The organism is Parapedobacter soli, from assembly GCF_025460835.1.
In the GTDB taxonomy this organism is placed as follows: domain Bacteria; phylum Bacteroidota; class Bacteroidia; order Sphingobacteriales; family Sphingobacteriaceae; genus Parapedobacter; species Parapedobacter soli.
Map to the genome: position 1 here is coordinate 57,672 of NZ_JAMXAY010000013.1, position 43,874 is coordinate 101,545.

67 protein-coding genes and 1 tRNA gene (1 of these 68 only partly in view) are annotated in these 43,874 nt (G+C 48.9%); 33 read left to right on the forward strand and 35 right to left on the reverse strand.

Features of this window, described 5'->3' with window-relative positions; all coding sequences use genetic code 11:
* The 6 genes in view from NGM62_RS07800 to NGM62_RS07825 are tightly spaced (at most 59 nt apart) and all read right to left on the reverse strand, a layout consistent with a single transcriptional unit that may run on beyond the window.
* A protein-coding gene (locus tag NGM62_RS07800) for a hypothetical protein (protein ID WP_262246959.1) crosses the window boundary here: on the reverse strand, nucleotides 1-37 show its start. Its footprint begins 413 nt before the window's first position; the window shows 37 of its 450 coding nt (coding positions 1-37); the start codon lies at nucleotides 35-37; the stop codon falls past the left edge of the window.
* Nucleotides 34-393, reverse strand: a complete 360-nt coding sequence (locus NGM62_RS07805) for a hypothetical protein (RefSeq protein WP_262246960.1) — start codon at nucleotides 391-393, stop codon at nucleotides 34-36. The genes NGM62_RS07800 and NGM62_RS07805 overlap by 4 nt, the downstream gene beginning before the upstream one ends.
* Nucleotides 374-697, reverse strand: coding sequence for a DUF6706 family protein (locus NGM62_RS07810; RefSeq protein ID WP_262246961.1), 324 nt, complete (start codon nucleotides 695-697; stop codon nucleotides 374-376). The genes NGM62_RS07805 and NGM62_RS07810 overlap by 20 nt, the downstream gene beginning before the upstream one ends.
* Nucleotides 698-699: 2 nt before the next feature.
* Nucleotides 700-1,803 (reverse strand): hypothetical protein, encoded by a 1,104-nt coding sequence (locus NGM62_RS07815; RefSeq protein WP_262246962.1) that lies wholly within the window; start codon nucleotides 1,801-1,803, stop codon nucleotides 700-702.
* Between the two features lie 12 nt (nucleotides 1,804-1,815).
* Nucleotides 1,816-2,364, reverse strand: a complete 549-nt coding sequence (locus tag NGM62_RS07820; protein ID WP_262246963.1) for a hypothetical protein — start codon at nucleotides 2,362-2,364, stop codon at nucleotides 1,816-1,818.
* Nucleotides 2,365-2,423: 59 nt separating this feature from the next.
* The gene (locus NGM62_RS07825) at nucleotides 2,424-3,104 is read right to left on the reverse strand and encodes a hypothetical protein (protein ID WP_262246964.1); all 681 of its coding nucleotides are present in this window, start codon (nucleotides 3,102-3,104) and stop codon (nucleotides 2,424-2,426) included.
* Nucleotides 3,105-3,503: 399 nt separating this feature from the next.
* Here NGM62_RS07825 and NGM62_RS07830 point away from each other — a divergent pair, with 399 nt between their 5' ends.
* The 18 genes from NGM62_RS07830 (at nucleotide 3,504) to NGM62_RS07915 (ending at nucleotide 10,108) form a co-directional block, all read left to right on the forward strand.
* The gene (locus NGM62_RS07830) at nucleotides 3,504-3,857 is read left to right on the forward strand and encodes a hypothetical protein (RefSeq protein WP_262246965.1); all 354 of its coding nucleotides are present in this window, start codon (nucleotides 3,504-3,506) and stop codon (nucleotides 3,855-3,857) included.
* 73 nt (nucleotides 3,858-3,930) lie between these two features.
* Nucleotides 3,931-4,329 carry a DUF3268 family zinc-finger domain-containing protein gene (locus NGM62_RS07835; protein ID WP_262246966.1) on the forward strand — a complete coding sequence of 133 codons (399 nt, stop codon included), beginning with the start codon at nucleotides 3,931-3,933 and terminating at the stop codon, nucleotides 4,327-4,329.
* An 11-nt stretch (nucleotides 4,330-4,340) separates the two neighbouring features.
* On the forward strand, nucleotides 4,341-4,466 hold the full coding sequence (locus tag NGM62_RS07840; protein ID WP_262246967.1) for a hypothetical protein: 126 nt from the start codon (nucleotides 4,341-4,343) through the stop codon (nucleotides 4,464-4,466).
* Nucleotides 4,463-4,801 (forward strand): hypothetical protein, encoded by a 339-nt coding sequence (locus tag NGM62_RS07845; protein WP_262246968.1) that lies wholly within the window; start codon nucleotides 4,463-4,465, stop codon nucleotides 4,799-4,801. The genes NGM62_RS07840 and NGM62_RS07845 overlap by 4 nt, the downstream gene beginning before the upstream one ends.
* 187 nt (nucleotides 4,802-4,988) lie before the next feature.
* Nucleotides 4,989-5,339: a hypothetical protein gene (locus NGM62_RS07850; RefSeq protein WP_262246969.1), complete on the forward strand. Its 351-nt coding sequence runs from the start codon at nucleotides 4,989-4,991 to the stop codon at nucleotides 5,337-5,339.
* Nucleotides 5,332-5,784, forward strand: a complete 453-nt coding sequence (locus tag NGM62_RS07855) for a YopX family protein (protein WP_262246970.1) — start codon at nucleotides 5,332-5,334, stop codon at nucleotides 5,782-5,784. The genes NGM62_RS07850 and NGM62_RS07855 overlap by 8 nt, the downstream gene beginning before the upstream one ends.
* A 4-nt stretch (nucleotides 5,785-5,788) precedes the next feature.
* Nucleotides 5,789-5,959: a putative quorum-sensing-regulated virulence factor gene (locus NGM62_RS07860; protein ID WP_262246971.1), complete on the forward strand. Its 171-nt coding sequence runs from the start codon at nucleotides 5,789-5,791 to the stop codon at nucleotides 5,957-5,959.
* On the forward strand, nucleotides 5,956-6,189 hold the full coding sequence (locus NGM62_RS07865; protein ID WP_262246972.1) for a hypothetical protein: 234 nt from the start codon (nucleotides 5,956-5,958) through the stop codon (nucleotides 6,187-6,189). The genes NGM62_RS07860 and NGM62_RS07865 overlap by 4 nt, the downstream gene beginning before the upstream one ends.
* An 8-nt stretch (nucleotides 6,190-6,197) precedes the next feature.
* Nucleotides 6,198-6,500 (forward strand): hypothetical protein, encoded by a 303-nt coding sequence (locus NGM62_RS07870; protein WP_262246973.1) that lies wholly within the window; start codon nucleotides 6,198-6,200, stop codon nucleotides 6,498-6,500.
* A gap of 1 nt (nucleotide 6,501) precedes the next feature.
* A complete protein-coding gene (locus NGM62_RS07875) occupies nucleotides 6,502-7,080 on the forward strand; it encodes a hypothetical protein (protein ID WP_262246974.1) in 579 nt (192 codons plus the stop codon).
* 91 nt (nucleotides 7,081-7,171) lie between these two features.
* Nucleotides 7,172-7,597, forward strand: a complete 426-nt coding sequence (locus NGM62_RS07880) for a hypothetical protein (RefSeq protein WP_262246975.1) — start codon at nucleotides 7,172-7,174, stop codon at nucleotides 7,595-7,597.
* Nucleotides 7,594-7,890 carry a hypothetical protein gene (locus NGM62_RS07885; protein WP_262246976.1) on the forward strand — a complete coding sequence of 99 codons (297 nt, stop codon included), beginning with the start codon at nucleotides 7,594-7,596 and terminating at the stop codon, nucleotides 7,888-7,890. Before NGM62_RS07880 ends, NGM62_RS07885 begins: the two co-directional genes overlap by 4 nt.
* Nucleotides 7,887-8,132: a hypothetical protein gene (locus tag NGM62_RS07890; protein WP_262246977.1), complete on the forward strand. Its 246-nt coding sequence runs from the start codon at nucleotides 7,887-7,889 to the stop codon at nucleotides 8,130-8,132. Before NGM62_RS07885 ends, NGM62_RS07890 begins: the two co-directional genes overlap by 4 nt.
* Entirely contained in the window at nucleotides 8,129-8,419 is a 291-nt protein-coding gene (locus tag NGM62_RS07895) for a hypothetical protein (protein ID WP_262246978.1), read from the forward strand. Before NGM62_RS07890 ends, NGM62_RS07895 begins: the two co-directional genes overlap by 4 nt.
* Nucleotides 8,409-8,840, forward strand: a complete 432-nt coding sequence (locus tag NGM62_RS07900; RefSeq protein WP_262246979.1) for a hypothetical protein — start codon at nucleotides 8,409-8,411, stop codon at nucleotides 8,838-8,840. The genes NGM62_RS07895 and NGM62_RS07900 overlap by 11 nt, the downstream gene beginning before the upstream one ends.
* Nucleotides 8,840-9,328 carry a hypothetical protein gene (locus NGM62_RS07905; RefSeq protein ID WP_262246980.1) on the forward strand — a complete coding sequence of 163 codons (489 nt, stop codon included), beginning with the start codon at nucleotides 8,840-8,842 and terminating at the stop codon, nucleotides 9,326-9,328. The genes NGM62_RS07900 and NGM62_RS07905 overlap by 1 nt, the downstream gene beginning before the upstream one ends.
* The gene (locus NGM62_RS07910; protein WP_262246981.1) at nucleotides 9,325-9,747 is read left to right on the forward strand and encodes an HNH endonuclease; all 423 of its coding nucleotides are present in this window, start codon (nucleotides 9,325-9,327) and stop codon (nucleotides 9,745-9,747) included. The genes NGM62_RS07905 and NGM62_RS07910 overlap by 4 nt, the downstream gene beginning before the upstream one ends.
* Nucleotides 9,734-10,108 (forward strand): hypothetical protein, encoded by a 375-nt coding sequence (locus NGM62_RS07915; protein WP_262246983.1) that lies wholly within the window; start codon nucleotides 9,734-9,736, stop codon nucleotides 10,106-10,108. Before NGM62_RS07910 ends, NGM62_RS07915 begins: the two co-directional genes overlap by 14 nt.
* Nucleotides 10,109-10,144: 36 nt before the next feature.
* On the opposite strand, the gene NGM62_RS07920 is transcribed toward NGM62_RS07915, so the two are convergent.
* Nucleotides 10,145-10,348, reverse strand: coding sequence for a YodC family protein (locus tag NGM62_RS07920; RefSeq protein ID WP_262246984.1), 204 nt, complete (start codon nucleotides 10,346-10,348; stop codon nucleotides 10,145-10,147).
* A 292-nt stretch (nucleotides 10,349-10,640) separates the two neighbouring features.
* Between NGM62_RS07920 and NGM62_RS07925 the strand changes: the two genes are divergently transcribed.
* The gene (locus NGM62_RS07925; RefSeq protein ID WP_262246985.1) at nucleotides 10,641-10,907 is read left to right on the forward strand and encodes a type IV toxin-antitoxin system AbiEi family antitoxin domain-containing protein; all 267 of its coding nucleotides are present in this window, start codon (nucleotides 10,641-10,643) and stop codon (nucleotides 10,905-10,907) included.
* Between the two features lie 42 nt (nucleotides 10,908-10,949).
* On the opposite strand, the gene NGM62_RS07930 is transcribed toward NGM62_RS07925, so the two are convergent.
* Nucleotides 10,950-11,222: a hypothetical protein gene (locus NGM62_RS07930; RefSeq protein ID WP_262246986.1), complete on the reverse strand. Its 273-nt coding sequence runs from the start codon at nucleotides 11,220-11,222 to the stop codon at nucleotides 10,950-10,952.
* A 131-nt stretch (nucleotides 11,223-11,353) separates the two neighbouring features.
* Between NGM62_RS07930 and NGM62_RS07935 the strand changes: the two genes are divergently transcribed.
* A complete protein-coding gene (locus tag NGM62_RS07935) occupies nucleotides 11,354-11,599 on the forward strand; it encodes a hypothetical protein (protein WP_262246987.1) in 246 nt (81 codons plus the stop codon).
* 22 nt (nucleotides 11,600-11,621) lie between these two features.
* Here NGM62_RS07935 and NGM62_RS07940 read toward each other — a convergent pair whose 3' ends face one another.
* Nucleotides 11,622-12,209: a hypothetical protein gene (locus tag NGM62_RS07940; protein ID WP_262246988.1), complete on the reverse strand. Its 588-nt coding sequence runs from the start codon at nucleotides 12,207-12,209 to the stop codon at nucleotides 11,622-11,624.
* 105 nt (nucleotides 12,210-12,314) lie between these two features.
* On the opposite strand from NGM62_RS07940, the gene NGM62_RS07945 reads away from it, so the two are divergent.
* The 4 genes from NGM62_RS07945 to NGM62_RS07960 are packed head-to-tail and all read left to right on the forward strand — an operon-like array spanning nucleotide 12,315 to nucleotide 13,838.
* Nucleotides 12,315-12,527: a hypothetical protein gene (locus tag NGM62_RS07945; RefSeq protein WP_262246989.1), complete on the forward strand. Its 213-nt coding sequence runs from the start codon at nucleotides 12,315-12,317 to the stop codon at nucleotides 12,525-12,527.
* 3 nt (nucleotides 12,528-12,530) lie between these two features.
* Nucleotides 12,531-13,211 (forward strand): hypothetical protein, encoded by a 681-nt coding sequence (locus tag NGM62_RS07950; protein WP_262246990.1) that lies wholly within the window; start codon nucleotides 12,531-12,533, stop codon nucleotides 13,209-13,211.
* Nucleotides 13,212-13,219: 8 nt separating this feature from the next.
* Nucleotides 13,220-13,645: a DUF551 domain-containing protein gene (locus NGM62_RS07955; RefSeq protein ID WP_262246991.1), complete on the forward strand. Its 426-nt coding sequence runs from the start codon at nucleotides 13,220-13,222 to the stop codon at nucleotides 13,643-13,645.
* Nucleotides 13,632-13,838 (forward strand): hypothetical protein, encoded by a 207-nt coding sequence (locus NGM62_RS07960; RefSeq protein WP_262246992.1) that lies wholly within the window; start codon nucleotides 13,632-13,634, stop codon nucleotides 13,836-13,838. The genes NGM62_RS07955 and NGM62_RS07960 overlap by 14 nt, the downstream gene beginning before the upstream one ends.
* Here the strand turns inward: NGM62_RS07960 and NGM62_RS07965 are convergent.
* From NGM62_RS07965 to NGM62_RS08070, 22 genes are all read right to left on the reverse strand, one after another.
* Nucleotides 13,825-15,552 (reverse strand): hypothetical protein, encoded by a 1,728-nt coding sequence (locus NGM62_RS07965; RefSeq protein ID WP_262246993.1) that lies wholly within the window; start codon nucleotides 15,550-15,552, stop codon nucleotides 13,825-13,827. The genes NGM62_RS07960 and NGM62_RS07965 overlap by 14 nt on opposite strands.
* 1 nt (nucleotide 15,553) lies before the next feature.
* Nucleotides 15,554-15,754 carry a hypothetical protein gene (locus tag NGM62_RS07970; RefSeq protein ID WP_262246994.1) on the reverse strand — a complete coding sequence of 67 codons (201 nt, stop codon included), beginning with the start codon at nucleotides 15,752-15,754 and terminating at the stop codon, nucleotides 15,554-15,556.
* A gap of 155 nt (nucleotides 15,755-15,909) precedes the next feature.
* Nucleotides 15,910-17,352, reverse strand: a complete 1,443-nt coding sequence (locus tag NGM62_RS07975) for a phage portal protein (protein ID WP_262246995.1) — start codon at nucleotides 17,350-17,352, stop codon at nucleotides 15,910-15,912.
* Between the two features lie 10 nt (nucleotides 17,353-17,362).
* Nucleotides 17,363-18,955, reverse strand: a complete 1,593-nt coding sequence (locus NGM62_RS07980; protein ID WP_262246996.1) for a hypothetical protein — start codon at nucleotides 18,953-18,955, stop codon at nucleotides 17,363-17,365.
* The gene (locus NGM62_RS07985) at nucleotides 18,912-19,433 is read right to left on the reverse strand and encodes a transposase (RefSeq protein ID WP_262246997.1); all 522 of its coding nucleotides are present in this window, start codon (nucleotides 19,431-19,433) and stop codon (nucleotides 18,912-18,914) included. The genes NGM62_RS07980 and NGM62_RS07985 overlap by 44 nt, the downstream gene beginning before the upstream one ends.
* A 4-nt stretch (nucleotides 19,434-19,437) precedes the next feature.
* Nucleotides 19,438-19,989, reverse strand: a complete 552-nt coding sequence (locus NGM62_RS07990; RefSeq protein WP_262246998.1) for a ParB/RepB/Spo0J family partition protein — start codon at nucleotides 19,987-19,989, stop codon at nucleotides 19,438-19,440.
* Between the two features lie 48 nt (nucleotides 19,990-20,037).
* The gene (locus NGM62_RS07995; RefSeq protein WP_262246999.1) at nucleotides 20,038-20,421 is read right to left on the reverse strand and encodes an endonuclease domain-containing protein; all 384 of its coding nucleotides are present in this window, start codon (nucleotides 20,419-20,421) and stop codon (nucleotides 20,038-20,040) included.
* Nucleotides 20,422-20,524: 103 nt separating this feature from the next.
* Entirely contained in the window at nucleotides 20,525-22,045 is a 1,521-nt protein-coding gene (dnaB, locus tag NGM62_RS08000) for a replicative DNA helicase (RefSeq protein ID WP_262247000.1), read from the reverse strand.
* Complete coding sequence (locus tag NGM62_RS08005; RefSeq protein WP_262247001.1) at nucleotides 22,042-22,986, reverse strand: DUF4373 domain-containing protein; 945 nt, start codon at nucleotides 22,984-22,986, stop codon at nucleotides 22,042-22,044. The genes dnaB and NGM62_RS08005 overlap by 4 nt, the downstream gene beginning before the upstream one ends.
* A 1-nt stretch (nucleotide 22,987) precedes the next feature.
* Nucleotides 22,988-23,185 carry a hypothetical protein gene (locus tag NGM62_RS08010; RefSeq protein ID WP_262247002.1) on the reverse strand — a complete coding sequence of 66 codons (198 nt, stop codon included), beginning with the start codon at nucleotides 23,183-23,185 and terminating at the stop codon, nucleotides 22,988-22,990.
* Nucleotides 23,178-23,486 carry a hypothetical protein gene (locus NGM62_RS08015; RefSeq protein ID WP_262247003.1) on the reverse strand — a complete coding sequence of 103 codons (309 nt, stop codon included), beginning with the start codon at nucleotides 23,484-23,486 and terminating at the stop codon, nucleotides 23,178-23,180. The genes NGM62_RS08010 and NGM62_RS08015 overlap by 8 nt, the downstream gene beginning before the upstream one ends.
* A complete protein-coding gene (locus NGM62_RS08020; protein WP_262247004.1) occupies nucleotides 23,483-26,680 on the reverse strand; it encodes a DNA cytosine methyltransferase in 3,198 nt (1,065 codons plus the stop codon). Before NGM62_RS08020 ends, NGM62_RS08015 begins: the two co-directional genes overlap by 4 nt.
* 89 nt (nucleotides 26,681-26,769) lie before the next feature.
* Entirely contained in the window at nucleotides 26,770-27,513 is a 744-nt protein-coding gene (locus tag NGM62_RS08025) for a hypothetical protein (RefSeq protein ID WP_262247005.1), read from the reverse strand.
* A 30-nt stretch (nucleotides 27,514-27,543) separates the two neighbouring features.
* Nucleotides 27,544-27,966: a hypothetical protein gene (locus NGM62_RS08030; RefSeq protein ID WP_262247006.1), complete on the reverse strand. Its 423-nt coding sequence runs from the start codon at nucleotides 27,964-27,966 to the stop codon at nucleotides 27,544-27,546.
* Nucleotides 27,967-27,977: 11 nt separating this feature from the next.
* Complete coding sequence (locus NGM62_RS08035) at nucleotides 27,978-28,712, reverse strand: MBL fold metallo-hydrolase (protein ID WP_262247007.1); 735 nt, start codon at nucleotides 28,710-28,712, stop codon at nucleotides 27,978-27,980.
* Between the two features lies 1 nt (nucleotide 28,713).
* On the reverse strand, nucleotides 28,714-29,811 hold the full coding sequence (locus NGM62_RS08040; protein ID WP_262247008.1) for a recombinase RecT: 1,098 nt from the start codon (nucleotides 29,809-29,811) through the stop codon (nucleotides 28,714-28,716).
* 170 nt (nucleotides 29,812-29,981) lie between these two features.
* Nucleotides 29,982-31,991, reverse strand: a complete 2,010-nt coding sequence (locus tag NGM62_RS08045; RefSeq protein ID WP_262247009.1) for an AAA family ATPase — start codon at nucleotides 31,989-31,991, stop codon at nucleotides 29,982-29,984.
* A 10-nt stretch (nucleotides 31,992-32,001) separates the two neighbouring features.
* Nucleotides 32,002-32,343: a hypothetical protein gene (locus NGM62_RS08050; RefSeq protein ID WP_262247010.1), complete on the reverse strand. Its 342-nt coding sequence runs from the start codon at nucleotides 32,341-32,343 to the stop codon at nucleotides 32,002-32,004.
* The gene (locus tag NGM62_RS08055) at nucleotides 32,340-32,600 is read right to left on the reverse strand and encodes a hypothetical protein (protein ID WP_262247011.1); all 261 of its coding nucleotides are present in this window, start codon (nucleotides 32,598-32,600) and stop codon (nucleotides 32,340-32,342) included. The genes NGM62_RS08050 and NGM62_RS08055 overlap by 4 nt, the downstream gene beginning before the upstream one ends.
* A gap of 18 nt (nucleotides 32,601-32,618) precedes the next feature.
* On the reverse strand, nucleotides 32,619-32,915 hold the full coding sequence (locus tag NGM62_RS08060) for a helix-turn-helix domain-containing protein (RefSeq protein WP_262247012.1): 297 nt from the start codon (nucleotides 32,913-32,915) through the stop codon (nucleotides 32,619-32,621).
* 35 nt (nucleotides 32,916-32,950) lie between these two features.
* Nucleotides 32,951-33,217, reverse strand: coding sequence for a hypothetical protein (locus NGM62_RS08065; protein ID WP_262247013.1), 267 nt, complete (start codon nucleotides 33,215-33,217; stop codon nucleotides 32,951-32,953).
* Nucleotides 33,218-33,225: 8 nt separating this feature from the next.
* Nucleotides 33,226-33,858, reverse strand: coding sequence for a response regulator transcription factor (locus tag NGM62_RS08070; protein WP_262247014.1), 633 nt, complete (start codon nucleotides 33,856-33,858; stop codon nucleotides 33,226-33,228).
* An 83-nt stretch (nucleotides 33,859-33,941) separates the two neighbouring features.
* Here NGM62_RS08070 and NGM62_RS08075 point away from each other — a divergent pair, with 83 nt between their 5' ends.
* The 5 genes from NGM62_RS08075 (at nucleotide 33,942) to NGM62_RS08095 (ending at nucleotide 36,865) form a co-directional block, all read left to right on the forward strand.
* Nucleotides 33,942-34,469, forward strand: coding sequence for a hypothetical protein (locus tag NGM62_RS08075; RefSeq protein WP_262247015.1), 528 nt, complete (start codon nucleotides 33,942-33,944; stop codon nucleotides 34,467-34,469).
* A 122-nt stretch (nucleotides 34,470-34,591) separates the two neighbouring features.
* Nucleotides 34,592-35,047, forward strand: coding sequence for a hypothetical protein (locus NGM62_RS08080; RefSeq protein ID WP_262247016.1), 456 nt, complete (start codon nucleotides 34,592-34,594; stop codon nucleotides 35,045-35,047).
* Nucleotides 35,048-35,653: 606 nt separating this feature from the next.
* Nucleotides 35,654-36,202 carry a hypothetical protein gene (locus tag NGM62_RS08085; protein ID WP_262247017.1) on the forward strand — a complete coding sequence of 183 codons (549 nt, stop codon included), beginning with the start codon at nucleotides 35,654-35,656 and terminating at the stop codon, nucleotides 36,200-36,202.
* Nucleotides 36,199-36,612, forward strand: a complete 414-nt coding sequence (locus tag NGM62_RS08090) for a hypothetical protein (protein ID WP_262247018.1) — start codon at nucleotides 36,199-36,201, stop codon at nucleotides 36,610-36,612. Before NGM62_RS08085 ends, NGM62_RS08090 begins: the two co-directional genes overlap by 4 nt.
* Complete coding sequence (locus NGM62_RS08095; RefSeq protein ID WP_262247019.1) at nucleotides 36,602-36,865, forward strand: hypothetical protein; 264 nt, start codon at nucleotides 36,602-36,604, stop codon at nucleotides 36,863-36,865. Before NGM62_RS08090 ends, NGM62_RS08095 begins: the two co-directional genes overlap by 11 nt.
* Before the next feature lie 159 nt (nucleotides 36,866-37,024).
* Here NGM62_RS08095 and NGM62_RS08100 read toward each other — a convergent pair.
* Both NGM62_RS08100 and NGM62_RS08105 read right to left on the reverse strand, forming a co-directional pair.
* Nucleotides 37,025-37,097: transfer RNA gene (locus NGM62_RS08100), tRNA-Lys, on the reverse strand.
* A gap of 127 nt (nucleotides 37,098-37,224) precedes the next feature.
* Nucleotides 37,225-37,572 carry a hypothetical protein gene (locus NGM62_RS08105; RefSeq protein WP_262247020.1) on the reverse strand — a complete coding sequence of 116 codons (348 nt, stop codon included), beginning with the start codon at nucleotides 37,570-37,572 and terminating at the stop codon, nucleotides 37,225-37,227.
* Nucleotides 37,573-37,715: 143 nt separating this feature from the next.
* On the opposite strand from NGM62_RS08105, the gene xth reads away from it, so the two are divergent.
* Nucleotides 37,716-38,489: an exodeoxyribonuclease III gene (xth, locus tag NGM62_RS08110; RefSeq protein ID WP_262247021.1), complete on the forward strand. Its 774-nt coding sequence runs from the start codon at nucleotides 37,716-37,718 to the stop codon at nucleotides 38,487-38,489.
* Between the two features lie 7 nt (nucleotides 38,490-38,496).
* On the opposite strand, the gene lspA is transcribed toward xth, so the two are convergent.
* Entirely contained in the window at nucleotides 38,497-39,003 is a 507-nt protein-coding gene (gene lspA / locus NGM62_RS08115; RefSeq protein WP_262247022.1) for a signal peptidase II, read from the reverse strand.
* Nucleotides 39,004-39,230: 227 nt separating this feature from the next.
* On the opposite strand from lspA, the gene NGM62_RS08120 reads away from it, so the two are divergent.
* Genes NGM62_RS08120 through NGM62_RS08130 form a run of 3 tightly spaced genes read left to right on the forward strand, consistent with a single transcriptional unit; the run spans nucleotide 39,231 to nucleotide 42,555 of the window.
* Nucleotides 39,231-41,360, forward strand: a complete 2,130-nt coding sequence (locus NGM62_RS08120; protein WP_262247023.1) for a TonB-dependent receptor — start codon at nucleotides 39,231-39,233, stop codon at nucleotides 41,358-41,360.
* Nucleotides 41,357-41,995, forward strand: a complete 639-nt coding sequence (locus NGM62_RS08125; protein WP_262247024.1) for a hypothetical protein — start codon at nucleotides 41,357-41,359, stop codon at nucleotides 41,993-41,995. The genes NGM62_RS08120 and NGM62_RS08125 overlap by 4 nt, the downstream gene beginning before the upstream one ends.
* A gap of 8 nt (nucleotides 41,996-42,003) precedes the next feature.
* Nucleotides 42,004-42,555 carry a DNA-3-methyladenine glycosylase I gene (locus tag NGM62_RS08130; protein ID WP_262247025.1) on the forward strand — a complete coding sequence of 184 codons (552 nt, stop codon included), beginning with the start codon at nucleotides 42,004-42,006 and terminating at the stop codon, nucleotides 42,553-42,555.
* Nucleotides 42,556-42,560: 5 nt separating this feature from the next.
* Here the strand turns inward: NGM62_RS08130 and NGM62_RS08135 are convergent.
* Nucleotides 42,561-43,874 (reverse strand): M13 family metallopeptidase (locus NGM62_RS08135; RefSeq protein ID WP_262247026.1); only part of this gene is annotated, 1,314 nt, incomplete at its 5' end.

A 43,874-nucleotide genomic window follows, 5' to 3' on the forward strand; every position in this document is an offset into this window, starting at 1 on the left:
TGCGTATATCGTTCCTATTGAAAGTCGGCTGTATCATACCCAGATCCTGCAATGGAATTCATCCCTACTGAACCGCTTTACCGTTCCCTCCAACCTCACCTTGCTACCGTGGTTTATCCTCACCCGGTCACCCCGGCTGAGATCGGGCACGTCAAGCTCGCAATAAACCACCGACCCGAACTCCAGCACCTCTCCATCCACCACCGTCATTTTCACCCCCTTATCATTGGGCTGGTCGCGGCAATCCGTTTCCAGCGACGTGGCGTTGAGCCAGTCGGTGCTTTCGCTCGGATTGACCCAGTTGCCGTCGGCGTCCTGGTAAGGATCACCTGAGGTGATATATTGGAGCTTATGTGGGTATTGCACGGACATGTCACCAGCGGTTTGAAGCATCGTACACTTTCGGTTGCGGCGCCAGCTTATTCTCTTCACCGAGTTCGTCGCAAAGCATCCCGTAATAGGCTATAATCCCGTCCATATTGTGCTTTTTCGAGAAATCCCCTTGGGAGATATCAGGTTCGAGCAGCAACTCGGGAATTACAGACACGATCACGCGCTTTGCAATGATGTAAGAAGACGGTGTAAGCCCGCCGTCAGGGTCGCCACCCAGCTCGTCGAGCCTCACCGTCAGTTCATCGTCCTCGATTTGGAGTTTGAACTTTCGCAGCTTCTTCTTTATGAACTCTGCCAGTGTCACAGCTAAGATTCTTTCTCGTCCACCCTGAGGATTGCGAAATCGTTCTTGCCGTTGAACACAGGCACCGCATTCATTTCGTACTCGACGAAACGGCCCTCTTCCCGGCGATAGCTGGAGATGAGGTTTTCCTCATACACGCTGTAGACCTTATTGGGATGCGGATCCTTGGATTCCAACGCATCCTTCACCATGAGCTTGGCCACGGTGGAGGCGGTGCGGAAAACGACCCGGTTGTCCTTGAAGGCATTCACCGGCGCGGTGTTGGTACCGGGCAACGTGATGAACACATCCACGATCTCGATAGGCGGCAAACCGATCACCTTGAAGTAGCCGTTCAGCATTTCCTGACTGACGATACCGGATGGGGTAACCCGTCCTTTCGGCACGTCGACGGTGAAGCCTGCTTTGATTTTCGCCGACTCCAGCACCAGCTGTGCGGTTACGAAATTCATCTGCAACTTGGTTACCATCTTACCCTTCGCACGCAGTGCCAATACGATGTACTGGAATACGGCAACGGGATCGGAGTTCGCCTTATCGCTGAACAGAACATCCGTCGAGCGCAGCTTGTACGTCGGGATCTTGAGGTCAAGTTCCCACTGGATGCCGTCCGGGTTATTGGCCAGCGTCACCTCATACTTGCCGTCTGACAGACCGTTGTAGAACAGTAGATCAAGACGCTTGTGCGGCGCGATCACGGCCGGCTCATACATGTTGAAGAGGAACTTCAACACCTTCTGCCATTCCGCCGCCTTCCTTTCATTGGTGAAATTCTTGGCGCGGTCGCGGTAGCGTCCCTCCAGCATCATGAGTGTATCCAGGCGCTCGTTATCGAGCTGCCAGCGATCCCCCATGCGACCGATCGTGCCTGTGATCGACCCAAGGTTGGGCATCTCACGGAGCGGTTTGTCGGCATTTTTCGCGATGAACGAACCTGCCTGTGCGGCCGCATATTCACCGACGAATTCATTGTAAGCCCCAGAAGCCGTAGGCTCCGTGTCCATCTCTTTTTTCCACTCGGGCTTATAAGTGGAAATCTTCATCTGCTCTTGGATGAAGGCATCGAAGTTTTTTTCCTTCGAAATTTCCGTCAAAATTGTTTTCATTGCTCCAGTGGTTTACGGGATGAATAAAAAGCGCACGGTCAAGGATTCCTTGATCGCGGCGGTTATCGGATACGGGAGACGGCTTTCGCGCACCTCATCAGCTGCATAGATGCCTGACACGGAAGGCTGGCCTTCCAATTTGACATCCGCATAGTTGAGCACGCTAGCAGTAACCAGCGCTTTGTTGTCGCCAGCTTCGGTGGATTCCGTAAGCACGGTATCTATCGGCTGGGCGCCTAAGGCGGCATCGATGGTGATCTTGTCGGTCGTGTCATCCTCAGACTCGATCGCCGTGATGGTGGAAGCCTTCGTACCGTTGCCGATGTGGTTGCCGACAATGAAAAGGTGACCCTTCTTGACGAGGATCTCGGTTGCGCCGGCACCCAGTGCAGCGGTAAGCTTTACCGTCTTTACCGGTTTCGCGTTACGTGTGCTCCAGTCAATCGACAACGGCGTGCCCTGCTTGACGTATTCTACGCTGCGGGGAAAGTCGTTGGGATTGATGTTGAAGCCACCCGAATGCACGCGGACGGTCTTCTGATTCCACAACTCTGTGCGCATCGGACCGGCCTCTGTTACTTCATATTTCATTTGTTGAAGTTTTTACGTGATAAATGGGGTTAATTCTCCTTTGGGACAGCGGTAGCGGCGGCGGCCTTCAAGTTGGTGATGAAGTCGGATTCGCCGTCAGAATTGCTTACGAACGGGCTTTCCGCCCCCTCTCCCAGCTTCTGGTCGGCAAACTTCTGCTTCAATGCCCCCCATGATTTCTCCACCTTTTCGGCGAATGCGTCCGCATCCTCCTCGCTGTCGAATGTCCTCCCGTCGAGTTGGTCCTTGATGTAGTCCTCATCCACCTTTTTCTCTTTCAATGCATCGGTGATGCGTTGATTGAGGGTTTTGGCGGTTTTCTCGGCTTTGAAGGCTTCGAGTTCCTTGGTAGCATTGTCGAGCTTCTCGACCAGCCCCTTGGCCCACGCTGGCACCTTCTCATCATCATCTCCCCCCTTGTCGTTTGGATCTTCATTTTTGGGTTTGGTATTGCCGTCACCCCCTTCCGGCTTCTTCTCTGCTTTGGCTTTCTTTACGGCGTCCGTGACACGGCTGTCAACTTCACCCTGAATGCTGGTCAATGCTTCAACGACCCCGTCGGAAGAAACAACGGTTTCGATCTCTGACTCCTCTTTAGTGGTTATCGCCAGCATTGCAGCGATCCCCAGAAGTGCTTTTTCACCCAACCCCTTTTCCTTGATTACCGAGGCGTGCTTGGTTTTGAGTGCAGCTAAGATTTTTTCTTTCATTTTTAAATAAATGAGTTTAACTAATCAACCATCAAAGCTATTTCTATAATCTATTAGATTATTTTATTTGTCATAATATCACATTAAAACACTGGTATACAATTATTTATGAAGTTTTAAATGTATTAGTTTATTTTTTACTTTTTTTTATCAAAGTATATTTTGATATTTGCCTACGTCGTCCGGGTATCGCAGCAACAACCCTTAGCCGGGCGACAAGAAGCAAGGCAACTAAAAGTATTGGCAATGAGAAGATTACAAGTGCGGGTTTCCACCGCAAAGATTTCCATGATTTAGGTTTAGGTTGATTATGCAACACGTTCGCAGTGATGCGCGTGGGTTGCGGCCGGGGGTTTCCCAATACTCCCCCGGTTATTTATACCGTACAAAATTCCTTTTATGAATACACAGCAAGACAAATTCGAATTGTGGTGCATTGTTGAACTGTTCGGCCATTCCAAAATCGCCGGGCTGTGCACCGAACAAAACATCGCAGGCACCAATATGCTACGCGTCGATGTACCTGATACGGCCAGCAATCCTCCGTTCAGTCGATTCTTTAATCACGCAGCGATATACGCTATTAACCCAGTCACGGAAGAGGTCGCGCGGTTCGTCGCGGAAAAGCTGAACAACAAGCCGATCGATAGCTGGGATATCCGCCAGTTTACTGAAAAGCAACTACAATTGAAGGTTGCTAATCAACCGACTGAGGTTGATTACGAAGATGATGATGACGATCATCCATATTGATTAGATGCGGATGTTGTGGTTTTGCGTAGGACAACGGGAAAGACTGCAAGCGGGTGGAAGGCCCGATTTTACAATGGAAACACTGACTCTAAAGCCTAACGTTCAACTCGTCAACAAAGGATTGATTTGCCCCTATTGCGGGGGTCGGACTACCCTATCACCCGGCCGGAAGTACACGGCCAAAGATGGATTGGTTTGGGTTTGCGAGCCTTGTTTCGCGTGGACTGGTGTGTTTAAAGGCACGACGGTAGCCAATGGCAGGGTAGCGAATAAAGAGTTGAGGGAAGCGCGCTGGTATGTGAACTACTATTTCTCACCGTTTTGGACGGAAGGCCACATGACCAAATGGCAAGCCTTCAAATGGCTTGCTGGCAAACTACGCATCCCTCAAAAGGATTGCCGCCTCGGTTGGCTGGACCTCAAACAGTGCAATAAGGTCATCGAGGTGAGCAGGAAATTTTTGAACCACTAAAAACCAAAATTATGAAAGTACAAGATAAATACGAGCGTGATCACCAATTGATGCACAAAGTGTTCATCGGTGGTCTGTTATTCGTCGGCCTCGGACTGGCCGGCATTGTTGGATCTATTATCATGCTATGCAAATGACAGTTTTCAGAAAAGTATTAGTCAAGGAGCGGAAGCCGCAAACTGACACACCGGTTATCGGCGGTTGGGACCATGATCAAACCGGAAGTATCGTCGTAGAGATGCATGATAATGGCTATTGGTTTTTATCGAATAAAGAGCTTGGCCCAGCGGACTGCGACGAGCCGGATTGGTGGCTGGAAGAAATCGAAACACCAACCCATCAAGAGGTTATTGTCGAGGCAAACCGGCAGGCGCCAGCTCCTGCAGGCGATGTCTACAGTGCCGGTTACAATGAAGGGTTTCGTCGATGCGGCGAATGGATATTGAATCGCATAAAGTACAAGATACCATGAAAAGAGGCCGCAAAATATTGCTTTGGCTAGCCCTGATCGGGTATTACCCTTTCTACATCGTAGGCGCCCTTCTCATAAGCACCAGCATAATAATCCGCTGCGTGGGCCTCCTACTCACAATGGACACACACTACGCCAAACGCGAATTCGAACCAGTTAAAAGAGCATTCAAAAAGACTTTTGGGATATGAATAAACTAACAATCGAACACCTCGCGCCTTATCTTCCGTATGGGTTGGAAATGACATCACATGGCCGAATGTATCATCTTAACGGATTTATAATTGAATCTGCTATATGCGTTCAGGACAAGCCCATCCTGCGCCCACTCTCCCAACTAACACAAGAAATTGAATGTAACGGGCAAAAGTTTGTTCCATCTAAAGCATTATCAATGTGGAATTTAGAAGAGATCACAGTTCAGGATATTCCTCACATCCCTGTTAACCTGTATGAATTACTTTTAAAGTGGCATTTCGATGTATTCGGTCTTATTGAGGCTGGGCTGGCTATTGAGAAAGGAGTAACAAATGACTAGAGAGATATTATTCCGCGGCAAGCGGACAACAAACGGCCAATTGGTGGAGGGATTCTACATTGAACGGCATAATATCAAGGAGATATTAACCCAGTCAGGCACGGTACCCGTCATTCCAGCGACAGTAGGCCAGTACACCGGCAAGAACTGTACGGTAACAGGCGAAAAGATATTCACCCACGACATCGTGAGAGATTACCGGGGCGACACATACCACGTGGTGTACGACGCTCACTACGCAGCATTTATGCTAAAGTCATCGCTAACCTATTCAGGCTCGAGACGCATGGAAGGGAGCTACGAAAGAGTAGGCAACATCTTCGACGACCCGTTTATCGAGCCTGAACCGCAAGGAAGGGAGCAACCATCTAGGACACCGTCCTCGGAAAGCTTCAGTCGAAGAAACCAAAAGGAAGCAATGAAAGGATTAACCAATAAACAGTAAAGGTATGATGTCAGACGCATCACTCATGCCGTTCGGCATACACAAAGGCAAACGGCTTATCGACGTTCCCGCCAAATACCTGATTTGGCTCTACGAGGAAAACAAATGCCACGGGCCACTGAAAGACTATATCGAGGATAATATGGACGCATTGAAAAAGGAGATAAAAAGATGAATGAAGATTTAGCAAAATCATGGGAAGGTAAAGAGCCCGCTCCTATTGAGTACCTGCACTGCCGATTGCTGAACCACTTCCATGAATATCGGCTTTCCCTAACAAACGATACAACCGTTACTATTAACGGCGTGGAGTTCAATAAGTTAATAGCCAAAGCCAAAACGGAAACATACGAAAAGTATGAAAAATTGGATTTGAGACGAACGATCAATAAATCTGAACTATGACTATGACTATGACTATGAAATTTGAAATCGAGTACACCGGACACATTACCATCGAAGCTAAGGACAAGTACGATGCTGATCGGATTTTCGCGGAACATCACCAAAATCTTGGTGACCCGAAATCGTACACTGAAATAGAAACGTCCGATGAGGTTAACATCGTGGGCCAAAGCTATGAGGTAATCGGTTATTGCGAAATCAGCGGGAAATCAATATTCGAAGGCGACGACTTCGGGTTTGATGATGAGGGTGTGATGTGGTTAAAGAGCGAGGAAGATAAACCCATTACAAATCCTAAAATAGCGAAATAAGATGATACTATCATTCTCACAGAAATGGCCCGCGTCCATGGGTGAATGGGCGGGGGAGCCGAATTACTTCATATACAAGATATGGGAACACCTATTCGACCAAGTTGATTTCAAGGAGTTCGCAGCCTGTGCTAGTGACCATTTGTTGAGGTTTGGAAACCATTGGGATATTCCTGTGGACACGGTGAAGCCTAAACTGCACACCATCCGCCACGACCCGCACGATCGCTGGAAACCCGGCATGAAGATCCATCCGGTCATCAACAACCGAACGAAGAACTACTTCCAGTTCGCGCCCGAGTTCTTGTGCGTTTCCACGCAGCAGGTCGACATAATCGATTCGGCCTACACCAAGGATTATGCTGGCATAAGTATCGAGTACAGCCACCGGCACAAGGATGGTGGCGTCGAGGAGTACGTCAAGCATTGGGAGGTCGTCGTGGATGGCGTGTCGCTAAAAAGCACACAGATCGAGGAACTGGCCGTCAATGATGGGTTTGATTCCGTAGAACAGTTCTTCACCTGGTTCAACGCCCCGATGCGCTATAAGTTGATCCACTGGACATCGATGCGGTACTGATGGCTTACTTCCAACTACCAACAATTCACCTGGTCATAGGCGGCGTAATACTCGCCGTTTGGGCTGTACAATCGATAAGGAGGAAAAATTAATGGCAATACTCAATTATACAACGAAGGTTGATCCGGTTAAGACGATCAATGAAATAACCAATTGCCTCGTCAAGCATGGCGCTAAGAAGATCATGGCGGACTATGACGACAACGGTACGCCGATCGCCATCACCTTTATGATCAATATCACGGATGAAGCGATATTCTATTCGCTGCCGGCCAACTTCCGAGGCGTTTTGAAAGCCATGGAAAAGGATAAAACAGTCCCTCCACGCCTACGCAATGAGTTGCAGGCTAAAAGGGTAGCATGGCGCATAGTCAAGGATTGGATCGAGGCTCAGATGGCCATCGTTGAAGCCAACATAGCCGATATGGCGGAAGTGTTCCTGCCCTATGCAGTGACGAAATCCGGCAATACGTTGTACAATGAGATTAAGTCAAACCCAAAATTACTGCAGCTATGACGAAAGAAACCGCTATTGCCATTAATAAGCATGTCATTGCCTGGGCAATGTTCCATAATGGTATCACTCCGGATGAACCGGAACCGATAATATACAGCCTTCGGCAAATGCTGGAGGCGTCAGACAAGATCCACCAACTGAATGCAGCTGCATCTTTGAAAGGTGGCCACGTTACTCGGTATCTGACGGTCGATGACCGTTTGATCGCCGCTCTTTACGTTGCCGCCAACTATGAACATAATCAACAGAGCATTATCCAGCATGGTCGGAAATACATATTCGTACAGGAATGACAAGGCAACAGCTTATTCGCGGCGTTGAGCTGGAAGACCTCATCGTCGATTTGGAAAACCAATTGGCCACTATTAAAGTCGCAACAGAACTGAAAGACGATTTAAATGTCGTCGATGGTAACCGAATCTTGGGCTTTAAAATTGAAAAGAAACACGTCGACTTCGACGCGCTTAAGGCGTCATCGATGGCGATCATCACCGCAAAGCTGGATTCGGCTAGAAAGGAGTTTGAAGCATTATGACAGACGACGACCGCATTCTGAAAGAGTTCCTGGAGGAACATTTTGATTTCTACACATTGAAGAAAGCAGGCTTTTTCCCAAAAGAAATCAAGAAACGGGACATTCATGCCCAGGCGGAACGCATCTGTAAGTTTTTCGGTTACAAAACAGTATTTGAGTACGGAGCAAAGGCAACATATGCCCATATCTCCTACGCGCCCGGACATCGACCACTACACGTGAATGAAAAGGGTGAATTGAAAGAAGCTCCATTCATGGAGAAATTCGGAGGTATTTATGATGACTAATAAAGAAGCAAAGCAAAAGGCTATACGCGAGGCGTGGGAAGCCGAAGGATTTATTTGGAACGAAGTAAGTCAGTACCTGGATGAATTCGGCGACATGACGTTGCAAAACCCTGAACTAAAGGCTAAGATTACAGGCTATGACAGTGCGGTCTCAAGACGCGCGCTGAAAGGTATCACATTAACCGGCAATGGACTTTGGCTGCGCTTGGAAAGACTGATAGGCGTTTCTAACAACAACGGATGGAACCGCATCGACGGCCCTGACACACTACCTAGTAATATCGGGCAATACACTGTATTAGGCAAGTCAGGTAAAATCGAAAAATGGTCATTTTTCAGCAGCCCTCCACACATCGACTTCTGGCTTGAATACTTCACTCACTGGCGGACTGTTGTTGAGTTGCCAAAACCAATCTATTAATGATGATCAGACAAACCACAGGATACGGGTGCGGCATGTACGCGGTGGCAAACGCGCTCGATTCGCTAGGTTTCGTCACCGATAGGCGACTGGAGGCCTCTAAGACAGGTAACACCATCCCACAGCTAAACAGGTGGCTGGCTGAAGATTGGGAGCCGTATGGCCTCGACGTGCTGTACTATGACCATTTCGGCGAAAAACTTCCCGATGCTCACCTCAGCTATAAGACAGATACCGCCGGTGCCCTGCTACCGATACTTTTGGAAGTGGAATCGAGTAACAAGATATCTCACATGGTTGGTGGCCGTCTGGACCACGAAGGCAAATTGCTATTAATGGATAGTCTCGAAAAGTTTCCGCGCCTAACGACGCTCAAATATGTCAACGACAACGTATACAGCAAAGTGAGGGGCGTGTTCGCGTTCACGTATTTAGATGGAGGTCAATGGATGGTTCTGCAACCTAAGAACGAGGAGGTTTCCGGATGAAACTCACCAAAACCCAACGCGAAGAGATTCGGATGAAGTACGGAGGCCGCTGCGCCTATTGCGGGTGTGAGCTCGGCCAGCGTTGGCATGCTGATCACCTTATCCCCATCCGGCGGTCGGAACGCAATATGCGCGAATATAACGGCAATCTTGTCCGTGACGCGTGGGGCAAGATTAAAACGGAGAAGTATATTATCAACCCCGAAGCCGATTGCATAGACAACATGATGCCGTCATGTGCTTCGTGCAATATCCTGAAGAACAGCCTACCCCTGGAATCGTTCCGTAGCGTGATTTCTGGGTTTATCACAAGTCTGAATCGAGACATCAACCAGTACAAAATCTCCAAACGTTACGGGCTGGTCCAGGAAACAGGAATCGAGGTTAAATTTTATTTTGAGACATATGAAAGCAAGTGAATTGAGGTTAGGAAATCTTTTTCAAGACCGTGAAGGCCGTCTATGCCAGGTTGAGGCGGTATACAGCGATATAAATAGCTGTGAAATTAGGGCGATTAATAGCAGTATCACATCAATGCCGGTTAAGGAAATCCCGCTCAATGACGAGTGGCTTGCTAGGCTTGGTTTCAAGCCACGAGGCGGGCCAGGAGGCTCACTTATATGTGATAAGGTATCCATAAGCCCACAAGGCGAAACCCATTTAGTTTGGCTTCACACTGGCACCTTCGCAATGACGTTAATCGAAATTGAAGTGAAAGCGGTCCACCAGCTGCAAAATTTGTTTTTTGCGCTTATAGGGAAAGAATTGGAGGTGAAATAACGCGCCATTAATGATATATATGGCGCGTCTTTCCAACTACTCGGCTACCGAATGTATTAAATCAATATGGAATTTTTCAGTTTTCATTTCACTGCCTTCAAACCATGTTGCAAATACGGTGACGCGCTTCTCCTGTTCGTCGACGAATGGATCATCATCTCGTAAAAATGCACTAATAGTCATTTTGGGACCGCCGGATTTTAATTGCACGACGTCACCTTTTTTAAATTTCCTTTCCATAGCATTGAGATTTATTAAATGATTGAAAACAAATATAGATAAAACATTAACATGTCACGCTGCCGATTCATATACGATGAACAGACCAGGAAAAAGGTATTAATACCCGGATGCTATGGTTCGCTCCATAGAGACGATTTAAGCTGCTGCACGTGCAACGGATTGCATTCATTCAAGCAGTATGAACGCAAGGAATTCAACGACGAAGTGAGGCAACTAAGACAGGAACGCGACGCGCTGTTGAAAGAAAACAATCAGTTACATAGGATTATCCAAAAATTATCGAAACGCCATGAAGTCAACGCACAAACAACGACTGATCGTTGACTACATCCGGGAGCACGGAACCATCACCGTCGAGCAATGCCAGTCGGTGCCAGGAGTTAACACCTACTATTGCAACGGAGCCAAGCATTGCGGAAACCTGTTACGGACGATGCACAAAAGCGGGCTGTTGGAGCGGCTCAAGAAAGGAACGTATCAGATACCGACTGCCGGCCGGCTACGCCCAACTACCAAAGCGCGACCTTTTGACGCCAAACAACAATCACTGTTCTGATATGTGGAAATCGTCAAAAAATGGATATCGGATAATTCTCGATTACTTTACCTTCCTGTCAATAATATCTTTGATATATGTTCTGACAAATTCAGGAAAACGAGACTGGATATGTTCAAGTCGGAACATGTATGCATGTTGGGCTGGAAGCTGATCTTTTTGTTGTACAAGAAATAGGTTGGCGATAAATTCATTACTCACGTCGGATCGGCCTTTTTCAGGATAATGCTTAATAATCAATTCTCTATTCGATGAAACGAATTCCAAAAAATCCTTGTACTCGGCCTCTGATAGCTTCAAGTGGTCATTACTCATGGTACTTTTTTTAACCAATGCTTCATTGCATTATATCACAAATATCGTGATTAAGACCGGATGTATTTCGCGAGGGTGTAATAGCACAACCATCGTGATCAAAAAAACACCTTTTAAATAGATAAATCAATATGAGCACATTCAATTTAGATTACGAGTACAACCTCTACCTATCCCGTGTGGGACTGGACAAAAAGAAGATGGACAAGTCGCACCGGCGCGAGACGAAACGAGCGTTCATGGCTGGAGCTGGGGCGTTGCTGGCCATGATGAATCAGGTCAAGGACCTTCCGGAATCGGATGCCCTGGCCGTCACCGGTCGCGTGATGCATGACGTCAAAGAATTCTGGATGAGGGAGGCGACTAATAGCAATTAAGTTTGTATAGAGTTGCTAAAGATTACGGCTTCTTTACCACCAACATCGGTTTCATAACGTTAATCAAATTATTGAACAAGTCTGTGCGATGCTGCTTCAATAAAGCAACTAATTGTGCGTCCGTCTGTTGTTTAGCTGTTTCAAGCGAGTGGAGGGTTGGGTGCCCGTTAAAAGGATGAACTTCAATCGATTCGTAATTATATAAAGCATCAATTGCTTTTTTCAATTCATCCGTTAGCTCGAAACAAGTTTCAATGATTCCTATCGTCTCAAATATTTCCTTTTCGATTTTAGTGATTTCTAAGATAAGTGATATCGCTGAGTCATAATTATATCTTGCATCCTCCCTGTCTTGAGGTTCATGGGAAAAATTTATAAACCTATAATCATAATACTCCGCCAGTATTTTTTTTTCGTAATGAGTACGCAAGGTTTGCGTCCAGGGATTCTTTAGAGCCATCAGTTTTGAATAACTTAATCTTTGATTCTCAAATGTTTTTTGCTTTTCGAATAATAAGTAAGAATTGCGATGTGACAATAAGTTTCCCACCCAAATACCAATCAATGTGACTGCTGAGGTAATTAAAACTAGTATAATTTCTTTGGCCATAACGGTTAATTTAAAGGATACAGCAATGATAATACAAACTTACCCAAGATCAAAATATTTTCGAGACAACACTTTGATTTCTCAAAGTTTTTTCTTTACTTTTGTGTGATGGAGATAGAAGGCACAAAGGAAGCGTTTAACAAGCTGCTGGAGGTCCCGGCATTGTACAAGTACCTGGACGTCGATACGTCCACTGTAGCGAACTGGAAGCGGTACATGAGGGAAGGAAAGCTCATCTCCACCGACAAGATGGAAGAGATGTTGTTGAAGTTCGGGGCGAAGGTTAAACAGGAAAAGGTTTGGGAGATTAACCTTTAAAATATGGAAGCAAAAATTAAGAGAATGACGTTTGAACACAAGAGTCTATCGGATTTTCTAAGCGTGCCTGATGGTACTTATTACCATGAAAAGTTAGTGCCAGGATCCCCTTATAAAGTTAAAGAAATGCCTGATAAAGATGGTTTTTTGCCGTTACACCAAGCATTTAAGAAAGAGGATATACCCCAGCATCATCTACTCAAAGAAAACCCTGACGGGTCTTTATCATCCGATAAAGGCGATGTTTTCCGTCCGAATTATAAACTGGCCGAAAGTGATGATGATCGGCTCAGGCTAATCGATGGGCATCTTTCAGAATCGGGCAGCACAGACTTGCGGCTGTTTGCGGAAGATGTTTTATTGATTGAAATAGAGCAGCTATTTAAAAAAATTAGGTCCACTGGGCTACGAAATTTAGGAAAAGAGGTGGAATGTCTCCGGAACTACCAAAGTTGGATTATGAGTGTTGTGGTCGATTACGAACCAGAAGTGAAGGAAATTTTGTTGCGCTTCCCGGACGGGGTCGAGAAATATACCACCAATAAGTATTTCAGGAAAAGTGTTGACGATATAGCCCATGGCAAAAAAGATGAATATCAAACAATTGCCTATTTGTGTGATAAATTTGCAGAAACAGACAAAAACCTCAAATCAATAGAGCGTCGTTTGAAAGATTTTAAGTAACTACGAAGATGAACTGGATTAAAGTAAAGGACAAACGGCCGGATGAAGATGGCAATTATTTGATTTGGCAAAGTGATAGGTATCAATCGAAAGATGGAAGGAGTTACGTTTCCTCAAGCCCCATATTGGGCGGCTTTGCAAACGGTGAATTTTATGAGATCATTCACGATGTCCATGAGGTTGTCGAAGGCGTTACCCACTGGTGTAAAGTAATCCCTCCTATAGAGCAAGAGCGTGCGAAAATAACCGGCGAGCTCACCCAGAAGCTGCACCGTCTTCAAGTAGGTGAGACTTTAAAATTATCGAAGGAAGAGGAGTTCGCGTGGGGACTTCTCACCCAGACTTTACTTAATCACGAACCGTTTAACAAAAACAGTTATCGTATGGATGGGCGTGAGTTATCGATAACCTTGATTCAAGATGAAAACGATTGATATTTTAGAGAAATACCGCAAACAGGACCCGAATTATGCCGACACATTACTAACAGCGTTAATGATTGTTGGAGAAGAGGAGTTTTTGCGGGTGCTGGGGGAAGCAGAAAAGGCGGAGAAGCGACTGGAGCTTACCTACCCTATCCCTTTCGATGTCGGACCTTCCGACCCCAGCGGCGTTAAGATTGTTTAATTCCCAGCAGCTGATCAATTAGCTTGATCATATCTTCGTATAGGTCTGGTGCGAGCTTTTTGAACACCGGATTCCCCTTGAACTTATTCTCGAATGCGTGGGCGATAAATTCAGCCTCTGAAAAGCCTTTTTGCGCAAAGTATGCCTTGCTATGGCCACGGCCGAAATTGCTATTGAGCGACATGATGGTGTCGTCCAATGCTCCCACTTGATTCATTCGGTCAAATTTACCCGCCATGCTAGCCTTGCTTCCCATTTTCCATAAACCGCTATGAAATTCCTTGTATAGCTTATCCCCGTCTTCTGAGTATTTTTTACGATACTTATCCATCAGGTCTTTGACTTCGGTTTTTCCCCTCAAACCCTTCTCCCAATCCAAAGCGTGGCCGTATTCGTGGTAAACAACTGATTCTGCCATCCACTTGCTTTGCTTTCTCCGTTCATCCAATGGAATTCGGACATACTTCTTGAGCGGATTGAAGTACGCCCCCTGATGAGTATCTTCCAGTTTAAACTCAATACCGCTATCCAGGTGATTGAATATCGTTTTGTCTACCGTCACGCCCAGTTCCTTTTCGTAGACATCAAGCCCCTTAGGAACGAATGATGCGGCGGGCACAGGTTGAGTCGTTACGAACCTCAACCCCTTCCCTACTTTGCCACCGACATAGTTATCCTTGATGAAGTAGGGCGTGCTTTTAGCCGTGAGAATGCGATCGTTGTTATCGGCCATCCATTTGACGTATCCGGCGGGCATGGATGTGATCGCCCCCGCCGCTTCATTCGGCAGACCGACTGGCTCATCGTTCAGAATAGCTATGATGTCGTCACCGATATCGTCATCCGATTTGAGGATCGGTATCGCGCTGCACCGGCATTGCGGATGCCAGCCAGTGAACTTGAAGTCCTTCGGATACTTACCGGCCAGCTGGGCACACATCGGGCAATGGTTCGGGTTGTTGGAGAGCCGGATCTCCATGCCGATGATGAAATCCATCTGCCCCCAACGGTGGTAGTCAGATTCCCGGTAGGCCATATTGATTTCCGTGCGCGTGAGCCGCATGGCGTTCTTGTAGCTGGATCGGTACACCCCCTGACCGGGGTGATAGGCTTGCGCATTCTTGCTCAGGTGCAATATGCCGTGCTTATCCCGCACGCGCCGGAAAAGCTTCTCAGGATCCTGCAGGTTGGAACGCAGGTCGCGGCTTAACGCTGCGGCTGACTTCCCCTCTCCCAGCCCGAGATCGATCCCCATTTCGATTTCGGACTTGAATTGCTGCGTTTGCTTCCACACACGGTCGGATAGATTCATCCCTGCGGATTTGCGGTTTTGGAACGCTTTAAGCGCCTCTAAATTCCGGTCGCGGTATTGTTCCAGTTGCTTCCTTCCGATGCGGCTGGAGCCGAATATCGCATCCACAAGCCTATCGTTGTTGGATGCCGCCTGTAGCCATTCATCTTTATCGCCTCGAAGCACCGTAGCCTCAACGGATGAAGCCATCTCCGAGAACAGGCGATTGGCTGTTTTCTGGGTATTCCGGTAAGTGGCAAACGAGAATGGCTTGTTTGGGTCGAAATTAGCTGTTTTGGCAAGCTTTGCGAACTCTTTAACCGCATCCGCATAGATTTGGTCAACCGCGCGCGCATACCGCTCGATACGCAGGAAATGCGCCCGTTCGAGCGCACTATGGTTTATGTTGCGGAACTTAGCCACATTAACTTAGCTTTTCCACCATGTCCGGCTCATGCGACAACTCGAACTCATACGCTGCACAGGATTCACGGCCACTGGTAACGTGGTAGACTACTGCTCCGGGCCTGAATTCAATCTCACAGACGATATATTTCAACTGGTCAGGATCGGTGACCAGGTAGACGATATCGCCGAAGTCGTATTTACTAACGAACGTGGCCACTTATCTCTCCTTCGGTTTCTCTGCTAAACACTTCTTGCACGTCACGTTGGCCCATTGGTACGAATACGATGGATTTGCTACCGGCTTCTGGGTTTTGTTGCACGGGATGCCCGCATAATGCACTGCTTTGCTCTTCGTTGCCATATCGTTAATGATTAAAAGGTTTCCTCGAATACATCCACCGTTTGCCGCGCTTTGGTTTCCTCCTGGATCTTCCTGTAATCATCTTCCGGGTTGTCCGTGAGCGGTGATCTGCGGACTGACTGCTCGTGCGATATCACCGGCTGGTTGCCGTTGGCAGCAAGCAGCGTATCGACCATTTCTTTCAGATCTTCGATCATGTACGGCTCGATCTCATCGTCCAGATCCATCTCGTGCGCCGTGGACTGGATAGGCGTGTGCAATAGGCCGGCATAAGATAGGATGATGCTGTTTCGCCTCTGCAGATACTCGGTGAACGTCTCCTCTTTGTTCTTGACTTTCAGGTGTGCGTCCAGAAAGAGCAGCTTCAACGCAATGCCTGAAATCGCCCCCAATCCTTTTACGCTATCGAATGATATGTTGGGCGTCTGGGTAAGTGAGAAGATCTGCCCGAGCAACGTTTCTATCTCAAGCCTGACGGATTCCGGTGCATGGTCCCATGACAGGTAGCTCGCCTTGCTCCCCTTTTCGCCCTGAAGTATGGCGCCGGCATCCCCTTTCTTGGCAAACCCCTTTAAAATTCCCTCAATGAATATCTTCGGGCTGGCGTGGTAATCGTTCGTGTCCGCGAAGTTGGACAGCAGCTTTTCCAGCCGCTCAATCAGGATTTGTACATCCGCCCACTCGACCTGCGGCTGTTCCGCATAGATAAACGGTATCTTGCCGATGGGAATCGGTCGACGCTCCTTGAACCGCCAATCGTTTGCGCTCAACGAATCACGGGTGAAAACCATCTTTTCCTCATCTGTGTAGGCCTCAAAATAAGTCGTACTGACATTGCCCTCGACGCGGGTATATTCCAGGCTGAACGCGACCATATCCCCGGTCTCATCCTTGCGGGGATAGAGTTTATACCCGGCCAGTGGGGAATATATCTTGTGCCGTAGCTTGTAGGAGGTACTGACACCGTACTTGGTGTACCGTTCGGCGGGCACCGCAAACCAATATTCTGCCACCTCCGTTGCACTGAAAAGAGCACGGGCTACCCGCCGGTTAGTAGAGCGAGTTTTATTGGCTTTCTTGATCTTGGAAACGATATTGAATACAAGTTTCTCTATATCGCTATTAACGTCCCCCGACATCTTTGGATCATTCCCGAACAGGAACGCGATCGCGCGCTCCACAACGAGCTTCTGCAATGCCAGCGCAATCCTGTTAACCTTCTCCTTGGCCGCTTCTTCATACACATCCATTTTGCCATTAGCGCCCTTCTTGTACTTCTCAACGATGATATCCTTATCCCTTCGCAGGTTTTGATCCATCACGTCATGGTCCATCGGATTGAGTTGCTTCTTGAACAACTCCACATCCGGCAGCGGCCGTTCCCGCTTCCTCAGATTCTCGATCAGCGCGTCTATCGTATTTTCGCCCTTGGGCATGAAATCGGTTACCTTCATGTCTTATCGCTTAGAAATATCCGGCAGGGCTCGCCACCGATTCGAGCCTGCTTATGGGGTGAAAAGTATTGGCTAATGCATCAAAGAGGTCGGTGGACCTCCCAAGGCGCTTTTTGATATCTTCTTTCGGTTCGATGATCACGGAACCATTGGACTGGAATTTCCATTTGATCTCGATGGCTTCTTCTTTCAGTCGTTCGCTGGGTGGAAGCATCGCCCCGGTCTTATTCTTCGGATCCAGCCAATCCCGTACGGCCCAGAATAGATAAGCGCGCATGTTGGCAAACTCATACTGGCCGGTTATGTCTGTGAGCGGCTGCTCGCCCTCATCCTTTGCGGATTCAGAATACTTACAGCTGATCACGCGGTCACCATAACCCAGCTCGATAAGACGGGAATACACCCCGGCACCTTCACCGATGGTATCGATGCTACTGATGGCTTCGTGGTCGTTGGCCAGCACGTTGGCAATCCGCCCGGCCGTCTCCATGTGGTCGGCAACGCCGGCGCTGTTCGTCTCATAGAATTTAGCCACGATATTGCCATACCGGTAGCAGTCAACCGAACTATCCCGGCCCATGCCGGCGACGTCATTGCCCATGATCAGCTGATCGGAATAGTATTCGTAGGAACAGCTGGCGTGGAACTCCTCCCAACGCTGTTCCGCTAGTTCTATCCATTGTTCGGGGATCAGGTTATCCTGACCTACCTTCGGAAATTTACCCAGCACCTTGATGCGGAAGATATCAGTAGGACGGTACCATTGGCCTTCGAACTCAAAGTCGTCTTCTTCCTCTTTGACCTCATCAATGCGGATGGGTGTGCACCAGTTGGATATCTTGTCAATCACCCATTCATAGTCCACCTGACCGGGGATGATATGCTTTTTCTCCACCACATTGGGCGCTGTAAGGCTGTTAAGTCGGAATTTTGACCAGCGTTCGCCTTTTTGGCTTTTGGCTGCATATCCGATTGTTGTGTTCGGGTTGAATACAAGCAAAATACGGCTATTACCTTGAAGGTTTCCTTCAATAGCGCCAAAGGTATCATCACTGATACCCGAAGCCTCTGTGATGGCAAACATCGTATTCACCGCGTGGAAGCCCGACCATGCTTCATGGTTATGCTCATCCGCCTTAAAGCCCGTGAGAAACCACTCCACATCATCCATTCGGATGTCGTACGCGTTCAACCGGCCCGGCAGATGCACACCCCTGCGTTTAGCGGCGTTGTACAGCCGGGATATTTCCGGCATCATGATGTTCTTTACTTGGCGGTCAGTTGGTGCGGTCAGGGCTACCTTTGTGTTTGCGACGAGCTCGCGTTTTTGGTTCCACCTAGGCGTGAGGTAAAGAAAAGCGATCGCCACGCATGCCGTGACGAAGTCTTTCCCCCGGGCGGTACCGGATGCAACTGTTGTGCGTGGATTGTGCTGTACGGAATCGACTATCGCCCGCTGGTCACGGTCAAGATTCGCACCCAGCGCCTCATGGATGAACTTATTCCAATCATTTATCCATGACTTGACAACTTGCTCTCCCTTAGCGCGGTATTCTTCCTCACTCTTGAACTTCATCGCCCCCTCCTTCCTGTTCTTCATCATCGTTGGTGGTCGCGGCATTCATGAGAAAATCACTGAAGCCGATGTTGTGATTGAAATCGCCCTTAGCATCGATCGACTGGCGGTTTTTCCACCATTCGGGCTCACGATTCGTTAAGGCAAAAATGACCGCCGTTGTGCTCGGCATGATCTTCTTTTTGATGCGCTTTTGGGACTTGATAACAGGCTTACCCGTCTTGTCGTTCTCATATTCGGTCTGCACCTCCTCATACTCGTGGATATCAAGCAGTTTGGCTAGCCCAGACTTAGCCATATCCTTGAAAACTTCCCGCCGACAGTCCTCGGCGGCGCTTAAAGCCTCCGCAAATTCCGGCTTGGTATTCTTCCAATAGTAGAATTGAGACTCGGATAGTCCGACCTGTTTACAGGTGTCTTTCACGCTCCAGTCGCCGGTAGCAAGGAGCTCGCAAATCTTTTTTACGAGCGTTTTGGAATATTTGGTCTTTCTTCCGGCAGCCATGTCGTTACCCCTTTATCTCCACTCCTTCGATATCCCCGATGATTCCCTCGATGGCAATCCTTGCCTGGGCAAGCGATGTCCCGTTTTCGGCCTCGATTACGAACCTGAAAGTTTCAAGTTTCATCGGTTCATCGTCGGGCTCTTCCTCGGCGAAGTCGGGCATATCCATACCCCAATCAACAAGTTGCTGTTCATCCCACTCATTCACAAGAGCATCCCAATCGTTATCACCATATCCGATATTATCCTTAATGACAATAGCTTTAAGCTTCTCAATTGGAGTATCACTTGGGATGATTTTACAGGGCACTTTCTTCATGCCGGCCTCAATGCAGGCACGGAGCCGCATGTTGCCGGCAATGGCGACGTAGACGTCGGCATAGGGGAAAACAAGGATTTCCCGTAGACCCAACATCTCGGGATCATCCTTGACAGACTGGACCAGCTTCGCGAATTTCTCATCACGGATGGTCCGCGGATTCTTAGGTAGGCCGGGAATCTGGCCGTCATTGGGCCAGATATCAACGGTTGGTATGAGTTTCGATGTCGCTTGCATACGGGCACATGTGGTGTTGCCCAAATTTCAGCGATATAATCCGATGGATTACAATTGATTTGAAAATACAGAGCTTTTTCGCTGTGCCTCAACAGTTTGTATAGCTTTCCTGATAAGATTTAAGGTTTCCGATGTGCAAAGTTCCTGCGGAGTGCGCCGGATGACAATCCAACCGTCTACGGCGGCCAAAGTGAGCTTCTCCATGTCCCGCAGGATGTTGGAGGGTCGGGAATGGGCTCCGCCTCCCTTCATCCATACACCACCGTCTTTTTCCACCGCGATCTTGTATTCGGGAATGGCATAATCAAACCGGAAGCGGCGCACCGGGTGGAATCGGTACTCGGTCACGATATCGACTTTGATATCCGACCTGACCAAGGCGCAAAAGAAGTCTGTTCCCGGTGCTTTCGGCTTCTTTTTCTTTCGAGGCATTTTAAGCCCCTTAGAGCGATTATTTTTCTTTGGTGTATTGGGTATCATCTCGAAGTGTTATCGTGTCGTGCGCTATCGTTTGCGTTCGTTTTTCGGATATGTTTCAAAACGGACCGTCATCGTTGAGATCATTCATCGATGATGACCGTAAAGTTGGAACGTTGCCGAACCCACCATCGAACTGTTGATTTGGGGTGATTCCGTCGCTCGGGGACGAGAATCCATCCCAGCTTTGCCCGGCATCCCAATCCGTGAATCCGGTCGTATTCTTATCAAACCTCACCTGGATGTCGTCACAGGCTCCGTTGCGGTGTTTTGCCACAATGATCTCAGCTAGCCCGTCGGTCGACAAGCCGGATTCATCCTCGTGGATGTCGTAGTACTCCGGGCGATAGAGAAACATCACGATGTCAGCGTCCTGCTCGATGGAGCCTGATTCTCGCAAGTCGGAAAGCATCGGCCGCTTGCTGTTGCCGGGGCGGCTCTCCACGGCGCGGCTGAGCTGCGACAATGCGATGACCGGGATATCCAACTCCTTGGCTAGGCCTTTCAGCGTCCGGGAAACGAAGCCGACTTCCTGCTCGCGGTTTCCGTTCTTGCCGCGGGCACCGGTCGTGATAAGCTGCAGGTAGTCGACGATGACCATCCGGATGCCCTCCTTGCGTTTCAGGCGCTTGGCTTTGGCGCATAGCTCGGTGATGCTGATTCCAGCCGTGTCGTCCCAGTGGATCGGTAGCGCGGATATCGTCGACATGTGGTGTTCCACCTGGGCCCAGTCTTCGGGGCCAAGATGCTTGTTGCGGATCCGGCCGAAAGGTACTCCACTGACGATGGATATTTCCTTTGCGGCCAGCTGCTTGCTGGTCATCTCCAGCGAGAATACCGCAACGGGATTGCCGGCCGACGCAGCGTTGATCGCCATGGTAAGCGCGTTGGAGGTTTTCCCCATGGCTGGCCGTGCAGCCAGGATGATCAGATCGGAAGGCTGCCATCCACCGGTCAGCTCATCGAGCTTGGTGAATCCCGACGGAACGCCGGTCAGGTTCTTCGTTGGGGATTGCTGGTACCGGCGGATATCTTCCAGCGCTTCCCCGACCACCTCGACGTTGGAGGCTTCCTTGCGGCTGGTGATCTGGGTGAGCAGTTCGTCCCGGCTGAAATCCGCGGCGGCCATCGTTTCGAAAACATCCTCAGTGTCGTCGTAGCACGCCTCGATGATCTGTATGGATTGCCTGATCAATTCGCGCTGCACGTACTTCTGGGCGACGATGCGGGCATGGTACTCGATGTTGGCCGATGACACCACGCGGTCGGACAACCCGGTGAGGTAGTACGCACCCCCCACCTTTTCGAGATTACCCGATGTCCGCAACGCGGCCGTCACTGTCAGTAGGTCGATGGGTTCGCCGTCCAGCGAAAGCCGGGCGCATTGCTCGAAAATCAGCTGGTTTGCCTCGACGTAGAACATTTTCGGGGAAAGGATATCAGCGATTTCCATCATCGCATCTTTCTCGAGCAGAATCGCTCCGAGCACGGCTTCCTCGAGGTCAACGGCTTGGGGCGGGATCCTTCCGGTTCCATGCTGGAATTGCGAATGTTCTCGCATTGCCACGGTCTTGGTCATATCCCGCACCTCCTGCGCTCAGTATTCGACATGTTGTCGCGGTTCACCCATCGACCGAGTTTCTCTATCCAGCGCCAATCGCCGGGGAAATGCGGTTTGACGGATTTATTGAAACGCCAGCTATTGTCCGATGGATCCGGTTGGTTTGGAGGGGCCAACGGTCCTGAATCAGCGGTCTTGCCCAGCTCGAGCTGTTTCCGTACCCAATGATGGGCATGCGTTTTTGCATCGCTAATCGAACTGGGCTGTTTGCCGGTACCACGCAGGAACCTCACGAAAGCTGCGATCCATTTCGGCACATCCGCCGGGTCAGACATACCCAACGACGTTCCGAAGTCACCATGCCAAATCGTTGCGGATAGCAATTCACTTTCCACCTCATCCAACGTCGGAGGATTCCACGGTGGTTTGGGGGGAACCGAAGGATCGTTGTCGCCGCCGTCGGGCGCACCCGCGCTATCGACGTAGTCGATATTCTTTACTTTACTTTCTTTTCTTTTCTTTTGTGTACTAATGTCTACATTAACTCCCTTTGAAGCGGGGTTAATGTCTACATTAACCCCGTTTAACAACCAATAATGTTCACATAAAATGTTTTTGCGTCTTTTTACGGCTTCCAGGTACCGTTTCTGTATACCTTTACTCGTGAGTACGTAATGCTCCCGAAATACAGACTCATCGAAGAACCCATACTTAACGAGCTTACCGATCACCTCATCGATAAGGTTTACTGACAACCCGCTCAAACGAGCGAGCTTGTTTTTCAAAAGCTCCGAGTACTCCACGAAATAACCATTCCGGTATATTTCACAAAGTAGCCGCAGCGTGATTATCTCGCCTTTCACAGCGAACTCCCCCGAGATGGCCAACATCTTGTCACTTTCAAATATGTCAACGTCCAAGGGGAAATAATCCAAACCTAATTTTTCAGGTCTTGCCATTTTATCCTTTCAAAAATTTATACTCCAAATATTTCGTTTTCCCCGCCACGTAGCCTATCAGGATGCATCCACCCGGCCCCCGGAAACCATCGTAGCAATCTTTAGCTGCTTCGTAATCTATGAATCGCATGCAAGGGAAACCCGCTGCCACTACCTTGAATGACCCGCGGTTAATGTTGAGCTGTCTTTTCTTATGCATTCTCAATAATTTCATAATCCGGACAATGGAGGCCGTAAACCTGCGGCGTGATATCTTCCAGACTGCAATTGATAACCGTTCCGTTCAGATAATAATCCTGCGTGAAGGGATGTTTGACGGTACCTGTAACCATATCACCATCCACCCTATCTATACGCATCCTAACCCTGTAGGTGTATCGATGGCCGGGTAAGCTATTCGCGGTTATTTCGACGTACTCACCTACCTTTGGCACCCAAGGGCGATGGGTATAATCTTGCGGAATATGCGTAGTCGGAAACTGTATCTGTAATTGTGTCATGCCGCATCCTGTAAATCATCCAACTTCAATCCCATAGCTTCATACCAGTCTTTCACGACTTTCGGCACCACACTGTTTCCGATGAATTTCTTTTGGTCTGACTGATTGCCAACCAATACGTAATCACGCGGAAAGCCCTGTATCGGCAGCAGCTCATCAACTTTAAGCATCCGCATCTTGACATCGGATATGTTATACAAGAACATGAACTCGATGATTTTAACGCGGATAGACGACTCCCCTTCCCCGGTAATTAGGAATTGCCAATCCTCATCATCAAGGAATAATGGCGCATCGAATACCATCATAGGAGTATTATCCACCTGCATTAGGTAAAGAGGAGATTTATCCTGCCGGGCGACAATTACCGGGCACGGCACTTCGGTTGACATGGTATGCCCCCCGTGGGACGGATTGACGATGTAATAATGCCGGCGACTGGCCAATAGTGGCGGCGCAGGCTCGCTGATATCCTTACCTATATTGCCGTAATTCGGATTAAGTATGAACGGTTTAACATGGACCTTTTGATGTTTGTCGTTTGTCATCACGGTACCGGCCGGCCGATCTACTGATTGGTGATTATACGGACCATTGTAGTTTTTATCCAGCCAAACCACCTGGGCTTTGGTAAATCGGTCTTTCGTGGTCAATGTTCCCGCAGGCTCGTCTACTGATTGGATGTTGTCGCCGTTACCGTAATATTTGGCAAGGAATGCGGTGTTAACCAACCCCAGTTTATCGCGAGTGAGCAAAGTGGGACATGCGTTATTGATATCGGCGCATTCACTTGAATGGTTGTAGTTCACCAAAAAGAAAGGTTGCACCAGCGTTTGGCCTCCCACCGTTGTGACGGTGCCGGCTGGGCCGGTTACGGGTATCACTTTTCCTTCGGGTCTGCCGGAATAGTATTTCTGAATGAAGCTACATTGTATTTTAGCATGCGTGTTGGCTGTGAGCACCGATCTGCATGGCCCGTCTAAATCGGTATTCCGCGTATCAGGCTTACCGCCGTTGTAGGTGGAAAGAAAAGCTTCTTTGCCGCCAGCCACGTATTTAATCAATCCCGCATATATGCGCTCTAATGTCCTTGGAGATAAGGGCTTTTTGCGTTTGAAGATACTGATACCTTCATCTTCGAAGTCCAGCACATCTTTCACCGGCATCCACTTCTTTAAACCTGCTCCGAACAAACCTTCTTTCTTAGGATTTTTGGCGTGTGTAGGTGTCGGCCATACGATAGGAAGATCACCTTTTGCAAAGCAGCCAAACAGCCTGTTACGCGAGGTGTATGCACCGAAATCCGCGCTATTAAGCTCCCGCCATTCATCACGGTAGCCCATAGCATTGATGTCCCGGCGCCAGCGCAACCATTCCGAACCATTACGGCGGCTTACCGGTTTACCGTTCTTATCAAGCGGCCCCCAACTCATGAACTCCACAACATTCTCAATTTGGACATAATCGGGATTAAGCGCCGAAATATACCGGGGCAAATTTTTGAGATGTACGGCAACAATGCGGCCGGGGGCCATGGTACGGAGTAGTTCGGGCAAAAGGAAATCCAGTTGCCGTGCGAATTGCCGGTTATCGATGTTATGGCCGTAGTCATTGTAATAGTTCGTGTATTCGTAATGGGTTCCGAACGGGAATGAACTGTTGATCAGATGGATCGAATCATCCGGCACATCCATCCATTCATACGTGCAATCGGTCGACACCAGCCGGTAATTTTGGCCAGCGTATTCTTTCCGGTCGATCTTGAACGTGCGTTTGCGCTCCTGAACCATCGATGTGTGGTCAAGGCCGTGCTTCTGTGTAAGCGAGCGCAGCCATGTCCGCTGCTCGTTATGCAGCTCCCATTTTTCTTTCAGGTTCTTGACAATGGTATATTCTTCAGGCAGGTACAGGATGTAAAAGTCGACGGCTCCGCCTTTGCAGAAAGGTCTGTAAATGCGCTTAAGCATCTGGTATAGCAGGTTGAAATCGTTGTTTATACCCATCAATATCGCCTTGCTACAATGGCGCTGGAAGTTGCACCCTACACCGCTGATCTCGGGTTTGGTCGCAAGGTATTTCAAATCTCCTTTGGTGAAATCTACGACTATCCGCTCTCGGTCAGATTCTTTCATTGAACCGTAAAGCGCCGCGTAGTTATCGCCCTTGAATACTTTGTTCAGAGCAGCTTTTTCGTCGTTCAGATGGTGCCAGATAATGAAATGGTCATCCGGATTGTTGCCGATTATCTCCATGGATTTGGCTAGCCTAACATCGATGCTTGCTTTCTTCAGCTTGGCGTTCATCGGTAGGTCATTACCGCCGGTGTCTGCCACAAGACGCGCCTGTCCGTTCTTTTCGATTCCAGCCTCGATGGGTTTATCCATTTTGACTTCGATCCAGTGCACACGCAATTCGGGCAACTCATACCCCTCATCGGAAAAGCCGAGGTCTGACGGAAATTCAATGGCCACCATCCATGAATGCACCCATAACCAGAAATCCGCTTCGTGCTGGGGATGCAGGGTAAGCTCACCGGCTTTGGTTGAATTGCGTTGGAAGAATTGCGTAAGGATTTGGCCGCGGTCAGCAATTCCCAACACATGGGCATAGTTCACCAATTCTAATACCTCATTGGGTGACGGGGTGGCCGTAGCAATGTATTTGTACTTTACGTTTTTCAGCTGTTTTGCGAGGGCATTAGTCGTATCGCTGGCCATGTTCTTGACGTAGTTGCCCTCATCGAGCCATACAACAGTAAATGCACTGAAATCAAACCTACCGTCCCTGACGCGCTCATAATTGGTCACTACGATGTCGCATGGGCTGGCCATGGCCTCATCGGTACTGGTTACGTACGCCAAGGGGATTCCGAGCCGGGCACCCTCTCCTACTGCTGGATCGGGATTAACAAACGTTTCGCTCGCGCCCAGCTCTGTGACGATAAGCGCCTTTCCACCAAAGTCCTCTTTGAGGATTCTGCATGTTTCGATTCCCATGTGTGTTTTACCGGTCCCGCAGTCCGGTGCGATCAAAGCGGCTCCGATCTCCAGTCCCCAACATATAATTTTGCTTTGATGGGGCTTAGTGGACGGATGGAGTCTCGATGGATCTATTCTGATTCCGTGTTTCTCTGCAACCCTGACTTTGGATAGCAGGAAATCTGTATACTGTTCTTTCTTCTGTTCGATTGTCATTTCAACGTTGTTGCTGCGTTAAAAGTGGGCGGGGTCAACCCTGGGGTCAACCCTGGGGTCAACCCTGGGGTTACCCCGCCCGATGATTGTTACTTTTCGATTATCACGATGTCGGGTGCTATTTGCCGGATATTGTCGAGCACCTGGTCTATGGCGCTATCCCTGATTTCTTCCAGTGTATCGTTCGCTTCCGGGGAAACCAGCGTGCAGGTCAGGTCATCGGGATTGAAGTATACTTCCACCTCGAAGGTTTCTTTCGGCATGCCCTTAAAAATAGGCATAACAACCTTGAAGCTTTCAGGTACATTGGATTCGACGGTCTGCTGGAGCAACACTTTGCGGTTGCCACGGTCGTCGTTCGCCTTTTCCATGTCCTTTTCCACCTTGGCCTTGAAATTCTTCAATGCGGACACCAGCTTCATTGCTTCCTGCCGGTTCTCGAAAGCGGACCGGTTCATCTTGATCAGCTCAGCCATCTCATAGGTCGTGATATACCGGCCACTGTTGATACCGAACTTCTTGAATGTGGGGTGCGGGGTGATCATGCCAACGATATGGCCCTGATCATAGGCATTATCCTCATTGAAATAGAGATGCAATTCGAGCTCTTCCCGGCTGACGGTGATATGAGCTTTCTTTTGGTCAATTTCATCAATGCGTTTTTGCAGGAACCGGAACGGACTATCCAATGTGCCTGCGATTCTAACTTTGATCGGCTCCAGTACCGGTAATGCATTACCTTCCCGGATGATTAGCTCGCATGATTTTGTGTCATTTTCGGTGACTTCCAGTATCGCCTCTTTGACGATTTCGTTTTTTACTTCTTTGTCCATTTTTGAAAATTTGTGTGGTGAAAATTTGGTTTAGTCCTCCGTCCCGTTGCGAAGCGCAAACAGTCCGCGCTGCCGTTCTTCAGGGGCAATGGGTCGGGATTCGATCAGGTCACCGATGGCGTTATAGTACTCGACGCGACCGGCTTCGTGATCTATGAACTTGAAACACTCCTCTGATACCAGTGTGGCCCGCTGCTTGATGTTTTTGAGCAGCGATTTCTTTTCCGTTTTCAGCGGATCGAATTTGGCCTTAAGCTGTACAGCGATCGCTTTCTTCTCATCTTCGATATCATCCATTTCTATGGATACCGTGGAAAGCCTGTTTTTCATGGCCACGATCTCCTCTTCGGTGAACTGCTTCATGTAGCTCATCCTTTCCGGGGCGTCGCAATTGTCCCGGAGAAATCCTTCCCGCTCACGTAGCGGAAGGTGCTCTGCAATGTTCTTTTTCATTGTTGCTGTGATTAAAATGGTGTTACGTTAAAGTTGTTAATTGTTAGTCCCGCCGTGGCCACGGTCACCGTCTTGCACGTTGCGTCCTCGATCATCCGCTGGAAAAGCTTTGCATCGCTGTTTCGGTCGCTCAGGTGGATCAGCACGATATTGTTGACCTTGCGGAGATCGTTAGCCTGAAGCGTCTGTATGCACGTCTCCACGCTCATATGGTCGTTGATCACTCGATCACGCAGGAACTTCTTGTCCGATAGCGTCGTGTCAATGATATCCTCACTGTAATTGGCCTCGATAAGGATATTTGTAAGGCCAGGGAAACGGTAATCACAGAATGTCGTGTCCGTGAGAAACAACGTGGTGCCCATTTCCGCATGGCGTATCAGGAAGCCGCACGGCTCAGTCGTATTGTGGTGCGTATCAAATGCTATCACTGCAAACGGACCGAGATTGTATGCTCGCCCTATTTTCATCGGGTTGTATCGATGACTGTACGACCCGAACGCCCGCAGGGTCCCAGCCGTGGCCCAAATATCCAGCCCAGCCTTCACCGCCCCAGCCACGCCATTGCTGTGATCTCCATGTTCATGCGTGACGCATACACCCACCACCTTAGATAGGTCGAAGTCGAGCGCCTTCTTTACCTGCTCAAACCGTACCCCGCACTCAACGATGAGGGTATTACCCCCATCGTCGGTGAACAGGTAGCAGTTGCCCGCGCTATTACTATTGATGACGTGCAGCCGCATGTTAGAAATTCAAACTCGGTTGCATTCCAGCCTTTACATCACTCCCACCGTTAGCTTTGGCCGGTTCCGGCTGCTTTTGCTCGGGTTGCGGCGCTTCCACCTTTTCCGTGGCCGGCGGTAATTCGGATTGCTTGTCGTCATCAACCACCTCAGCATCTTCGAACGACATTTCTTTACGGTTGGCGTTTCGGTTAATGTCAGTTGCCACCCGCTCTGAAACCGGATCGGAATCGATGGTCCGTTCGGCCTGAATTGCCTTAAGGTAATGCTCATCGATCTTTTCGCTATCGATGGTGATTGCATCAAATGCCGCGCGCTTGATGGTTTTCCATGCCATCTCCTCATACCATCCGTCGATTTCCTCCGTGCCGGCACGTTTGCCGTTAACCCACTTCGGCTTCTCACCTCCCCAAAACTCGGCTGACGCATACTTAGGTTTTCGCTTGTCGATATCTGCCTTAGAGAACACCTTTACTACGTTCTTCTCGGGCCTATCGTAGTAAATATGTGCATAGAATCCACCGATTACTGACCCTCTATTGAAGGGTTCGAGCCGCTTGAATTCGTATGATTCGACACGGTTGTTCAGGTCTTTCTTTATCAGCCGAAACTTATCTGTTTCATACACCAATTCGATCACTACATCATCCGGCACCTCATAGCCGTACTTCCGGGCTTTTAGCTCGATACCGTCGTAGCCCATCATGAAGGTAATATCATACTTGCCGGTGTGGCTGTTCTTGTACGGGATCAAGTTGATGTGGTTTTTCTGCAACGGATCAAGTCCGATGACAGAATACGATATCACATCCAACGCCAACTGTTGCATGTTGACGTTATTCCATGAATACTCCAAATTGTCGCGCTCCTCTTCACGGAGCTTCGCATTCTTTTCCTGCCTTTTCGTATCGGCAGCTTTCAAAACCATGTCCAATTTGATGAAGTAGTTCTGAATGATCTTGCGCTGGAAATTTGTCACTTTGGACACATCGCCTACCGTCGCTGCGAATTCCTTCATAACGGCTCCCATGAACCGCTCACTCGCCGTCGGTGTTGGAGCCTTCTGAACCCCTGTTTGCTGCTGCTGTTGATTACTCATTTTATTGTTGCTTTTAATTTGTGAATACAATGTTTCAATGTCGATGCCGGCCTCGGCATCTTGATTTTGTCGCACCACATCACCCCCGGATAATCACTGATATGCTGATATATGCAGCCATTGCAACTAACCAATGGAATGGGTTTATATCGTGCGACTTTTTTGGCCACTTATGCTACCCTCAGCTCCTTATCTTCCGGTGAAACAATCAGATTTATAACCTGCGCCGCGGTATCGGGTATCTCCGAGACAGACTCGCGATTATCTAAGAAAACAGGGGCTGTCACCCCATGGTGTGCCGACAACGTATTAATGATGTCGATCCCAGCCTGGATCTTAGCGGCGTTATTGGCATCCGGGAACGGCACACCGTCCACCAGCGTCACGCAGGTAGGCTCCTCACCGCCGTTGATCAGCCGGTTGAACATACGGAACTTCACCAGCTTGAACATCGAATTGACACGAACTTCCAGTTCATCCGATTTCGCCTTATCGAACTGCTCCATGATGAACTCCTGCTTCTCATGGTCTGCCAACTCCTGGGATAGCACCTTTTCCCGGTCTTTAAGCTCCTTGATGCGGACGTCCGCGCGGGTATTGGATTCGTTCACATGGAGCTTGCGGCGCAGTGCGTCTATTTCAGCGCTGATAGCCGCCTTGCGGGTGCGCATATCCCCGAAGTCGTGCGCCGGTCTGTTGGATAGTTTACCTTCAAGCTCGGCGATTTTAGTCAGGTTGTCATTGTATCCAGTATGCGACACCAGCCTCAATTCAACGGACGCAACCTGTGCGGTGCCTGCATCGTTCGCATGCGCAGCATCCAGTACCTTAAGGGCCTCTTCCAGCTCAATTTCCAGCCTATCAAGACTCTCGGCCAATTTGGACAGCTCCTCGGCATACCGTTCCTGAACCTCGGAAAGCTGCTTCTTCACTGCGCCCAGCTCCTTGGCGAGCGACTGGCCATGCTCGTTGATGGCATTCAGTGCTTTCGTTTTATCCTCGATGAAGTGCTGGCGGATGGTCTCGATGTCGTCCACCTCATGGTGCACCTTGCCGCAGCTGCATTTGCAGACGGTCATGTTTTCGTCGAGCTCCTTTGCATTGGTCACCCGGAACAGCTCGCGCTGGTTTTCGATACGCATGTTAAGATCGCCTATCTCCTTGTTCAATCGATCTATAGTCGATCTGTTCGTCGAATCGATCTGGTCGTGGAGACGCTTCTTGCTTTCATAATCCTGTTGGAGCGACCGGACACGGCTCTCTGCCTCATCCCGGCTACGGTTGGCTGCGGCAACCTCATCGTTATAGGCGCGCTTCAATTCCAGTTCGATAGATTGGTTGGCCAGCTTCCGTTCGTTGATGTCCTTACGGATGTCCATCACCGCTTTGTTCTCCGCCTCGGATGCCTTGACGATATCGGTGATAGCCTCCTCCAACTGGTCGTGTTCGGATTGGAGGCTTTTGATTTCCGCCTGTACCGCGGCTTCATCCACCGGATCCAATTTGCTCCGCTGCTGCTCATCAATCCGCCCCGGAATATCTTCCAGCTCATCCTTTATCTTTTTCTTCTTAGACGATAATTCCGCCTTGTATTCCTTGAATGTTTTACCCGACAACTGGTCGAGCAGTTTGCGGAACCTGGCATCTTTGGCGGCGATATCCTCATCGGTAATGGTGCCTGCTATATCCTCCAGTACCACACGGCGGTCCTGCCATTTCAGCGAGTTGAAGTAAAGCGGATTGGTGATCAGCTTGAAGGTGCTTTCCGGCAATATGGCGTTGACCTTGTGCTGGAACTCCCCGGCCTGCAACGGCACCTCATTCCAGAAATACAGGTGCTCGTTGCCGGTAAACTCGGCCTCCTCCTCCCCTCTTTTCTTCACCCACTTTTCCTTGTGGATGTGACGGATGGTGATTTCCTCACCATCCACAACCAGCACGCCGGTTACCTCGTTTTCGATGCGGCGGGCCGCGTCACCCTTTGCATCGAGCGGTTTTATGCTGAAATCCTTTCGGTCGGCGCTGTCTTTCCCGAAAAGCAGCCACGTGAATGCATCGAATAGAGTGGATTTCCCGGCCCGGTTGGCCCCGTATACATTAGTTACGGATTGGAAGTCTATATGGTATTTCTTGATACCCTTGAAGTTGACGATTGTCAGTGATTTGAGAAATATATTCATGATTAATTGATTATTGATTATCGACTGGTTGCAGTTCGCGGAACAGGAAGAAAGCCGTAACCTTCTGCCCCATCACCTCGGTTTGCAGATTGAATCCTTTGTAGCTATTGTCCTGAACGATCGTGCCCACAACAGCACCGGTACCGGCCAGCAATAGCCACTCCTCACCTTTCGCCATGATGGCGTAATGGGTGTTTCCCTTCCGGAATACGAGGCCGGGCTTGAAATCGGCCTTCTTTATGCCAGTTTTCTTATCGGCTACGATCTCCTCGTTGGCGGAATATCGGCCTGCCAGGTTAGGCGCCATACGGGGTGAGAAGCGCGCTATTTCACGTCCATTAGCGGCAGTCATGATCGCCTCCTTTCCAGTTCAGCCTCGGCCTGTAACCGTAGGCTCTCCATTTTCAGCATAGCGTCCAGTTGCTCCACCGGTATCACGTATACTTCGATAGTACCGGCGACCATCATGCGGGCGCCCTCGGCTTTCCGCACTTCTTCCCGGATGTACTGGCGCCATTCGGCGAAACCCTTCAACGAGGGATTGTTCTTGTTAAATTCCAAGGGATATAAACTCCTTACACCCATTGGTTTCAAAGTTGATTTTTGCATGTTGCTGCGATTAAATGTTTACTTATTGCGTTTATTGATGAATTCATCCAATGCCTCCCAGCGGAAACGAACGGCTTTGCCGACCCTGCAAGCCTTCAGCTGCTTGGAGCGGACAAGATTATCCACCGTACCGACCGAAACGCCGAGGTATTCGGCTGCGATTTCGCGTGTAGCGGGCTTTCTACGATCGTGTAACTGCTCGGCTGGTTGCTGCCGGGCTTGGCTCTTAGTAAGATCTATGAGTGTCGCCATCATCGATTCAAGGCGGCCTATCCGTTGATCTATGGCTTCAAAAGGATTTGGTATTTGTTGCATAATTCCTCCCTGTTTCGTCCACATGTGCCGGGTGTTTACCCGGCACGCTCTGCGGACTGTTGTTGCTGCGTAATTTCTTCCTGTGTGAGCCGGCGGACATGGAACTTGCGTGCCCCCGTTTTGCTATCGGTCGATGTCCACGTTTTAAAGGATAGATCGGGCCTTTCATACTTCACCCGCCTAGATATCGCGTGCCGGATAGCCACTTCTTTTATCGTGTCATAGACGCGCTCCTCGCCTTCCTTGAACGTTTGAAAAATATCAAACCACGTTACTACTATTGGTTCTTTGAATTCCATCATATTGCTTATTATTCGTTTATCAATGCTTTTTTATATGCGAAAATCGCTACCTCCGTTTTGTCGGGCAGCCCCGTTTTATCCTTAATGCTTTTCAGGTGCGACTTCACGGTCTCCTGCGAAATGTTCAGTTCGTCCGCGATGATTTTAATGGGTTTGTTGCTAAGCTTCAACACCGCCATCTCAGCGCCGGATATCACACCGTTATCGACTTTCAACGCCCTGCATAACTTACCTTCGAAACGGCAGGTGCCTCGGAGCTTGCAATCGACAAATTCGGTGTAATGGACATTTCCGTCCACGTCAATGTCGGGCACGTCGTCCAATCCGGCAAAATTGCAGCCGATGAACCGTGGCACATGGTCTTCAGGCAAAAGGTTCTCCCAATCCGCAAGCGACTTCATCACATCGGGATTATTCAATATCTCCCGCTTCATTATCTTGATGATATGTTTCGGGAACAGTGGCCACACCCACGTTTTGAAATCATGGGAACAATACAGAACGCCATCAATCACAAAGAAATCGGCTCCCTTGTCTATCTGGCCCGCGTGTGGCCGCCTCGAACTCCTTATGTTGCTAAATCCTACCATTATGGGATTGTCTGTTTTGCGTTTTTTATCTATGTTTGTGATTGTGTTCATGCAAATATATATCATGTTATGATATAATTAATATCTTTTTTTGATATTATTTACAAACAATTGGCTATCAGCGAGAAAAATTTATGCTTGCTTCAAAAAAACATAAAGCCATACGGAGCATCACCGAGCATGTTGAGAGTATTTCAAACATGAATAGTGGTTTTCTGGTTCAAAGTAGACTAAATGCCATCGCTTCGGAGCTCAGGCTCTACTTTGGGTCCGAAAACAAAATATCCTCTAACATAGAGTATGAACGCTTTTTAGGTGACAGAGTGGAGGCGTACGGAAAAGAGGAAGCCGAGAGAATGATGGCAGTTCAAAGATCGAATGTCGTTAACTATTTAAATATCGCCATCAAGCAATTGGAGATAATGGGCCTATATAAACGCCCGAAATCAAACGTATTTGATGGCTTTTCAAATTACAAGATATTAACAATTGGGATCAGTTTAGTCGCGACATCTTTTCTAGCGGGATGGGGTTTTGGGGAGTGGCTCAACTCGTTTGACCTACGAATTTTGGAAGAAAAAAAGACGCGCGTCGAGGCATCAGGAAAATACGGAAATGAAGCAAATAAACAGGAAGCCAAGAAAGAAGAAAAACAGGATTAAATTTAGGCTTGATTTGGCAGAACAGGTATTTGCCTCAATTTTTTCGAGGAGCCTAAGAATCTTTTCGTCATTATCCATAACAAACGAGTTTTAGCAAAAATATCATTTTTTGATATAAATCAATGAGCGAAATAAAAAAAGAATTTGAAGAAAAAGGGATTTCAGCCTCTGATTTGGTTCGGGACTTCAACATGAAACAGCCGAACGCATCGGCTATAATAAATGGTACTCGCAAAGTAGGGCCTAAATTGGCAAAAAAACTTAATGAGAAATATGCGGTTGACATAAATATCCTTTTGTATGGTCGTAAGGCCGATGAAATGTCACAAGCAGAGCCTTTAGACAACAACAACTCAACATCAGAACTAATCCATTTCCTAAAAAAAGCGGTCGATGACAAGGATAGGGAAATAGAACGTATCATCGCCGACAAGGATAAGATAATCGAGCGCACAGAAGAATCCATGTTTCTATGGAAGGAAAAGGCCCTGAACTACGAGAAAAAAATCTCAGCTGATGTGGGAGATTTGGCTACTAAAGGGCAAGCCCGGCCCCATGTGGGGCGAGCAGGAGAATAGAATAGTGAACTGATAGGTTCTAAATAAAAGATTTTCAACTATATAGTTGATTTTCAGAAAATGCAAATCAAAGTTATGAAATATATTTATTGGACAATATTGTACTTATTTGTGTGCTCTTCAGGTTACTCTCAAATAGAAATTGATACATGTTCATTTATTGAAGGTGGGCCGGATAAGTTTTCTAATTTGTATACTTGGTATACACCTTCTGAAGACCCCAACGATGTACTAAAAACAAATTTCATCCAATATACGAAAGAGCTAAAGTCCGGTAGTTTTCGCTATACTATGTTGTTATCCGATATCGTTCATTCGATGCCTGATCAGGAGCGTGGCGTTATCATAATTTTGGAAAACGGCAAAAGGATAACTCGATCTAACCTACCTATTAAAACCGGTTATCTGGGCGTGAGTAGATCTGGATTTTCGCGATGGAGCATGACTCTTTCATTCTATCTTAACAACAGCGAAGTCGACTTGCTGAAAGCAAATCGAATAACCGACGTCAAGTTGGGTTCATATAGCTATGAAAATATTAAAAATTCTTCCCTCTACCATGGATTTTTTAAATGCTTAGTCAACAAAACAAAAAACTAATTGACAATGGTACGTAAAAAGGACCTCGGTATTTTCGGCGCTTTCGTGGGCGCAGCGGTAAAGTTAGGCGTAGCCGCCTCCAAGGGTGTTAGTCGATCGGTCACCCAATCAGAAAGGCAACGGAAAGCTAATCAATTTCGGCAACAAGTAGACTTCGAAAAGAAGTTATCTAGCTATAAGAGAGTGCTCGACGAAATGGATGCGTTTGCAGAGAAGCAAGACGACGAATTAACGTTGTTAAAAGCAGAGAATAAAGCTTGGGAAAAGGATTTTAATAAGGTGATGTCCTACCGTAAAAAAGCAATGGATTTTGAAAAAGAAGGCAAACTAATGCCTGCAATTAAAAACCATCTAAAATCCATCGAATTGGCAGAAAACAGTGAAAGACTTGGCTATAACAACTTTGCATACGGAATTACGCGAGTTGTCATATTGTACGGAAAAATAAAGGATAAAGAATCACTTCGCGAATTCCTCACGGAATGCATTAGGAAATATCCGAAAGCACCGGAAATATCCGATTGGGAAAAACGTCTTTCAAAAATCAAGTTATGACCCTCGCCACCCGCATCCAACACCTCATCGACATCAAAGCCGCCGGTAATAAAACCCGCTTCGGTGAGATGTTGGATTATTCTCCTCAATACCTGAATAACATTTTAAAAGGAGTGATCGGTCTTACCGTAGTGGAGCGGATCCTGCGGACCTTTCCTGATATCGATGCGCGGTGGCTCATACTGGGAGAGGGCGATTCCCCTATCCTTGCGGCTACGGATGTCAGGCATGAGCTCCACGCCCGGATCAATAAGCTACTGGAGCTTGACCGCTACCTGCCCTATATGACGCCACAGGAGACGGAACGGTACCGGACAGCTATCACTACAGGTGACGATATCGATTTCACGGCCCAGCAGCTGTACGAATGGAAAAAAGCAATGGAAAAATCTAAAGAACATGGCTACTAGTGAAGAAATCAACAGGCGCTTCTTTACGGCGCTAGACAAGTTGATCAAAGCGCGCGAGATCAAGAGCGCGCGGCAGTTCTGCTCAAAGAACGGTTATCTGCCGACCAACCTTTCAAGGCTACGGTCTGAACCGGGCCGTGAGCTGCCTACGCGCCTGTTATCTGCTCTGGTTTCTGACCACAATATTTCCGGCGACTGGCTGCTGGTCGGAACAGGCTCCATGAAAAAACCAAAACATGTCCGGAATAATTGATTATATTTGCCGCGTTGCTGCGATTAAAAGTAATGCTTTTAGTTGCGTGGGCCCGGACCAAAATCCGGGCCTTTTTTGTTTAATTTGCTTCCATTCGCACAATTTCCGCACAGTATTTATAAAAAAAGCCGCTCTATTTAACTAGAACGGCTATTTACGTGACCCCGGAGAGGCTCGAACTCTCGACCCACTGATTAAGAGTCAGTTGCTCTACCAACTGAGCTACGGAGTCGGTTATTATTTTTCATTTGTAGGGGCTGCAAATATAAAAAATAATGGCTAGTCGCGTATTTTTTTGATTATTATTTTTCTGGTCCGCTAAAAAAAGGTGGGAGCCGGCGGGGCCATTAACCAGTCGATTAAGATGACAGCTCGTCTTGGTCATAACCGCCCGTACAATCCATACACGCGTTGCCGTAAGCGTTATATTCGTCGAAGGCTGCACCGGGTTTCCCGAAAAGTGTAATAATACGGTCCACCCTTATCCTCGTACCGGCATCTAGTAAGACAAATAAGCCTTCCTTATCAATATCCTTCAGTTCAACAACGGTACCCGCTGCCTCACATACCCCTTCCTCCCGACAGAAATAAAAAATCTTACCGATCGACTTTTTCTCGATAGCTTCTTCGATTACTTCACGGTATTCCCATGCCACGGGGAGGTACGATGGATCTGCCGGGTGTTTGAGGGTCATTCCTTGTTTCATTGTATATGTATTTATCGTTTAGCCGGCACCTCTAGCCGAGGGTCCGCGCTTTTGAGCAAAGATACGAAAATACGGCTACAATGAATAAGGCGGTAAGCCGCTTTTACGCTTGTATATCGGCCAAATTTAGTTAAGTTTGCTGTATGAAGATTGCCACGTATAATGTAAACAGCATCAACGCACGCCTGCCCGTCGTGTTGCGGTGGCTGGAAGAATCACAACCGGATGTGGTGTGCCTGCAGGAGCTCAAGGCTATCCAAGAGAATTTCCCCGAAGCCGCGCTGCTCGAGGCGGGTTACCAATCAATCTGGCACGGACAGAAAAGCTGGAACGGCGTAGCCATCCTCTCTCGGGTCGGGCTGCCGGAGGAGACATGCCGGGTATTGCCCGGCGACCCTGACGACGTGCATAGCCGCTATATCGAAGCCAAAATCAATGGTATACTGATCGGCTGCTTGTACCTACCCAACGGTAATCCGGCACCAGGGCCCAAGTTTGACTACAAGCTCAGCTGGATGGATCGACTACTCAGCTATGCAGAGGGGCTGCTCAAGCAAGGCGGACCGGTAATATTAACCGGCGACTTCAACATTATCCCCACCGAGTCCGATGTGTACCGGCCCGAACGCTGGGTCAAAGATGCATTATTCCGGCCCGAATCGCGTGCCGTGTTCAAGGCGCTCATCGAACAGGGATGGACAGACGCCATCCGGCAGATTTATCCCGATCAAACGGTATATACCTATTGGGATTATTTCCGCAATGCGTTTGGCCGTGATGCCGGTATGCGCATAGATCATTTCCTGCTGAGCCCCGAGGTGGCACCGCAACTACGTACCGCCGGTGTAGACCGCGACGTGCGTGGATGGGTAAAGACTAGCGACCATGCCCCCGTATGGATTGAAGTGGAAACGTAGCGGAAAATCAGTGCGGCATAAATTCTTGCCTCCTGCCCCGCAGGGCAAAGAGCAGCATCATACCCACACCTATCGTAATGGAAACGTCGGCCATATTGAAGATACCCGTTTGAAGCGGGCCGACCCTGATGTGTACGAAATCGGTAACGGAACCATACAGTAGCCTGTCGATCATATTGCCAATACCGCCACCGATGGCGAAACCCAGCGCAAACGTGAGCCAAGGCTGTTTTCCGCCCAGCCTCGTCATGTAAAACAACCCAAATAGGAGCACAATGATGGGCAATACAATAAACAGTAATGATTTCACTGGTTGCCACCACGTTTGACCCATACTTAAAAAAGCACCCGAGTTTTCGATATTGGTGAGGGTAAGGTGGTCAGATATCAATATAATCCGTTCATGTGGAGATATCTGATTCCTAACCATGGTCTTCGTCAGCTGGTCACAGCTGATGTTGAGTGATATCAGGATGAGTCCGAATAGCGTGCCTACACGTCGGTTGAAAGTCATGTGCTGTGTTATTTATCAAGCTGCTAATATAGCTATTCGGCAAAAAATCGCCCCGCTGTTTCTTGTATCAGTTTTTTTGGAGGACTTCGCCACTATCCTTTTCAAACCGGGGTTTTCATGTGCCACTACAATAGGTCACAACTCCCCAATATACACAAAGCTACGGTTACTCTTTACCAAACAATGACACCATATTCGCGTCGATTGCGTAAGCTTGCCGCAAAGCTATGCACGCTCTCCGCTACTACGTCATATGGGCCGTACTGATCTGTGCGAACATGACCTTCGCACAGGAAATCTCTTTACGTGGCAACGTGATAGACCAGCGGGGCCATGCAGTTGCCGGCGCCAATGTTTTCGTAAAGGGAACGGTATATGGTGCCACCACCGAAGACGACGGCTCTTTTGCCTTTGACGTAAGCCCACTGGGCGATACGGTTTTGGTGGTGCGGCATCTGGCCATGCAGACCGCAGAAGTGATGGTGAACATCAAAATAGGCATACAACCCATCACCATACGGATAAGACCCCAATCCACCCTATTGGAGGAAGCATCCGTTGATATACGCAACCACCGGTCCATCGACCACAACCGTTCGATCACACTTACCACGATGGACGTGGATACATCACCCGGAAGCGATGGGGATGTCACAACAGCGCTTCGCCAATTTCCCGGCGTGCAAACCGTGGGCGAAAGCGGTGCGCTGTTCGTCCGCGGCGGAAGCGGCGAAGAAAGTAAAACATTCATAGACGGCCTAGAAATTACGTATCCCTATGTCACCGGGGTACCCGATATCGCACAGCGTAGCCGTTATTCTCCACATTTGTTTGAAGGTATCACCTTCAGCACGGGGGGCTATGCGCCGGCGTACGGCGGTGCGCTCTCGTCTATCCTTTCGCTAGACTCGCGCCAGCACCCCACGCAGAGTTCCACGGTGGTGGCCCTCCTACCCTACGGCCTGCAGGGTGGCCACGACCAGCTGTTCAACAAACGGACATCCGCCGGCATAGACCTCGGGTATTCCAATTTCGGACCGTATTACCGCCTCATCAACCATCAAACCGACTGGACCCAAGCTCCTGAAAATTGGACAGCAAATGCAAATTTCAGGTATACAATGAAGGATGGTGGCGTCATCAAATGGTATGGCTACGCCAACACGTCCGCACAAGCAGCCAACCTACCTGATGTAAATAACGCCGGGGAGCTGGCCTATCTGGGGGTAAATAATCGCAACGCTGTATCCCTGCTCACACTGGAGCGGCCGTTCTCAAGCCGGGGAAATATGTATGTGGGCTATGGCTTCAATTTCAACCACGATGAATACCGTGCTACGTCGGCAACGGGAAACCTCCAGGCACAGCATCAATTGCGGTTGGCCATCCGTACACCGTTGGTAGGTGCGTCTTCCATAGACGTCGGTGCGGAAGGCTTTAGCGTCCGGTTTTCACCTACCGCAACCAGCAGCACCATTTTCGACCATAAAGGCGCCGTGTGGGCCGAACTCACACTGCCGGTTGTCGGCAGAGCCACCCTACGTCCGGGTTTGCGCGTGGACTACAGTAGCCTGCTTACACAAGCGGCACTATCACCCCGTATCACTGCGGCCTACCAATTGTCTGCTGCCAATCGGTTTTCGCTGGCCTGGGGCAAGTATACCCAACAGCCGGATTATATGTACCTTGCAGCCATGCCACACATCGGTTACCAGCAGGCCCATCATTACATCGCCAACTTCCAACACAACCGCGGCGGGCACTTGGTACGCGTAGAGGGCTACTATAAAGATTATACGGCCCTGCTAACCACGCTCGGCGATGGAACCAACAACGGAAGTGGAACGGCAAGCGGCGTGGAGGTATTTTACCGGAACCAGCAGGGCGACAAGGGACTCGACTATTGGTTATCTTATAGTTACCTCCATACCAAACGCGCATACCTGGATTTTCCCGTCCGAGCCATGCCCACATTTGCGACGCCCCATACGGTACATGCCGTAGCTAAGCAGTTCGTCAGGCCAATAGGTGTTTATGTCGGCGGATTGTATTCATTAGCCACGGGCAGGCCTTATTTGAACCCAAATAATCCCGTTTTTCTGGGCGATCGTACAGCCGCTTATCACAATGTAAACATCAACGCTGCCCTGCTCCGCAAATGGGGCAATACGTTCATTACCGTGGTAGCTGCGGTAAACAATGTGCTGGCCAATAAGCAAGTCTTCGGTTACCATTATGCAGATGATGGCAGTTTCCGGGTACCCGTTGAGCGCCCCTATGGCCGGTCGTTACTCATCGCTGCATTTATCAGTATCGGCAGGGACCGATCGGACGAAATCTTAAATCAATTACCATGAAATCTATTCTAATTCTACTTGCCTGTATCTCTTTTACATTATTGGCCGGCACCGCCCACAGCCAATCGTTGGAACAATTACTCGCCCCCGAAATCGGCACCTTAGACAGTGCCAAGGGCCCCGCCGTGCTGCAGCCGTTGGCCAATAGCTTCGAGCGGATAGCACTCGCCCATCCCAAAAGCTGGCATGCAAACTATTATGCGGCTTACACGTATACCTTGCTCGCATTTGCTGCACCGAAAGATCAGATCGATGCGCTGGGCGACCGTGCCCAGGAATACCTCGACCTCGCAATGGCGATTAGGCCAAACGACACGGAAAACCATATCCTGGCAGCTTACCTGCTCAGCGCACGTATCAATGCCAACCCGATGGTACGTGGGGCCAGCATGGGGCGTGAAAGTAAAACACATCTTACGGCTGCGCTGGAGCAAGAGCCGGACAACCCAAGGGCGCTCTTCGTTCGCGGTATGGGTATCTACCATACCCCGGCGGTCTTCGGTGGCGGTAAGAAGAAAGCCAAACCGTTCCTCGACCGGGCGTTGGAGGCATTCGATGCCATCGACAGCGATGCGCCACTAGCCCCACGTTGGGGCCGACGCGAAACCGCCCAGTTACTTGCGGAATACAAATAGAAAAAACCATGTCATACTGTACAGCCATCCCCGCCATGCAGCCCACCTCACGGCAGGCGCTGCACCAATACTACCACGACAACCATTATGGATTTCCCATACACGATGACAACGAATTATTTGGACGGCTCATCATGGAAATCAACCAAGCCGGCCTGAGTTGGGAAACCATTCTCCGTAAGGAAGAGGGTTTCCGCAGGGCGTACGACCGATTTGAAGTGATTAAGGTAGCCAGATATGGGGATACCGAACGCAAGCGGCTCCTGGAAGATAGAGGCATTATCCGCAACCGGCTTAAGATAAATGCAGCTATAGAAAATGCCAAAACAATCGTTACCCTACAACAGGAATATGGCTCGTTTGAACAATGGCTCGACCACCATCATCCGCTGCCCTTGCACGAATGGACGAAGTTATTTAAGAAAATGTTCAAGTTCACAGGCGGCGAGATCGTAAATGAATTTTTAATGAGCACCGGTTACCTTCCCGGTGCTCATGATCCCGATTGCCCCGCCTACGCAGCCGTATTGGAAGCGAAGCCAAAGTGGGCCATCGGATAAAAAACTTACCAGATAACGATGCGTTTTTCTTTAGGGAGGAATAACTTATCACCCTCCTTGATGTCGAACGCCTCGTAAAAACCGTCTACATTGACCAGCGGCCCCACAGCGCGGTATTGAGCCGGCGAGTGCGGGTCGGTCTTTACTTGGTTCACGACAAACTGCTCGGTAGTCTTCGACCGCCAGATGGTAGCCCACGACAGGAAAAAGCGCTGTTGCTGCGTAAAGCCGTCAATATTACCCGGGTTGCCCTTTTCCTTCAGGTAAAGCTGGAGTGCATCGTAAGCTACCGATACACCACCGAGGTCGCCGATGTTTTCGCCCAGCGTAAAGCGGCCGTTCACATACACACCCGGAACGGGCTCATACGCTTCAAACTGCTCCACCAACGCGGCGGTTGCCTTCTCAAATGCTGCACGGTCTTCATCCGTCCACCAATTGTTCAAGTTGCCATTACCATCATACTGCGAACCGCTATCATCAAACCCGTGCGACAGCTCGTGACCGATTACAGCACCAATACCGCCAAAATTGACCGCTGCATCAGCTTTGTAATCGTAGAAAGGCGGCTGCAATATCGCAGCAGGGAAAACAATCTCATTACGCAACGGACTGTAATAGGCGTTTACCGTCTGCGGCGTCATCCCCCATTCGGTCCTATCCACTGGTTTACCTTGCTTAGCACGATTCTCTTCAAACCGCCACCGCTTAGCTTGGAGTACATTTTCAAACAAAGACTCCCCTACCTCCAAGCCGGAGTAATCCTTCCACTTGTCGGGATAGCCAATCTTCACCTCGAAACGGGAAAGCTTAGCCAGTGCTTTCTCCTTCGTTGCGTCAGACATCCAACTAAGTTGGTTGATATGCTGCCCAAATGAGCGAATCAGGTAATTCACCATTTCTTCAGCCGCTTGTTTGGCCTCCGCGGGGAAATGTTTTTCTACATAAAGCTTACCTAGCACCTCACCGGCAATGCGGTTCACAAACTCCTGACCACGTTTATCCAACGCACGTTGTTCCTGCTGGCCACGGAGCGTCCGACCCCAAAAGTCAAAACTGAGCTCATCCAGCTCCCGGGTTAAGCTGGTGGCAGCGTCATTCGCAATATGGAAACGAAGGAAGTCCTTGATGATAGCCAGGTTCTCCGGCTTCAACACCTGGTCGAGTTCCTCGTAATATTTTATCTCGCCGATGATAACGGTATCGGTATGGAATCCCAAATCAGTCAGGTATTTTGCCAAATCGATATTCTTCACCAATCGATTGAGGTCAGCCTGGATAAAACGCATATGCTGACCCCCGTAACGGGCATGTTGACC

Coding starts and splice junctions, on each gene's coding strand:
- NGM62_RS07835 (WP_262246966.1), top strand. CDS start 3,931: ATGGAAACACTGACTCTAAAGCCTAACGTTCAACTCGTCAACAAAGGA.
- NGM62_RS07915 (WP_262246983.1), top strand. CDS start 9,734: ATGAAAGCAAGTGAATTGAGGTTAGGAAATCTTTTTCAAGACCGTGAA.
- NGM62_RS07845 (WP_262246968.1), top strand. CDS start 4,463: ATGACAGTTTTCAGAAAAGTATTAGTCAAGGAGCGGAAGCCGCAAACT.
- NGM62_RS07985 (WP_262246997.1), bottom strand. CDS start 19,433: ATGGCTGCCGGAAGAAAGACCAAATATTCCAAAACGCTCGTAAAAAAG.
- NGM62_RS08025 (WP_262247005.1), bottom strand. CDS start 27,513: ATGGACAAAGAAGTAAAAAACGAAATCGTCAAAGAGGCGATACTGGAA.
- NGM62_RS07855 (WP_262246970.1), top strand. CDS start 5,332: ATGACTAGAGAGATATTATTCCGCGGCAAGCGGACAACAAACGGCCAA.
- NGM62_RS07940 (WP_262246988.1), bottom strand. CDS start 12,209: ATGGCCAAAGAAATTATACTAGTTTTAATTACCTCAGCAGTCACATTG.
- NGM62_RS07960 (WP_262246992.1), top strand. CDS start 13,632: ATGAAAACGATTGATATTTTAGAGAAATACCGCAAACAGGACCCGAAT.
- dnaB (WP_262247000.1), bottom strand. CDS start 22,045: ATGACCAAGACCGTGGCAATGCGAGAACATTCGCAATTCCAGCATGGA.
- NGM62_RS08045 (WP_262247009.1), bottom strand. CDS start 31,991: ATGAATATATTTCTCAAATCACTGACAATCGTCAACTTCAAGGGTATC.
- NGM62_RS07935 (WP_262246987.1), top strand. CDS start 11,354: ATGAGCACATTCAATTTAGATTACGAGTACAACCTCTACCTATCCCGT.
- NGM62_RS07825 (WP_262246964.1), bottom strand. CDS start 3,104: ATGAAAGAAAAAATCTTAGCTGCACTCAAAACCAAGCACGCCTCGGTA.
- NGM62_RS08005 (WP_262247001.1), bottom strand. CDS start 22,986: ATGGCAAGACCTGAAAAATTAGGTTTGGATTATTTCCCCTTGGACGTT.
- NGM62_RS07930 (WP_262246986.1), bottom strand. CDS start 11,222: ATGAGTAATGACCACTTGAAGCTATCAGAGGCCGAGTACAAGGATTTT.
- NGM62_RS07975 (WP_262246995.1), bottom strand. CDS start 17,352: ATGAAGGTAACCGATTTCATGCCCAAGGGCGAAAATACGATAGACGCG.
- NGM62_RS07910 (WP_262246981.1), top strand. CDS start 9,325: ATGAAACTCACCAAAACCCAACGCGAAGAGATTCGGATGAAGTACGGA.
- NGM62_RS08095 (WP_262247019.1), top strand. CDS start 36,602: ATGGCTACTAGTGAAGAAATCAACAGGCGCTTCTTTACGGCGCTAGAC.
- NGM62_RS07920 (WP_262246984.1), bottom strand. CDS start 10,348: ATGGAAAGGAAATTTAAAAAAGGTGACGTCGTGCAATTAAAATCCGGC.
- NGM62_RS08125 (WP_262247024.1), top strand. CDS start 41,357: ATGAAATCTATTCTAATTCTACTTGCCTGTATCTCTTTTACATTATTG.
- NGM62_RS08050 (WP_262247010.1), bottom strand. CDS start 32,343: ATGACTGCCGCTAATGGACGTGAAATAGCGCGCTTCTCACCCCGTATG.
- NGM62_RS08020 (WP_262247004.1), bottom strand. CDS start 26,680: ATGACAATCGAACAGAAGAAAGAACAGTATACAGATTTCCTGCTATCC.
- NGM62_RS08090 (WP_262247018.1), top strand. CDS start 36,199: ATGACCCTCGCCACCCGCATCCAACACCTCATCGACATCAAAGCCGCC.
- xth (WP_262247021.1), top strand. CDS start 37,716: ATGAAGATTGCCACGTATAATGTAAACAGCATCAACGCACGCCTGCCC.
- NGM62_RS07980 (WP_262246996.1), bottom strand. CDS start 18,955: ATGATGAAGAACAGGAAGGAGGGGGCGATGAAGTTCAAGAGTGAGGAA.
- NGM62_RS07820 (WP_262246963.1), bottom strand. CDS start 2,364: ATGCGCACAGAGTTGTGGAATCAGAAGACCGTCCGCGTGCATTCGGGT.
- NGM62_RS07880 (WP_262246975.1), top strand. CDS start 7,172: ATGGCAATACTCAATTATACAACGAAGGTTGATCCGGTTAAGACGATC.
- NGM62_RS08060 (WP_262247012.1), bottom strand. CDS start 32,915: ATGCAACAAATACCAAATCCTTTTGAAGCCATAGATCAACGGATAGGC.
- NGM62_RS07850 (WP_262246969.1), top strand. CDS start 4,989: ATGAATAAACTAACAATCGAACACCTCGCGCCTTATCTTCCGTATGGG.
- NGM62_RS07905 (WP_262246980.1), top strand. CDS start 8,840: ATGATGATCAGACAAACCACAGGATACGGGTGCGGCATGTACGCGGTG.
- NGM62_RS08085 (WP_262247017.1), top strand. CDS start 35,654: ATGGTACGTAAAAAGGACCTCGGTATTTTCGGCGCTTTCGTGGGCGCA.
- NGM62_RS08070 (WP_262247014.1), bottom strand. CDS start 33,858: ATGAACACAATCACAAACATAGATAAAAAACGCAAAACAGACAATCCC.
- NGM62_RS07955 (WP_262246991.1), top strand. CDS start 13,220: ATGAACTGGATTAAAGTAAAGGACAAACGGCCGGATGAAGATGGCAAT.
- NGM62_RS07860 (WP_262246971.1), top strand. CDS start 5,789: ATGATGTCAGACGCATCACTCATGCCGTTCGGCATACACAAAGGCAAA.
- NGM62_RS08120 (WP_262247023.1), top strand. CDS start 39,231: ATGCACGCTCTCCGCTACTACGTCATATGGGCCGTACTGATCTGTGCG.
- NGM62_RS07890 (WP_262246977.1), top strand. CDS start 7,887: ATGACAAGGCAACAGCTTATTCGCGGCGTTGAGCTGGAAGACCTCATC.
- NGM62_RS08010 (WP_262247002.1), bottom strand. CDS start 23,185: ATGCATAAGAAAAGACAGCTCAACATTAACCGCGGGTCATTCAAGGTA.
- NGM62_RS08065 (WP_262247013.1), bottom strand. CDS start 33,217: ATGATGGAATTCAAAGAACCAATAGTAGTAACGTGGTTTGATATTTTT.
- NGM62_RS07995 (WP_262246999.1), bottom strand. CDS start 20,421: ATGCCTCGAAAGAAAAAGAAGCCGAAAGCACCGGGAACAGACTTCTTT.
- NGM62_RS08040 (WP_262247008.1), bottom strand. CDS start 29,811: ATGAGTAATCAACAGCAGCAGCAAACAGGGGTTCAGAAGGCTCCAACA.
- NGM62_RS08075 (WP_262247015.1), top strand. CDS start 33,942: ATGCTTGCTTCAAAAAAACATAAAGCCATACGGAGCATCACCGAGCAT.
- NGM62_RS07885 (WP_262246976.1), top strand. CDS start 7,594: ATGACGAAAGAAACCGCTATTGCCATTAATAAGCATGTCATTGCCTGG.
- NGM62_RS08130 (WP_262247025.1), top strand. CDS start 42,004: ATGTCATACTGTACAGCCATCCCCGCCATGCAGCCCACCTCACGGCAG.
- NGM62_RS08035 (WP_262247007.1), bottom strand. CDS start 28,712: ATGCGGCTGCACGTCATCAATAGTAATAGCGCGGGCAACTGCTACCTG.
- NGM62_RS07865 (WP_262246972.1), top strand. CDS start 5,956: ATGAATGAAGATTTAGCAAAATCATGGGAAGGTAAAGAGCCCGCTCCT.
- NGM62_RS07990 (WP_262246998.1), bottom strand. CDS start 19,989: ATGCAAGCGACATCGAAACTCATACCAACCGTTGATATCTGGCCCAAT.
- NGM62_RS08015 (WP_262247003.1), bottom strand. CDS start 23,486: ATGACACAATTACAGATACAGTTTCCGACTACGCATATTCCGCAAGAT.
- NGM62_RS07870 (WP_262246973.1), top strand. CDS start 6,198: ATGACTATGAAATTTGAAATCGAGTACACCGGACACATTACCATCGAA.
- NGM62_RS07875 (WP_262246974.1), top strand. CDS start 6,502: ATGATACTATCATTCTCACAGAAATGGCCCGCGTCCATGGGTGAATGG.
- NGM62_RS08105 (WP_262247020.1), bottom strand. CDS start 37,572: ATGAAACAAGGAATGACCCTCAAACACCCGGCAGATCCATCGTACCTC.
- NGM62_RS07830 (WP_262246965.1), top strand. CDS start 3,504: ATGAATACACAGCAAGACAAATTCGAATTGTGGTGCATTGTTGAACTG.
- NGM62_RS07925 (WP_262246985.1), top strand. CDS start 10,641: ATGAAGTCAACGCACAAACAACGACTGATCGTTGACTACATCCGGGAG.
- NGM62_RS08030 (WP_262247006.1), bottom strand. CDS start 27,966: ATGAAAAAGAACATTGCAGAGCACCTTCCGCTACGTGAGCGGGAAGGA.
- NGM62_RS07815 (WP_262246962.1), bottom strand. CDS start 1,803: ATGAAAACAATTTTGACGGAAATTTCGAAGGAAAAAAACTTCGATGCC.
- NGM62_RS07805 (WP_262246960.1), bottom strand. CDS start 393: ATGCTTCAAACCGCTGGTGACATGTCCGTGCAATACCCACATAAGCTC.
- NGM62_RS07895 (WP_262246978.1), top strand. CDS start 8,129: ATGACAGACGACGACCGCATTCTGAAAGAGTTCCTGGAGGAACATTTT.
- NGM62_RS07950 (WP_262246990.1), top strand. CDS start 12,531: ATGGAAGCAAAAATTAAGAGAATGACGTTTGAACACAAGAGTCTATCG.
- NGM62_RS08055 (WP_262247011.1), bottom strand. CDS start 32,600: ATGCAAAAATCAACTTTGAAACCAATGGGTGTAAGGAGTTTATATCCC.
- NGM62_RS07900 (WP_262246979.1), top strand. CDS start 8,409: ATGATGACTAATAAAGAAGCAAAGCAAAAGGCTATACGCGAGGCGTGG.
- NGM62_RS08080 (WP_262247016.1), top strand. CDS start 34,592: ATGAGCGAAATAAAAAAAGAATTTGAAGAAAAAGGGATTTCAGCCTCT.
- lspA (WP_262247022.1), bottom strand. CDS start 39,003: ATGACTTTCAACCGACGTGTAGGCACGCTATTCGGACTCATCCTGATA.
- NGM62_RS07840 (WP_262246967.1), top strand. CDS start 4,341: ATGAAAGTACAAGATAAATACGAGCGTGATCACCAATTGATGCACAAA.